This is a genomic window from Williamsia sp. 1135 (assembly GCF_002095395.1).
In the GTDB taxonomy this organism is placed as follows: Bacteria; Actinomycetota; Actinomycetes; order Mycobacteriales; family Mycobacteriaceae; genus Williamsia.
The window spans coordinates 1-57,468 of record NZ_MJEI01000101.1 but is presented as its reverse complement, the minus strand read 5'-3'; the positions used below and the strand labels follow the sequence as shown (position 1 = coordinate 57,468).

Here is a 57,468-nt window from a genome sequence, read left to right as displayed (position 1 = left end):
CTCGGTCTGGTGGCGGTGAGGTCAGAGTTGCTGCTGCCCTCGGATGTGGTTGTCATGGATCTATCATGCTGTCGGGCGATGCCGTCTGCCACCGATGCGACGATTCTCGTCACAGTCATTTTCTGGCGATGGGGCGGCCAGGTCAGGGCGGTGCAGGATTTTGAATCACCGTGAACAAAAGTCGAGGCGGTAGGGTGACGGAGTGGATGAAGTGACCCGATGGTGGGACGGCGTCGAGGAATGGTTGACGTCGTTGTCCTTCGTTCCACAGATCCTGGTGTCCGCAGCGATCGTCGTACCACTTGCCATCGGACTTTCGTATCTGATGAACCTCCTGGTAGACGGCTCGTTCCGGCTCCTGGACCGCCGCGAATCCGCCGACGTCGACCCCGGAGAACAGTGATGCCCCGATCTAAGGTGACCGTGGCGTTGATCGCACTGATCGTGCTCGTCGTCGTGGCCTGGTTGTTGCTGCGCTGAATGCGACGTGAGCAAGACCTCACTCGCTACGTTCTGACCCGAATTTCAGCTGCTAATGTTCCGCCTATGTCAGCACCCGGCGGTTACCGCGTGCGCCACACCCTGGCGCTGTTCGCGGTCGACTATCGCTGCGTTTTTGACGTTCTGTGTCGCTGATCGACATTCTCGCGGGCTTCGTTCTGCCGCCGATCAGCATCTGAAGACTCTGACCTGAACACAACTGATTCTGACCTGAACAAAACTAGGGGACACAACCGTGTTTTTTCGATCCACTCGATCCGCACCGCGAAAGCGAGGGCGGAGCCGGCGAGGTAGATCCGCCGCCGCTTCGATCATCGTTCTCGCCGTCTCCGCGCTGGTCCTGTCCGGCTGCGGCGGCGGCTCCACAGATGAGCCCGGCGGCCAGGACATCTCCAGTGGCTCCAAGCACCTGAACCTGTACGCGTACGCGGTGCCGAAGATCGGTTACGACGAGATCATCCCGGCGTTCCGCGACACCGAGGAAGGCAAGGACATCGGCTTCGCCGCGTCCTACGGTGCGTCCGGTGATCAGTCGCGCAAGGTCGCGCGCCGTGTTCCTGCCGACGTCGTCAACTTCTCGGTGGCTCCTGACATCACCCGCCTGGTGAAAGCAGGTGTGGTGGACAAGGACTGGGCCGAGCAGTATCCGAACGGCAGCACTCCGTTCGGATCTGTCGTGGCGTTGGTCGTTCGGGAGGGCAATCCTTTGAACATCCGGACCTGGGACGACCTGCTCAAGCCGGGCATCCAGGTGGTGACCCCGAACCCGGGTAGCTCCGGCTCTGCCAAGTGGAATCTGCTCGCACCGTTCTCCGCTAAGAGCAATGGTGGCGTCGACGAGCAGGCGGGCCTGGATTACGTGGCCGAGCTGGTCCGTGACCACACCCGCATCCAGCCGAAGTCGGGTCGCGAGGCGACCACGGCGTTCGAGCAGGGGCAAGGCGATGTGTTGATCAGTTACGAGAACGAAGCGATCTTCCTCAAGAACCAGAACGCGACTGCGAAGCCGGGTCAGCGCGTCGACTACGTCATCCCTCCGGAGACGTTCAAGATCGAGAACCCGGTCGCGGTGGTGAATTTCAGCAAAGAGAAGGAAGCCGCCAACGAGTTCGTCAGCTACCTCTTCACACCTGCCGCGCAGCGGATCTGGGCGGAGCAGGGCTTCCGGCCGGTCGACGAGACCGTCATCGAGGAAACCAAGGACCTGTTCCCGGGTGAGATCGCAAAGCTGTGGACGATCAAGGAACTCGGTGCGGTGCTCGGGGAGGGCACAGCCGAGGAGAACAAGGGCAAAGACCTCAAGGGGTGGCCCGCGGTGGACAAGGCGCTGTTCGGAACATCGGGCGCAATCACGGGGATCTATGACGCCGGAGGCAAGGTATGACAACCACGGTTACACCGCTCAAACCGCTGCCTTCGGGGCCGGCGAAACGCACGTGGGGCAGCGTCGGGCCGCTCGGCGTGGGTGTCGCGGGCCTGTGGCTGAGCATCATCGTGCTCCTGCCGCTCGCCGCGATCACCAGTGAGGCGTTCGACGACGGATGGAGCGGGTTCTGGACCGCGGTCACCGATGAGAACGCGATCGACACGCTCAAGGTGACCGTTCTCGTGTCGCTGGTGGTGGCTCTGATCAATGTCGTGATGGGCACCCTCATCGCCTGGGTTCTCGTCCGCGACGAGTTTCCCGGCAAGCGGTTCGTCAACTCGCTCATCGACCTGCCGTTCGCGTTGCCCACGATCGTCGCCAGCCTGGTGCTGCTGTCGCTCTACGGACCGAACAGCCCGATCGACATCGAATTGAACGCGACCCGGCCTGCGCTGGTCATCGCGCTCGCCTTCGTCACCCTGCCGTTCGTGGTGCGTCAGGTGCAGCCCGTGCTGATCGAGATCGACAAAGAGGTCGAGGAGGCCGCGGCCTCTCTCGGCGCCACCAACTGGGTCATCTGGTGGAAGATCATCTTCCCCGCGCTGGCGCCTGCGGTGCTGTCGGGTGCCGGCCTGGCATTCACCCGCGCCATCGGTGAATTCGGCTCGGTCGTCCTGATCGGCGGCAACATCCCCGGTGAGACGCAGGTGGCGTCGCAGTACATCCAGCAGCAGATCGAGATCGACTCACCCGTCGACGCCTCTGCCATCTCGGTGGTGCTGTTGCTCATCGCCTTCGTGGTGCTACTGGTGTTGCGCGTCGTCGGTCGCCGCACGTCCAAGCGCGAGGAGCAGAGCCGATGAAACTGTCCACATTCCCGCGACTCACCCTGCGCACGATTGCGCTTCTCTATCTGTTCGTCCTCCTGGTCGTGCCGGTGGCGCTGATCTTCTACCGCTCTTTTGAACACGGCATCGTTCAGTTCTGGGAGTGGATCACCACCCCCGCCGCGATCTCGGCGCTGCAGCTGAGTCTGTTGATCGTCGCGATCGTGGTCCCGCTGAACGTGGTCTTCGGTGTGTTCACCGCGCTCGCTATCGTCCGCGGACGATTCCGCGGACGCGGGGTCGTCGAGGCCATCGTCGACCTGCCGTTCGCGGTCTCGCCGATCGTCGTCGGAGTTGCCCTGATCCTGCTGTGGGGATACGGGGGCTGGTTCGGCGGTCTGGAGAGCGCCGGGTTCACCGTCATCTTCGGGCTCCCGGGCATGGTGCTGGCGACTCTGTTCGTGACCTTGCCCTTTGTGGTCCGCGAGGTCGAGCCGGTGCTCCGTGAGATCGGGACCGAGCAGGAAGAGGCCGCTGCGACCCTCGGTGCCAGTGGCTGGCAGACGTTTTGGCGGATCACCTTGCCGGCCATCCGGTGGGGCCTGTCCTACGGTGTCGTCCTCACCGTGGCCCGGGCACTCGGTGAATACGGGGCCGTGATCATGGTGTCGTCCAATCTGCCGGGCGTCTCGCAGACCCTCACGCTGCTGGTGTCGTCGCGGTACACCGACGATTACAACGAGTACGGCGCCTATGCGGCCGCGACTCTACTGATGATGATCGCAATCCTGGTGCTGCTGCTCATGACCCTGGTCGAAAAGCGCACCGGTACCAACAAAATCGAACGTCGCAAGGCGAGCAACGAGACCGACGCGGTCACCGCCCCGAGCGAGACAGCCCCGAAAACGCAGGAGAGTGAACTGGTATGACGATCTCGGTGATTGATGCGAACAAGCGATACGGCGACTTTGCCGCACTCGACAATGTCTCGATCGACATCCCGGTTGGGTCACTGACAGCGCTTCTCGGGCCGTCGGGTTCGGGAAAGTCGACCCTGTTGCGAGCCATTGCCGGTCTGGATCAACTCGACTCGGGCACGGTGCTGATCAACGGGGACGACGTGACCACGGTTTCGCCGCAGCGCCGCGACATCGGATTCGTGTTCCAGCACTACGCCGCGTTCAAGCACATGACGGTGCGCGACAACGTCGCCTTCGGCCTGAAGATCCGCAAGCGTCCGAAAGACGAGGTCAAGGCCAAGGTCGACGAACTCCTGGAGGTCGTCGGACTCGCAGGCTTCCAAACTCGTTACCCCGCACAGCTCTCCGGTGGTCAGCGGCAGCGCATGGCGTTGGCCAGGGCACTCGCGGTCGATCCCAAGGTGCTCCTGCTCGACGAGCCGTTCGGTGCCCTCGACGCCAAGGTTCGTGAGGACCTGCGGGCGTGGCTGCGGCGGCTACACGACGAGGTGCAGGTGACGACCGTGCTGGTCACCCACGATCAACAGGAGGCGCTCGACGTCGCCGACCGGATCGCGGTGCTGAACAAGGGCCGCATCGAGCAGATCGGTTCTCCGGCCGACCTCTACGACCGTCCCGACAACAAGTTCGTCATGTCGTTCCTCGGTTCCGTCGCCAAGCTCAACGGAGTCCTGGTGCGGCCGCACGACATTCGCGTCGGACGTACGCCTGATCTGGCGCTGGAATCGGCGGAGCCGAACGCGGCCGAGACGGGCGTTCTCAAAGCCCGCGTCAAGCGCGTGGTGTACCTGGGCTTCGAGGTGCGCGTGGAGTTGGAGAACGGTGCCACCGGCGAGGACTTCCACGCGCAGATCACCCGCGGCGATGCGTCCGCGCTAGGGCTGAACGACGGTGACGAAGTCTACGTTCGCGCGACCCGGGTTCCCGACGCCGCGCTCGCCTGACCCGCACACGCGCCACCTTTACGAAGGCGATCCACCTACAGGTGGATCGTCTTCGTGGTTCCGGCGCGTGTGCGGCGGTCAGGTCGACTGCAGGAACTCGCTGATGAGATCGGCGGTGCGCTGCGGCTGGTCGAGCATGATCAGCACGTAGGCGTCGTCGACTTCGGCGAGGTCGCCTTTGGGGAGCAGGGTCGCGAGTTGCTCGCCGTGCTCGCGGCGCATCACGTTGGTTCTCGGTGCCCAGATGACCAGGGCAGGGCCGGTGAAGTCGCGCAGCTTCTCGGTGGCGGCGACGAGCTCTGCGTTGTCGAATTTCGTTCTGCAGTAGGCGAGTACGTCGCGGCGGACTCCTGCCGAAGCGATGCCGGGGTCGGTCCATTGCCGGATGATGTCGTCGGAGATCGGTTTCTTGGCCATGAGGCCCAGCACCATGGGCGTGCGGCGGAGAACACGATTGCGAAATTGATGGAGCGCGAACAGGATCCCGCCGGGTACCGAGGTTGCCACCTTGACGACCTTGCCGGGGAACCCCGGAGGGAAATTGTCGTAGGCCTCGGCGGGACAGATGACCAACCGGCTGATCCGCTCACCGTTCGACAGTTCAGGGAGGAACAGTGGTCCGCCCCAATCGCTGAGGACCAGGGTCACGTCCTGCAATTTCAGTGAACTCAGGAACTCGGACAGGATGGCGACCATCCCCGGCATCGTCAGATCGGCGCCGGCCTTCATCGGTATCCGGTGCCCACCGAGTGGCAGTACCGGCAGCAGGTAACGAAAACCGTTGGGGAGCAGCGGCAATACGAGATCCCACTGATGGTCGTTCATCAGCAATCCGTGCGTGAACACCACCGGCGGCCCGTTCGGATCGCCTTCTTCGCGGTACTCGATGGTTCCCGCCTCGAGCTCAACCGTGCGCATCGGACCTCCCAGAAACTAGAGCGACTGTTCTAGAGTGACTGTTCTAGTATGGGAGGAAGGAGGTAGAGATGGCAAGAGGTACGCGAGAAACGATTCTGACGACCGCGATCGAACTCATGCGCGTCCACGGCTACTCGGCCCTGAGTATGAAGCAGATCGTGGCGGGCTCCGGCGCTCCGATCGGCTCGATCTACCACCATTTTCCTGAAGGGAAGTCTCAGATCGCGCGGGAGGCCCTGGTCAATGCGGGCATCGCATATGCAGCCGTCATCCCGGCGGTGCTCGCCGATCAGGTCGATCTCGGAGCGGGAATCAGGGCTGCGTTCGCCCAGGCCGCCGAGGTCACCGAGCAGACCGGTTTCGCCAACAGGTGTCCGGTGTCGACGGTCGCGGGGGAGGTCGCGAACTCTGACGAGTCGCTTCGGCGTGCGGCTGCAGGGGTGTTCACCGACTGGATCACGTTGGGGCAAGCCTACTTCGAGAGCCGGGGATTGAAGTCTGAGATGGCCGAGGAGGCGATCACCGCAATCGTCTGCTCGCTGGAGGGGGCATTCGTGATGGCACGGACGTTGCGCGACACACGGCCGCTGATCGCCGCCGGAACCGCACTGTCGGCGCGGTATGAGGGCGTTGGGCTAGATCCAGTCGGTAGCCGCCAGGCGATCCAGTAGCCGGCCGGAATTGGTGGGTTCTGGTGAGGCCGACCTGGGCAAACGCCCACCAAAACCCACCGAAATCGGCTCAGACGGTGGCGTGAACCGCGGTCAGGTAGCGATCGCACACGACGTCCACCAATTGCGGGTGCGCGCCAAGAGGTCCGGCGATCTGTGCCCCCGGGGCGAGTGCATCGACGGCAGCGTCCACGCGCTCCGTCAGCAACCCGGCCGACAGGAAGTAGGGGCTCACGACGATGCGCCGTGCACCGCCGAGACGCAAGCGGTGCACGGCGGCGCGCACATTGCTGTTGTCGGTACCCAGACGAGTGGCGAATACCGTCTGGACGAGGGGATTGCCGAGCTCGGCCGCAAGCTCGGATGCGCGTCGGTGAACAGACCCGTCGGCGGCGTCATCGCTCGAGCCCACCGCCGTGAACAGCACACCGTCTGTGGGCCGCAACCCGACCTCGTCGAGGCGGTCGGCGAGCGCAGTGATCAGACGGGGGTCGCTGCCCAACGTCGGCAACTGCCGAACATTGATCGCCGGATTCGTCGCGCAGGCTTCGTCGATGATCGCAGGCAGGTCGACCTTGCTGTGAAACGCGGCCGACAGCAATAGGGGAGCTACCACGACGTCGCCTTCGCAATCGGCGAGCACCTGCTGGACCATCGGGCCGTTGAGGTCCAGATAGGCGAGGCGCACGTCGACGCAGGCGAGTCGCTCGCTGACCGCGTGCGCGATGCGCTCGACGGTCACCGCGAACCGCGGATCACGGCTCCCGTGAGCGGCGAGAACAAGTGTTGTCACACAAGTTCTTTCAGGTGCAATGACGACAGTGCATCACCCACGAGCCCGGCCCCGAGGGTGTTTCCGCCCTGCGGATCGATCAGCAGGAAGCTACCGGTCTCACGATTGGTGTTGTAGTCGTCAGCGCTGACCGGCTGAGCGGTCTGGACCGAGATGCGGCCGATCTGATTGAGCTCCAACGCGTCCGGGGCGTCACGCAGGACCAGTTCCTGCTCGTCGAACAAGACCTCGAGTCCTCCGACGATGGCTTGCGTGGTGCGGGCGCCGTGCTTCAGCAGCAGCCGCGCACCGGGGCGCAACGGCTTGTCGCCCAGCCAGCAGACGGTCGCGCTGAACTGTGAGATCGGTTCGGGCGCATCGGCGACCGCTGCGATCACGTCGCCGCGGGAGACGTCGACGTCATCGGCGAGGACCACGGTGATGCTGCGGCCGGTGTGTGCCGACTGCAGAGATCCGTCAGCGGTGTCGATGCGCTCGACCGTGGTGTGCGTACCCGAGGGCAACACCACGACCTCGTCGCCGACGGTGACCCGGCCGGCAGCGACCTGACCGGCGTAACCGCGGTAGTCCGGGTACTCGGCGGTACGGGGACGGATCACGTACTGGACGGGGAAGCGGAAGCCGACCGGCTTGCGATCTTCGCTGGCCGGAACGGATTCGAGGTGTTCGATGAGGGTGGGACCGTCGTAGAACGGGGTGTTCTCGGAGCGGATCGCCACGTTGTCGCCGTGCAGAGCGGACACCGGGATGGACACGACCCGGTCGGCACTCCACCCGAGCGAGGTGGTCATGTCGGTGAACTCGGTGCGGATCTCGCCGAACACCTTCTCGGGGTCATCGACGAGGTCGATCTTGTTGACCGCGAGCACGAGACGCGGGACCCCGAGCAACGCCATCACCGCGGCGTGGCGACGGGTCTGCGAGATGACACCCTTACGCGCGTCGACGAGCAGGATCACCAACCCGGCAGTTGATGCCCCGGAGACGGTGTTTCGGGTGTACTGGACGTGCCCGGGAGTGTCGGCGAGTACGAAAGACCTTGTCGGCGTAGCGAAGTACCGGTAGGCGACGTCGATGGTGATGCCTTGTTCACGCTCGGCACGCAGGCCGTCGACCAACAGAGACAGGTCCGGCTGATCCAGCCCGCGGTCGACAGAGGCGCGGGTGACCGCGTCGATCTGGTCGGCGAGCACAGACTTCGTGTCGTAGAGCAGCCGGCCCACCAGGGTGGACTTGCCGTCGTCGACGCTGCCCGCAGTGGCGAGGCGCAGTAGATCCGGAGCGTGCAATTCAGAGGCGTTTGTCATCAGAAATAGCCTTCGCGTTTACGGTCTTCCATGGCAGCCTCGGACACCCGGTCGTCGCCGCGGGTGGCACCGCGCTCGGTCAGGCGGGATGCGGCGACCTCGGCGAGAACCATCTCGTTGTCGGTGGCGTCGGACAGCACGGCACCGGTGGTGGATCCGTCGCCCACTGTGCGGTAGCGCACCGAGAGGGTCTTCAGCTCTTCGCCTTCGGCAGGACCGCCCCAGGGGCCGGGGGTCATCCACATGCCGTCGCGTGAGTAGACGGGCCGCTCGTGCGCGTAGTAGATCGAGGGCAGGAGTACCTGTTCGCGAGCGATGTACCGCCACACGTCGAGCTCGGTCCAGTTCGACAGCGGGAAAACGCGGACATGCTCGCCCGGTGCGTGCTTGCCGTTGTACAAGTTCCACAGCTCGGGTCGCTGACGTTTGGGGTCCCATTGGCCGAACGCGTTGCGCAGCGAAAAGATCCGCTCCTTGGCGCGAGAGCGTTCCTCGTCGCGGCGGGCGCCACCGAAGACCGCATCGAAACGGTTCTCGGTGATCCCGTCGAGCAACGGCACGGTCTGCAACGGATTCCGGATCCCGTCGGGCCGCTCCGACAGCCGCCCGTCGGCGAGGTAGTCCTCGACCTTGGCTACATGCAGCCGGAGGTTGTGGCGTTCGACGACGTCATCGCGGAACTCCAGCACCTCGGGCAGGTTGTGTCCGGTGTCGACGTGCAGCAGCGAAAACGGCAGCGGCGCAGGCCAGAACGCCTTCAATGCCACGTGCAGCAGCACCGTGGAGTCCTTGCCACCCGAGAAGAGGATCACGGGGCGCTCGAACTCGCCCGCGACCTCGCGGAAGATGTGGATGGCCTCGGACTCGAGGGCATCGAGGGTGGTGAACTCGTCGTCTGTGTCCACCGGCAGCAGGTCGGTGCTCTGTTCAACGGTCATGAGGCGTGCAACCCGCATTCTGTTTTGGCAAGACCGGCCCAACGGCCGCTTCGAGGATCAGCGCCTTCCACCGGCTTACTGGTGCACGGCGCGCAGCCGATCGAGGGGTAGCCCTCATCGACAAGGGGATTGACCAGGACACCGTTGGTGTCGATGTACTCCTGGAACTGCTCGTCCGACCACGCCGCGAGGGGGTTGATCTTCACCAGTCCGAAGGCGTCGTCGAAGGAGATCAGCGGTGCGTTGGCGCGGGTGGGCGACTCGACCCGGCGGATACCGCTGACCCAGGCCTGGTAGCCGGACAGCTCACGCTTGAGCGGCACCACCTTACGCAGGCGGCAGCACTCTCCGGGGTTGGTGGCGAACAGATTGCGACCGACGGTGGCATCCTGTTGCGCGACAGACTGTTCGGCTTTCGCGTTCACGATCTCGACGCCGTAGACGTGTTCGACGGCATCGCGCGTGCCGAGGGTTTCGGCGAAGTGATATCCCGTGTCGAGGAACAGCACCTTGAGCTTGTCCCCTCCGAGTTGCTCGGAGTCGATCGCCGCGGCCGCGACATCGATCAGCACGGCATCCTGCATGTTCGACGCGACGATGAAATCGCTGCCGAACGTGTCGGCGGTCCACCGCAACAGGTCCTGTGCCGACGCGTCCGGCCCGAGTTGAGCGGCACCCTGCTCGGCAAGGTCACGCAACTTCGCCTCATCGCGAATAGCGGTACTCATCGCAATTCCTCCTCATCGGCGCGAACCGCCCACTCCGCAAACCGTTCGCCCTCGTTCCGTTCCTTGATGAAGTTCCGGACCACCCGGTCCATGTAGTCGCCGATCTCACCCGAGAGCACCTTGTGCTGGCGCAACTTTCGGCCGAAAGCCGAATCTTGTCCGAGGCTGCCGCCGAGATGGACCTGGAACCCGTCAACGGTGTTGCCGTCGCCATCCTCGACCAACATGCCCTTGAAGCCGATGTCGGCGATCTGAGCGCGGGCGCACGAGTTGGGGCAACCGTTGATGTTGACGGTGATCGGCACATCGAGCTGCTCGTTGACATCCGCGAGTCGCTTCTCGAGCTCGGGCACCAGCACCTGCGACCGCTTACGGGTCTCGGTGAACGAGAGCTTGCAGAACTCGATACCCGAGCAGGCCATCAGGTTCCGTCGCCACGGCGAGGGCCGGGCCTCGAGTCCGTGCGGGGCGATCTCCTCGATGAGCTGCTCGACCTTGTCGTCGGGAACGTCGAGAACGACCAGCTTCTGGTACGGCGTGAAGCGGATCCGATTCGACCCTGCGCGCTCGGCGGCGTCGGCCACAGCGGTCAGCTTCGTCCCGGACACACGGCCTGCGATGGCGGCGAATCCGACGGAGTTCAGCCCGCTCTTGAGTTTCTGGACACCGATGTGGTCACGCGGCGCGGTCAGCGGGATCGGGGCGGGACCGTCGACCAGTTTGCGGCCGAGGTACTCGTCCTCGAGCACCTGGCGGAACTTCTCGATGCCCCAGTCCTTGATCAGGAACTTCAGGCGAGCCTTGGTGCGCAGCCGGCGGTAACCGTAGTCGCGGAAGACCGAGACGACGGCCTCCCACACGTCGGGGACCTCGTCGAGTGGGATCCAGGCGCCGACGCGTTGGGCGAGCATCGGGTTGGTGGAAAGGCCGCCACCGACCCAGAGATCCAGTCCCGGACCGTGTTCGGGGTGGTTGACGCCGATGAAGGCGACGTCGTTGATCTCGTGGGCGACGTCCTGCAGACCGGAGATGGCCGTTTTGAACTTGCGGGGGAGGTTGGAGTACTTCGGGTCGCCGATGTACCGGCGGACGATCTCGTCGATCGCCGGGGTGGGGTCGAGGACCTCGTCGGTGGCTTCCCCGGCCAGCGGTGAACCGAGGATGATGCGCGGGCAGTCGCCGCAGGCCTCGGTGGTCTTGAGACCGACCGATTCGAGCCGCTCGAAGATCTCGGGGACGTTCTCGATGTTGATCCAGTGGTACTGGACGTTCTCGCGATCGGAGAGATCGGCGGTGTCACGGGCGAACTCGGTGGACAACTGCCCGACCGTGCGGAGCTGATCGGTGGTCAGGGCCCCGCCGTCGCAGCGGACCCGCATCATGAAATGCCGGGCCTCGAGGAGGTCGAGGTTGTCATCGCCGGTCCACGTGCCGTCGTAACCCTCGGCGCGCTGGGTATAGAGCCCCCACCAGCGCATCCGGCCGCGCAGATCGCCCTTGTCGATAGAGTCGAAGCCCTGCTTGGAGTAGATGTTCTCGATCCGGGCCCGGACGTTGAGCGGATTGTCGTCCTTCTTGGCCTGCTCGTTGGCGTTGAGCGGCTCGCGATATCCGAGAGCCCACTGCCCTTCTGCGCGCCGTTTCGCGGGTCGTGCGCGCTTGGCCGGTTTCCCGGGGGCGTCGGCTGTCGACGTCATGAATGCTCCTGTCTGGCGGACCCGGGGCAGCCGCGAACAAGTGCCGATGGCACCCGGAGTCCTGCAAATGGATGAAGGGGAGGGCGGAAGTCGCACGTGTTCAGACCTGCGCGAACCCGGGCTGCGGGTCGCTACGGAACGTACGGACTAGTTATGACACAGCGCGCTGCATGCGCGCTTGAGATCAATGTGCCGCCGCATCGCGAGCCACACCCCTTGAGAAGTCACGTCGCCCATAGTGCCACGGCCTCCCTTGGTGCGTCTACTTGGGCTTAGTTCGACTCATGGCGAGTCGAAGTGCATTGCCAGCCGGTCTTTGCATTTCCAACAACGACGCTGTGAGGCTCATTCCCCGGGCGGCGGAGTTTGTGACTTCTTGAGGTCGCGCCCCCACTTCACCGCGGCCAGGATGATCTTGATCCCCACGCCCACCACGATCAGGTTGAGCACCATCTGCACGGTCACCACCGCGCGCGACACGTCGACCGAGGCGGTGATGTCGCCGAAACCGACGGTCGCGAACACCGAGATCGTGAAGTACAGCGAGCTCATCCGCGACAGTGGCTCGTTGAACTGAGCCGGGTCGTTGACCGAGAGCATGTAGTACCCGAGGGAGAACGCGAGCAGGTAGATCGGCGCGATGATCGCCAATGCCTCGATGGCCTTGACCGCGGGCGTGGCCGACCGCATGATCTGACCGATCTGCCATACCGCGGTCAGCAGGGCGACCCCGAGAAACGCCACCACAATGGCCAATCCCGCCCAGTCGTCGAAGGACTTCCACGGCAGTGCGAAGTACGCCACGAGATACACGACGACCGTGGCGAGCGATCGCAGCGACGTCAGTACGAGAAGACGCTTCGGCCATTCGATCTTCGTGTTTGCCCTGCTGGACGCTGTCATCGCGGACCCCCGGTCGATCGCGGCCGGCGCGTTTGGCGTTGCGACCGGCCCTGCTGGGATGATCGAACCACGATGTCGAACATTCTGATCCCGCGATCGCACACCGAGACGCCTCTCGGGCTCTACATTCACGTCCCGTTCTGCGCGACGCGCTGTGGATACTGCGACTTCAACACCTATACGGCCGGCGAGCTCGGAACGGCTGCGTCGACCGATCAGTGGCTGAGCGCCCTCGACGGCGAGCTGGCGATGGCGGCGCGACAACTGGCACCCGTGCGTCCGGTGTCCACGATCTTCGTCGGCGGTGGCACCCCGTCGCTGCTGGGGGCCGAGGGGCTCGGCGACGTCCTGGCCTCGGTGCGGCGGTACTTCGACATCGCGCCGGGCGCCGAGATCACCACCGAGTCGAATCCGGAGTCGACCTCGCCGGCGTTTTTCGAGGGGATCGCCGCGAGCGGTTTCACCCGTGTCTCGCTGGGCATGCAGTCGGCCGCAAGTCACGTGCTCAAGGTTCTCGACCGCACGCACACCCCGGGCCGCGCGGTGGCTGCAGCCCTCGAGGCGCGCGCCGCAGGCCTCGAGCACGTGAACCTCGATCTCATCTACGGAACGCCGGGGGAGCGAGACGAAGACCTGCGCGCATCACTCGATGCCGTCCTCGCAGCCGGAGTGGACCACGTCTCCGCCTACGCGCTGATCGTCGAAGACGGCACGGCGCTGGCGCGCAAGGTCCGCCGCGGCGAGCTACCGGCTCCGGACGACGACGTGCTGGCCTCGCGCTACGAGATGATCGATTCAGCCCTCACCGCGGCCGGAATGCAGTGGTACGAGGTGTCGAACTGGGCGAGTATCGGCGTTCCCGACGCTCTGTGCCGCCACAATCTCGGCTACTGGGACAGCGCGGACTGGTGGGGCGCGGGCCCGGGAGCGCACTCACATGTGGCCGGTGTCCGCTGGTGGAATCACAAGCACCCGGCGAAATATGCCGCGGCGGTCGGAGCAGGCGAACTCCCGGTCGCCGGCACGGAGGAGTTGACGACAGATGATCAGCACACCGAACGCGTGATGCTCACCCTGCGCCGTTCGACGGGGCTGCCGTGGGACGAACTCGACGCCACCGAGCAGCGGCGGGCGCGCCAGAGCATCGCCGATGGGCTCACCGAACTCGTCGGACAGTCCCTGGTTCTGTCCAGCCGTGGTCGTCTGCTTGCCGATGGGGTGGTTCGAAACCTGTTGGCGGGGTAGCGAAGTCGTCCGCCGGGGGCGCCGGTGACGCGCTCTGTTGCGTGAGCGCGGACATGTTGTCGAGGTCGAGCAACCGGGCGTGGATGACGTGACGGTTACGCAGTGCAGAACGGACGGCCCGGTGGAGACCGTCCTCGAGGTACATGTCGCCGTTCCAGCGCACCGCGTGCGCGAAGAGGTCGCCGTAGAACGTCGAGTCCTCCGAGAGGAGCTTGTCCAGAGCCAACACCGTGGTGACGGTGATCAGTTGGTCGAGCCGCAGTTGCCGCGGCGGGATCTTGGCCCAATCGCGGATCGACAGCTGATGGTCCGGGTACGGCTTGCCATCGCGGACACCTTTGAAGATCACCGGTTCACCGTATCCGTTCCGGGTCGCCGTAGACTGGATCAACACTGAGGGTTGGAGGTGAACTGCTCATGTCGAGCACCGATGAACGTCGCTTCGAGGTCTTGCGCGCGATTGTCACCGATTACGTGGCGACCCAGGAGCCGATCGGATCGAAAGCGCTCGTCGAGCGTCACCATCTCGGTGTGTCCAGTGCCACAGTCCGCAACGACATGGCGGTGCTCGAGGCCGAGGGATACATCACACAGCCACACACGAGCTCGGGTCGGGTTCCCACCGACAAGGGGTATCGGCTGTTCGTCGACCGGATCAGTGAGGTCAAGCCGATCTCTCAGGTCGAACGTCGGGCGATCCTGAGCTTCCTCGATTCCGGCGTCGATCTCGACGACGTCCTGCGCCGCTCGGTACAACTCCTTGCGCAGCTGACCCGGCAGGTCGCTGTCATCCAGTATCCGGTGCTCTCGTCGTCGGCGGTGCGGCACCTCGAAGTCGTCGCGCTGACCCCGTCCCGACTGCTCCTGGTGGTCATCACCGACACCGGGCGCGTCGAGCAACGCATGGTCGAATTGGGCGCTGACCTCGGAGACAACGACATCGCGCGGTTGCGCGACATGTTCTCGGCGGCGCTGAACGGGCAGCGGCTCGAGGTCGCCTCACACGCGGTGGCAGAGCTGGCGAACCAGGCTCCCGAAGACCTCCGGCAGCCGTTCATCCGGGTCGCGACGGTCCTGGTCGAGACGCTCGTCGAGCGGTCCGCGGACCGGCTCGTGCTCGGTGGTACCTCGAATCTGACCAGGGCCGCCGCGGACTTCGCGCCGATGGCCGGTGCGATGGGCTCGGTCCTCGAAGCGCTCGAAGAGCAGGTGGTGGTGCTCAAACTGTTGGCGGCCACCCAGAACTCCGGGACCGTCACGGTTCAGATCGGCGAAGAGACCCGCGAAGAGAACCTGCGGGGAACCGCGGTGGTTTCCACCGGGTACGGTGCCTCGGGAACAGTATTCGGTGGTCTCGGGGTACTCGGCCCGACCCGAATGGACTATCCGGGAACGATTGCCTCGGTCGCCGCCGTTGCCAGATATGTCGGCGAGGTCCTGGCCGACCGGTGACGTGCAGAGCCGCACGCACGCCGCAAACACACAAGACGCTTACGAAGAGAGAACGGACAACACACCGCCGTGGCACGTGATTACTACGGGATTCTTGGGGTGGACAGGGGCGCGAGCGATCAGGAGATCAAACGCGCCTACCGCAAGCTCGCCCGCGAACTGCATCCCGACGTCAACCCTGACGAGTCTGCCCAGACCAGATTCCAGGATGTGTCGGCCGCATATGAGGTCCTGACAGACCCGGACAAACGCCGCATCGTCGATGCCGGTGGGGATCCGCTGGAATCGGCCGGCGCCGGCGGGTTCGGTGGGTTCGGCAACGGCGGCCGCACCGGTGGCCTCGGAGACGTCTTCGAGGCATTCTTCGGTGGGGCCGGCGGAGGCAGCAGAGGGCCCCGGGGTCGTGTACAACCCGGTTCGGACGCGCTGCTGCGCATGAAGCTCGACCTCGACGAATGCGCCGCGGGCGTCAGCAAAGAGGTCCGCGTGGACACCGCGGTCCTGTGTGACGTGTGCACCGGCAAGGGAACCAACGGCAACAGCAAGCCGGTGACCTGCAGCACCTGTAAGGGCGCAGGCGAGATCCAGTCGGTCCAGCGGTCGTTCCTCGGCCAGGTCATGACGTCACGCCCCTGCCCGACCTGTAACGGTGCCGGCGAGACCATTCCGGATCCTTGCCACAAATGCGGCGGCGACGGGCGGGTGCGGTCCGAGCGGACACTGACGGTGAAGATCCCCGCCGGTGTCGGCGAAGGCATGCGGGTGCGCCTGGTCGGTCAGGGTGAGGTCGGCCCCGGTGGCGGTGCAGCCGGCGACCTCTACGTCGAGGTGGCGGAAAAGCAGCACCCGGTGTTCGTCCGAGATGGCGACGACCTGCATTGCACGGTCCGGGTTCCCCTGGTCGACGCCGCGCTCGGCGGATCGATCGACATCGACACCATCCTCGGAGGGTCCACCAACGTCACGATCGACCCGGGCACGCAGCCGGGTCAGATCGCCAAGGTGCGTGGGCAGGGCATGCCGCATCTGCACACGGGTGTCCGAGGGGCGCTGCACGTGCATCTCGACGTTGTCGTGCCGACGCGCCTCGATGCCCAGCAGGTGGCGAAACTCAAGGAATATCAGAAGCTGGCGGTCGGCGAGCAGATCGAGCTGGTAACCGCAGGATCCTCCAACACCGGTGGACTGTTCTCGCGGCTGCGTAACGCCTTTGCCGGGCGCTGACCACTGTCGATGAGCCCACCGGTGTTCTGGGTCGAGGCGGTTCCCGGTGCGGAGTCCACGGTGCGACTGGACGGCGATGAAGGTCGTCACGCGGTGACCGTGACCAGACTCGTTGCGGGAGAACGGATCATCATCTCCGACGGTGCCGGTACCGCTGGGCTCTGCGAAGTGATCCACACCGCCGGGAAGAGTTCGCTCGAGGCCCGGGTTCTCGAGGTCGCGGTGACGCCGATGCCGAAACCGGCCGTGACGATCGTGCAGGCACTGCCGAAGTCGGAGCGTTCAGAGTTGGCGGTCGACCTCGCCACCGAGGCAGGCGTCGACGCGGTCGTGCCGTGGCAGAGTGCGCGCTGTGTGTCGAAATGGGTTGGGCCCAAGGCGGATAAAGGGGTTGCCAAGTGGCAGTTCGCCGCCAGGGCGGCAGCCAAGCAGAGCCGACGCGCCTACATCCCCGAGATCTCACCGCTCGCCACCACCAAAGATGTTGTCGCGCGAGCGCAGGCCGTGATCGACAGCGGAGGAGTGGTCGCTGTTCTCCATGAGGGAGCGGCGACGAGTCTGTCCGCACTAGCACTGGCGACGGCGACCCAGATCATGCTGGTGATCGGACCCGAAGGTGGACTGGACGACTCCGAGATCGCAGCCCTGGTGGCGGTCGGCGCGACCTCGGTCCTGCTCGGTCCCGAGGTGCTGCGCACCTCCAGTGCGGGGGCCGTCGCCTTGGGGGCGATCGGTGCGCTGACGTCCAGGTGGGATGTCGGACCGGGCTGGCGGGCACCGTGAAACGCGTCAAACTCGCTTATGGCGAACGTAACTCGCAGTTCGGGCACCTCTACCTTCCGCCCGCCCCAGCTGACGGACCGGTGCCGCTCATCGTGTTGGTGCACGGCGGGTATTGGAGTACCGAGTTCGCCCTCACGATCGAGTCCGCCATCGCCAGAGACCTCGCCGACCGCGGGGCGATCGTGTGGAACATCGAGTACCGCAGGGTAGGGGAGGACGGCGGTGGGTGGCCGCGGACCGGCAACGACGTGATCGCCGCACTCTCGGCCCTCGACGCCCCGGTCCGATATGCCCTGCCGGAGGACATCGCAGGCCGGGTTGCCTGGTCGGATGTCAGCGTGATCGGTCATTCCGCAGGAGGACAGCTCGCCGTCTGGGCGGTGTCCCGGTTGGGAGCAAGGACAAAGCGGGCCTCGGTCACCACCGTCATCGCTCAAGCCGCGGCGCTGGACCTGTGCTTCGGCGATCGTCCGGCCCGACCGTCGCTGCGGGCACTCATGGGTGCATCGATCGCGCAGGCGCCCCAGCTCTACGCCGACGCCTCACCTGTGGATCAACCACCGTTTCCCGCCCATGTGGTGGCCATCCACGGCGACCTCGACACCTCCCTGCCCGCTGAGATCAGCCGGGACTATGTTCGCCGGGCATCGGCCGCCGGTCAGTCCGCGGAATTGATCATCGTCGCTGGTGAGGGCCACGACGTGTTCGTCGATCCACGCAGTCGTGGCCACCTCGAGACCGTCCGCGTCCTCGGATTGCCGCGGCGGACGAAATATTGAGGCGAAACTGGACGTTCGGTGGACGTAGAATCGTGACACAAGCATCACTGGCAGAGCAGGAGAAGCAACTTTCGTGAGAGATGACAACAGCGCAACCCGGGCTGATCACAGCGCGGCCGGGACTCAGGTGCGCGGCGCGGTGACCACAACGCTCGAAGTGTCGCCCGATGTCATTTTCGGACTGCTCGGTGCCGGCGACAAGAACCTCCGAGAACTCGAGTCGCATCTCGTGGCCGACATACACGTGCGCGGTAACGCGGTGAAGTTCACCGGCGAACCGGCGGATGTGGCGATCGCCGAGCGAGTTGTGTCCGAACTGGTGTCCGTGGTCCGTCGCGGTACAGAGCTGAACCCCGATCTCGTGCGGCACAGCGTCCGTATGCTCACCGACGGCTCCGGAGAATCCCCGGCCGAGGTGCTGAGCCTGGACATCCTCTCCCGGCGCGGCAAGACCATTCGGCCCAAGACGCTCAACCAGAAGCACTACGTGGACGCCATCGACAAGAACACGATCGTGTTCGGGATGGGACCGGCGGGCACGGGTAAGACCTATCTCGCGATGGCCAAGGCAGTCCAGTCGTTGCAGAAGAAAGAGGTCAGCCGCATCATCCTGACCAGGCCCGCCGTGGAGGCGGGCGAGCGACTCGGATTCCTGCCCGGCACCCTGCACGACAAGATCGACCCGTATCTGCGCCCGCTCCACGATGCGCTGCACGACATGATGGACCCGGAGGCGATCCCGAAGCTGATGGAGGCCGGTGTCATCGAGGTCGCCCCGTTGGCCTACATGCGTGGCCGCACCCTGAACGACGCGTTCATCATTCTCGACGAGGCGCAGAACACGACCGCCGAGCAGATGAAGATGTTCCTCACCAGGCTCGGATTCGGCTCGAAGATCGTCGTCACCGGCGACGTCACCCAAGTCGACCTCCCCTCGGGTGGCTCGGAAAGTGGTTTGCGGGCCGCGGCGCGCATCCTCGAGGGCATCGAGGACATCCAGTTCTCGCAACTGACCAGTGCCGACGTGGTGCGGCACCGCCTGGTGGCCGACATCGTCGACGCGTACGGCAGGGAAGAGGCCACCAACGAGCTGCACGGCAATCGCGCCCAGCGGCGCGCCGGCGGTGGACGCAGCCGATGAGTATCCCTGCCGACGCCAGGAGGCTGCCTTGAGTATCGAGGTGTCCAACGAATCCGGCGTGGACGTGCCGGAGGAGATGTTGATCGACGTCGCGACCTTCGCTCTCGGTCGTATGGACGTGCATCCGGCCGCGGAACTGTCGATGGTGCTCGTGGACAACGAGACGATGGCCGAACTCCACATGCGGTGGATGGACCTGCCCGGGCCGACCGACGTCATGAGTTTCCCGATGGACGAGCTCAGTCCCGGAGGCCGCCCCGACACCGCCGGTCCCGGACCGTCGATGCTCGGCGACATCGTGTTGTGCCCAGAGTTCGCGGCGGAGCAGGCCGCGACGGCGCGGCACTCGACCGATCACGAGCTGTCGGTGCTGACCGTGCACGGCGTGCTGCACCTCCTGGGTTTCGATCACGCCGAACCCGAAGAGGAAAAGGCGATGTTCGGTTTGCAGGGGCAGATCATCGAGGACTGGTACGACGACCGCCGCGCCCGCGCGCGCGCCGCCCGGATGGCCGAAAAAGACGCAAAACTGCTGCACAGTACTGGCTTCGGAGAAAACACCCCGGACGCCGGGGAGAGCTGATCAACCGTGTTGTCTGACGTGTTACCACTGCTTGCCGCAGTGGCGCTCGTGCCTATCGGCGGGTTGTTCGCCGCCATCGACAACGCCCTGATGACCGTGTCGCCCGCTCGCGTCGACGATCTCATCAAGGACGGCAGACCGGGTGCGCGCAGACTGCGCGAAGTGCTCTCCGACCGGCCGAAATACGTGGCGCTGACGGTCCTGCTGCGCATCGGATGTGAAACGGCAGCAACGGTATTCGCAGCGGTGTACGCGATGGGGGTGCTCGGATCACCCTGGGGGATCGTGCTGGCGATAGCCGTGATGGCGGTGGTCAGCTACGTGATCATCGGCGTGGGTCCGCGCACCCTCGGCAGTCAGCACGCGTATTCAATCGCGGTGAACTCCGCTGCCGTGCTGCAGGGGATCGGCGTGCTGTTGACGCCGTTGACCCGGTTGCTCATCATGATCGGTAACGCGGTGACGCCGGGTAAGGGATTTCGCAACGGACCGTTCGCCACCGAAGTCGAGCTTCGGGAAGTGGTCGACATGGCCGAACTCACCGGTGTGGTCGCCGCCGGTGAGCGACGGATGATCCAGTCCGTATTCGACCTCGGCGACACCAGCGCTCGCGAAGTGATGGTTCCCCGCGGGGAAATGGTCTGGATCGAGGCGGACAAGACGGCCGCTCAAGCGACCTCCCTTGCGGTGCGCTCCGGCCATTCACGATTGCCGGTGATCGGTGAGAACCCGGACGACGTCCTCGGCGTCGTCTATCTCAAAGACCTCGTCCAGCGTGGTTTGCCGCCGGCGCAACCGACCGCTGTCGAGGTACGCGAATTGATGCGCGAGCCCGAGTTCATCCCGGACTCCAAGCCTCTCGACAAGGTGCTCGCCGACATGCAGCGCAGCCGAAACCACATGGCGTTGCTGGTGGACGAATACGGCGGCATCGCCGGCCTGGTCACCATCGAGGATGTGCTGGAAGAGATCGTCGGTGAGATCAACGACGAATACGACACCGACGAGGTGCCACCCATCGAGGCCCTCGACGACGAGTCCGGCGGTTATCGGGTCTCGTCGCGCCTGCCGATCGATGACCTGGCCGAGTTGTTCGACGTCGAGATCGACGAAGACGAGGTGGAGACGGTCGGGGGCCTGTTCGGTCTGGTGCTGGGCCGGGTGCCCCTGCCCGGTGCGACCGTGACCCTGCATGGTCTGCAACTGTTGGCCGAGGGCGGCCCCAATCGTCAAGGGCGGGTGCGTATCACGTCGGTCGTCGTGCACAAGGTGGTCGAGAAGGAACAAGAGAAGAAGAAGAAGCGCAAGAAGAAGCGTGAGGAGCGCGCCGACGAAGCCGCGGCCGCGCAGGCCGACGCCGACGCGGCGGACAATGCGGAATCGGGCAGTCCGGAGAGCGATGACGATGCTGCGGCGCTTGCGAGTTCCGATCAGCCGGACACCACCGGGACCGCCGAACGAACCACGCACCTACACGAGGAAGCGTCATGAGCACACAGACAGCCGCACCAGAGCTCGATGACGAGGACCAGAAGTTGTTGACGCTTGCCCGGGGCGCGATGGGTCGCGCCGAGGCGAAGACCGGCGCCGCAGTACGCGACACCGATGGCCGGACGTACGCGGCAGGCCCGGTGTCGCTGGCGGCACTCCATCTGTCCGCCTTGCAGGTGGCCGTGGCGATGGCCGTTTCGAGCGGAGCCCCCGGATTCGAGGCCGCGGTGTTGGTGGGAACAGCGGATGACGCCGACGATCCGGGTCTGGCCGCGCTCACCGAGGTCAGCGCCGACGCCTACGCGGTCATGGTCGCCACCGTATGAGCGACAACGAGTTCCGTTCAGGTTTCGTGTGTTTCGTCGGCAGGCCCAACACGGGCAAGTCGACGCTGACCAATGCGCTGGTGGGCGAGAAGATCGCAATCACCTCGAGTCGCCCGCAGACGACGAGGCACACGATCCGCGGCATCGTCAATCGGGATGACACCCAATTGATCCTCGTCGACACCCCGGGTCTGCACCGGCCCCGAACCCTGCTCGGCAAGCGGCTCAACGACCTGGTGCGGGACACGTATTCGGAGGTCGACGCGATCGGACTCTGCATCCCTGCCGACGAGAAGATCGGTCCAGGGGACCGCTGGATCGCCGAGCAGCTCAAGGAGATGGCGCCCAAGACCCCGATTGTCGGGCTGGTCACGAAGATCGACAAGGTGAAGCCGGAGCGCATCGCGCAGCAGCTGATGGCGATCTCTGCTCTGCTCGGGCCGGACGCGGAGGTGGTGCCGGTCTCGGCAGTCAAAGGCAAACAACTCGACGTCGTCGTGGACGTACTCCGCGGCCTGATGGAACCGGGCCCGGCGTTCTACCCGGACGGCGAACTCACCGACGAGCCCGAAGAGACGTTGATGGCGGAGTTCATCCGGGAAGCGGCACTCGAGGGCATCCACGACGAGCTGCCGCACTCCCTGGCCGTGGTCATCGAGGAGGTCATCGAGCGCGAGCGCGGCGACAACCAGACCCCGATGATCGATGTCCACGCGATTCTCTACGTCGAGCGCAGCAGCCAGAAGGGCATCATCATCGGCAAGCACGGTGCCAGGCTCAAAGAGGTCGGGACTGTTGCCCGCAAGCAGATCGAGAAGGTGCTCGGCGCCAAGGTTTACCTCGATCTCCACGTGAAGATCGCCAAGGACTGGCAACGCGATCCGAAGCAGATGGGAAAGCTCGGTTTCTAGATCTGTCGGGCCGTAGGACAGGACCGAGAACGGCAGGGTTCAATATCCCGTATGGGAGATGCTGAGCGGGGCGAGTCCGAGCACAAGCACGAACGTCCGCCGGGCGCCCTGGATCTCGGTGTCCAGGCTGCGCTGCGGTCGTGGAAGCTGTGGATTCTGCCGTTGGCGGTCGTCATCGGTGTGATGGGACTGCTCGGCGGGATGTACATGGCGCCCGTCGTCAATCCACAAGAGCACCTGACCGACTATCCGATCGTGATCGTCAACGACGACGTCGGGGCGCCGGAACCCGGTGGCGGTGCGGAGCAGAACCTCGGCACCCAGCTGGTCGACGGTTTCAGGAGCAGCGTCGAGAAGCAGTATCCCGGGAAGTTCGACCCCGAGGTGGTCGACCGGAACACCGCACTGACCCGCCTGGACAACGCGCAGGCATACGGCGCCATGATGATTCCGAGCGACTTCAGCGCGTCGAGCTTCGCCTTCCTCGGCTCGGCCATCGGCAACGACAAAGTCGCTCAACCGGTGATCGAGGTGCTGACCAATCCGGGGGTCGGTGCCATCGCGAACGAGATCACCGCGACCTTCTTCACCCAGGCGATGCCGCAGTTGAACGAACAGTTCGGGCAGCAGCTGACCGCGGCACTCACCGCGCAGACCGACGCGGCGGGCGTGACGATCACCGGGGCTGGTCTGACGGCCATCGCGAACCCCATCGACGTGCAGGTCAGCGCGGCGAATCCACTGCCCGACAACGCCGGTAGCGGTCTGACGGCCTTCTACTACGCCCTGCTGCTGATCCTGGCGGGTTTCACCGGCACCATGATCATCCAGACCATCATCGACGGGCGGCTCGGATTCGGCCCCATCGAGTTGGGCCCCGTCTACGAACTCCGAAAGCGCATACCCATCTCCAGGCTGGGGACGCTGGTGGTCAAGTGGTGGACCGTCTTCCTGGTCGCGTTGATCGTGTCGGCGCTCTTCGTGGGGATCTGCACCTGGGTGGGCATGTACACCCCGAACAAAATGGCGCTCTGGATGTTCGGGGTGCTGGTCATCACCGCGGTCGGTGTGATGGCGACATCGATCATCGCGATCTTCGGCAGTGCCGGACTGATCATCAATCTCGTGTTCTTCGTGATCCTGGGACTGCCGACCTCCGGCGGCACCGTGCCGCTGGAAGCCGAAGCCGGATTCTTCCGCGGACTGGCCGTGATCGAACCGCTGCATCAGGCGTTCATGGGTGCCCGGTCGATTCTCTTCTTCGACGCCAACGCCGCTGCCGGTCTGGGCAACGCCCTGATCATGTTCTCGATCTTCGTTGTGGTCGGGCTGGTGATCGGTCCGATCGCCTGCATCTTCTATGACCGTAAGGGTCTGATCCGGCGGCCACCGGAGCCGGTGGCAGCGCCCGCTCATGCCGCGGACGCCTGAGGACGCATGTCGCGGACCACTTCGTCGGTGGTCGGTGGAAGAATGACCCGGTGAGGTTGTATCGGGATGAGGCAGTCGTGCTTCGCCAGCACAAGCTGGGGGAGGCCGACCGCATCATCACGCTGTTGACCAAGGAGCACGGTCTAGTCCGCGCGGTCGCCAAGGGTGTGCGGCGTACCCGCTCGAAGTTCGGGGCGCGCCTCGAACCGTTCGCCCACGTCGACGTCCTGCTGCATCCGGGCCGCAACCTCGACATCGTCACGCAGGTCTACAGCCTCGACACCTTCGCCTCTGCCATCGTGTCCGACTACGGCCGATACACCACGGCGTGCGCGATCCTGGAAACCGCGGAGCGGCTCGCCGGAGAAGAGCGGGCGCCGGCCGCCCGGCTCCAGCGACTGACGGTTGGCGCGCTACGGGCGGTCGCAGGCGGCGAGCGCCCCAAAGAACTCGTCCTCGACGCCTTCTTGCTGCGGGCAATGGATTTCGCCGGCTGGATGCCTGCCCTGGAGAACTGCGCACGCTGCGGCGATCCCGGGCCTCACCGCGCTTTTCACGTCGCCGTCGGTGGAGCGGTCTGTGTGCATTGTCGACCTCCCGGTGCGGCCACTCCGTCACCCGGGGTCCTGGATCTGATGGATGCGCTCTACCGTGGCCAGTGGGAACACACCACCGAGGTGACCGAGTCGGCTCGTCGGCAGGCCAGTGGCCTGACCGCGGCGCATCTGCAGTGGCATCTGGAGCGCCAACTGCGCACGCTGCCGCTGATCGAGCGCGAGGCGCCGCACCGCGGTCTCACCTTCTCCGGTGTGAACGCCGACACCGGAAGGAAGGACACACGTGATCCAGCGACGGCGCAACACGGCGCGGCAAGCTGAACCGGTAGTACGTCAGGTTCGGCCGCCCGATCCACACCCATCCGGCGCGCGTCCGCCTGCCATCCCGGCCGAGTTCGTGCCCAAGCACGTGGCATTGGTGATGGACGGGAACGGTCGCTGGGCAACCGACCGGGGTCTACCCCGCACCGAAGGGCACAAACGTGGCGAGGCGGTCCTGATGGACGCCGTCTGCGGTTGTATCGAACTCGGGGTCGGATGGCTGTCGGCCTATGCGTTCTCCACCGAGAACTGGAGCCGAAGCCCGGATGAGGTGAAGTTCCTGATGGGCTTCAACCGCGATGTCATCCGCCGTAGGCGAGACGAGATGAACGAGATGGGTGTCCGGGTCCGCTGGGCGGGCCGTCGGCCGAGGCTGTGGCGCAGTGTCATTCGCGAGCTCGAGGTTGCGGAGGAACTCACCAAGGACAACACCGTGATGACTCTGACGATGTGTGTCAACTACGGCGGCAGAGCGGAGATCGCCGACGCCGCCAAGGAGATCGCCCGCAGGGCTGCTGCGGGCACCCTCGACCCCGAGCGGATCACCGAGGCGTCCTTCGCGCGCTACCTCGACGAACCCGACATGCCCGACGTCGACCTGTTCCTGCGACCGTCGGGGGAGCAGCGGATCTCCAACTTCCTGCTGTGGCAGTCCGCGTACGCCGAAATGGTGTATCAGCACAAGCTGTTTCCCGACTTCGATCGTCGCGACCTGTGGGAGGCCTGCATCGAGTACGCCAGTCGCGACCGACGCTTCGGCGGGGTACCGGGGTCGTCCGGTGGCTGATGTCGACGACGGACCAGGCCTGATCGCTCGCACGGCGGCGATGCTGTCCACGCAGATGTCGGTACAGTCCGGCGAGGACGACTCGCTGACGGTGTATCACCAGGGCACCGTCGTCTCGATACGTGCGCTGGCGCTCGCTCCCGGCCTCGAGGTGCTGTCGCTGACCCAGGTACTGGCCTGGGATCTACCCGTCACCGAACAGTTGCGAACCGACGTCGAGGCGGCCTCGAGTGCGTCGAACTTCGGGACGATCAAACTCGCTGTCAACGAGGTGACAGCGGATGTGCTGCTGCACTACACATTTCCTGCCAGCACACTCAGCGACGAAGCCCTGGCCACGATGCTGCTGATGGTGCTAGGTGCAGGTGCCGATGTGGGTGTGAGCATCCGCGGCTAGCTGTCATCGGAAGAGCACGATCAACGCCTAGGCGCAGGAGTTGCAGCGCCCGAAGACCTCGACGGTATGACTGATCTCGGTGAACCCGTGTTCGGCGGCGACGTCGATCGCCCATTTCTCCACGACATCGGCCTGGACTTCGACGGTGTTCCCACAGAGGCGGCAGACCAGATGGTGGTGATGATGTCCGGTGGAGCAGTGCCGGTACAGGGACTCGCCGGAGTCGGTGCGCAGTACGTCGACCTGGCCGGCATCGGCGAGAGCCTGCAGGTTGCGGTAGACGGTGGTGAGCCCGATGGACTGTCCAGCGGCCTTGAGATTGTCGTGCAGATCTTGCGCCGAGCGGAACTCTTCGCTGCCAGAGAGTAATTCGGCGATCGCACTGCGCTGCCGGGTGGAACGCACCCCGGTCACCGGCCGCTGTTGCGTCTCCGAACTCATGACTTCGGCTCTTCATTGGCGTGAGCGATGGCGTCGGTGACGATGTGGGCGAGGTGGTCGTCGACGAGCGTGTAGAGCACCTCACGACCTGAGCGCTGCCCCTCGACGACGCCGGCGGACTTCAGGACCCGCAGGTGCTGGCTGATCAGAGGTTGCGGCACCGACAGGGCCCCCACCAACTCGTGGACGCACCGGCCGCCGGTCAGCAGCTCCAGCACGATCGCGATCCGGACCGGGGCGGACAACGCCCGGAGGAGATCGCCTGCAGCATCGAGGGCTTTCTTGTCGACGGCAGCCGATCCCGAGACATTGGTCGGCGGTTCGCTGTGGACTGGCTGTGGGGTCACGAGCACTCCAGAATGGGAACTGTTTGATCGAGCGGGCTGTTGGCAACCATTTTCATATGCGTTCGGCGCTATGTCAAACGCGCCCCCGCGTGCCCTGCTCGCGGCAAGTGTCCGGCGGGCGGAAGGCGCGCCCACGGGGACCGATAGGCTGGGCCCGTGGCAGGCAAAACCAATCTCGTGGATTCCGTTGTCAACCTCTCGAAGCGCCGGGGGTTGGTGTACCAGTGCGGCGAGATCTATGGCGGTACGAAATCGGCGTGGGACTACGGCCCCCTGGGCGTCGAACTCAAGGACAACATCAAGAAGCAGTGGTGGCGCAACATGGTCACCTCGCGCGACGATGTCGTGGGACTCGACTCGTCGGTGATCCTGCCCCGCCAGGTGTGGGAGGCCTCCGGGCACGTCGAGACCTTCAGTGACCCCTTGGTGGAATCGCTGCACACTCACAAGCGCTACCGTGCCGATCACCTGATCGAGGCGTACGAGAACAAGCACGGTCACCTGCCGCCCAACGGCCTGGCCGACATCAACGACCCCGACACCGGCCAGCCCGGCTCGTGGACCGAACCGCGTGCGTTCTCCGGTCTGCTGAAGACCTTTCTGGGCCCCGTCGACGATGAAGCGGGACTGCACTACCTGCGTCCCGAGACCGCGCAGGGCATCTTCATCAACTTCAAGAACGTGATGACGACGGCGCGTAAGAAGCCGCCGTTCGGCATCGGCCAGATCGGCAAGAGCTTCCGGAACGAGATCACCCCGGGCAACTTCATCTTCCGGACCCGTGAGTTCGAGCAGATGGAGATGGAGTTCTTCGTCAAGCCAGGTGACGACGAGGACTGGCACCAGTACTGGATCGACTACCGCCACCAGTGGTACGTCGACCTGGGAATCGACCCCGACAACCTGCGTCTGTTCGATCACCCCAAAGAGAAGCTCTCGCACTACTCCAAGCGCACGGTCGACGTGGAGTACCGGTTCGGATTCGCCGGTGGCGAGTGGGGCGAGCTCGAGGGTGTGGCCAATCGCACCGACTTCGACCTCAGCACCCATATGAAGCACTCCGGTGAGGATCTGTCGTTCTTCGATCAGGCGTCCGGCGAGAAGTACGTGCCGTACGTCATCGAACCGGCTGCGGGCCTGACCCGATCGCTGATGGCATTCCTGTGCGACGCATACACCGAGGAACAGGTTCCGAATGCCAAGGGCGGCACGGACTCCCGCACGGTGCTGAAACTGGATCGACGGCTGTCGCCGGTCAAGGTCGCGGTCCTTCCGCTCTCTCGCAACGAGCAGCTCTCGCCGAAGGCGAAAGACCTGGCAGCGGAATTGCGGAAGTACTGGAACGTCGACTTCGACGACGCACAGGGCATCGGTAAGCGGTATCGCCGCCAGGACGAGGTCGGCACGCCGTTCTGCGTCACCGTCGACTTCGACACCCTCGACGATCAGGCCGTCACGGTCCGCGAACGCGACACCATGACGCAGGAACGGGTGGCGCTCGACAAGGTCGTCGAGTACCTGGCACCGCGACTGATCGGCTGCTGACATAGGGCACCGCTGCCTATGATCGCTGTAGGCAACGGTGCCTTGTCGAGTTGGGAGCGCTCATGAATGCAGTTCTGAAGTCCCTGTCCGAAGATGAGTACGTGCTGATTCGGGAGACCAAGAAAAAGCAGCTGGCCGATCTCGACGAAGAGCGATTGATCAAGCTCCACACCAGGGTTCGACGGGCTCGCAACAAGCACGTGACCAACTACCGCCAGGCCGGCGCCGCGAAGGTCGCCAAGAAAGGCGGCAGGGGCGCCGCTCGACCCGCCAACAAGCACAACGCCGCGAAAGCGGAGGCCTTCGAGGCGGCCCTGGGTCGGGTGAGCAAGCGGCTGAGCACTGTTGCCAAACGCAGTGCCGCTGAACTCAAGGACGCGCGGCTGAAGGCGGCGAGTGGGAAGTCGACGAAGTCGAGCTCCGGCGCCAAGGGGCAGGGCAAGGTCATCTCCGCAGGCAAGGACCGGGTCGATGCCACCCGCAAGTCGTCAGGACGCAAGAAGCACGAGGCGTCGTCGAAGGCGGCAGGCAAGCGTCGGCAGGCCAAGAAAGACAACCGGTAACCAGCCTGTCAGCGGGTCTGGTCCGGCCCGCTCGCCAGGTGAACTGTCTCAATTCAGTCAAGTCTGGGATACTCGGCATTCGTAGTAAGTCGTCGGGTCGCGCATGGGGTGTGGCCAGCAGTGGCGGCGAGAGAGTGGGTAAATCGTGTCCGTGAGTGGAAAGATCGTTCATTTCGATGCCAACAAGGGCTTCGGATTCTTGGCACCCGACGCCGGTGGCTCGGATGTCTTCCTGCACATCAATGACATCGACATCGACGAGCATTCGCTCAAGCCCGGTGCGGCAGTTGAGTTCGACATCGAAGAGACCGACCGTGGTTCCAAAGCGGTCAATCTCGTCGTGACGGGTGGAGCCCCGGCCGGTGCACCCGATCGTCCGCGGCGTACCGAAGGTGCTCGCGACGGCGGACGCCCGGATCGTCGACATGATGATCGCGGCAGCGCCCGTGACGACCGTCGCAAGCCTGCTCGCAGCGGCGACGCGGCAACACTCGACTCTGGCACGTTCTCCGAGGAGATCACCGAACTGCTCCTCGATGCCTCTGGCACTCTGACGGCGTCGCAGATCCTTGCGATCCGGCAACGCGTCACCGACTTCGCCATCGCCCGGGGTTGGGTGTTTGACTGACCGTCCGGTGACCGACGTGTCTGCGGGATCGCCGCCGCAGGTCCTTCGCGCCGAGTATGACGAGTCCGACGTCGAGCGGCTCGTTCCCGAGGGTGCGAAGGTCGCGGGGTTGGCAGGTACCCGAAACGACTACCGCAGCGCTTTTGCGCGCGACCGCGCGCGGGTGTTGCATTGTGCTGCGCTGCGTCGTCTCGCGGACAAGACCCAGGTGGTCGGCCCACACGAAGGCGATACGCCGCGTACCCGGCTGACCCATTCGCTCGAGGTCGGGCAGATCGGTCGCGGTATCGCGATCGGCGTCGGCTGCGACCCCGACCTGGTCGATCTGGCCGGGCTCGCACACGACATCGGCCATCCGCCCTACGGACACAACGGCGAACGTGCACTCGACGAGGTCAGCACCGACTTCGGCGGGTTCGAGGGCAATGCGCAGAATCTGCGCATCCTCACCCGTCTGGAGCCGAAACTCCTTGATGAGCACGGTCGCAGCGTGGGACTGAATCTGACCCGTGCGTCACTCGACGCCACGCTGAAGTACCCGTGGACCCGCCCGAAGCCGGGTGCCAAGTTCGGTGCCTACAGCGATGATTCGGAAGTGCTGGCCTGGATTCGAGGCGGCCGTACCGACACCAGGCAATCGCTCGAATGCCAGGTGATGGACTGGTCCGACGACGTCGCCTACTCGGTCCATGACGTCGAAGACGGCGTGATGGCCGGACGTATCGATCTGCGGAGTCTCGGTGCTCGTGCCGAGCAGCGCGATCTCGCTGCGGTCGGGGTGAAGGAGTTTCCCGGTCTCGAGGAGAACGTCCTCATCGAGGCTGCCGCGCGACTCTGGGAGATGGAGATCGTGCACGACGTCGGCGATTATGACGGCACCCTGACCCGACTGGTCGCGCTCAAACGTCTGACCAGTGAGTTGGTCGGCCGCTTCGCCTCGGCGGCGATCACGATGACCCGGCGCGAGGCGGGGGAGTGTGGGATCAGTCGTTACCAGGCGGACCTGGTCATCCCGCCGATGGTCGCGGCCGAGGTCGCCGTCCTGAAGACTCTGGCGCTGCGTTTCATCTTCTCCGATGCCCGGCATCGTGCCCATCAGGCGCGCCAGCGGGACCGTATCCACCGCGTCGCCAACTGGTTGCTCCATGCCGCGCCTGGCGGGCTGGATCCGCTGCTGGTACCCGACTGGCATGCGGCCGGGGACGACGCCGCCCGGATGCGGGTCATCATCGACCAGATCGCATCGATGACCGAAGGCCGCCTCGAACGGATGGATCGGCAGAGCATGGGTGCCTCCGCGCACCTGGGCTAGCCCGATTTTGGTGGCTTCTGGCGACTGTTTCCGCAGGTCGCGCTCGCCAAAAGCCACCACTTTCGGGGATGCGGGACAGTGGTCGGACGGCGGCTAGACTTGAGGTGTGGCAGGCCGAATTCCCGATCGTGACATCACGGCTATTCGTGAACGCGCGCACATCGAGGAGATCGTCGGCGAATACGTGGCGCTCCGCAAAGCGGGTGCCGATTCCCTCAAGGGCCTGTGCCCGTTCCACGACGAGAAGTCGCCGTCCTTTCACGTGCGTCCCAACCATGGGCACTTCCATTGCTTCGGATGCGGCGAAGGCGGCGACGTCTACACGTTCCTGCAGAAGGTCGAGCACGTCAGCTTTGTCGAGGCCGTCGAACAACTGGCCGACCGCGTCGGCTACTCGATCAGCTTCGAAGGTGGTGGCACCAGCGTTGCCCGCGACCGAGGGACCCGGGCCCGCCTGGTTGCCGCGAATGCCGCAGCGCAGAAGTACTACGCAGAGCAGCTCTCCACTCCCGAGGCGCAGACCGCCCGCGACTACCTGACCGAGCGTTCCTTCGACGGCGCGGTGGCGTTGAAGTTCGGCCTGGGCTACGCGCCCGCCGGCTGGGACAAGATGACCAAAGCACTGCTGGCCCAGGGGTTCGAGTTCGCCGAGCTCGATGCGGCCGGCCTCTCCAAGCAGGGGCAGCGTGGCCCGATCGACCGGTTCCACCGTCGGCTGCTGTGGCCCATCAAGAACCTGGGCGGCGACATCATCGGTTTCGGTGCCCGCAAACTCTTCGACGACGACAACATGGGCAAGTACATGAACACCCCGGAGACGATGCTGTACAAGAAGTCTCAGGTGCTGTTCGGGCTCGACCATGCGAAGAAGCACATCGCCAAAGGGCACCAGGCGGTGGTGGTCGAGGGATACACCGATGTGATGGCCATGCATCTTGCAGGGGTCACCACCGCAATAGCGTCGTGCGGTACCGCGTTCGGTGAAGATCACCTCGCGCTGCTCCGGCGTTTGATGATGGACGACAGTTACTTCCGCGGCGAGGTCATCTATACCTTCGACGGTGACGACGCCGGAAAAGCCGCCGCGCTCAGAGCCTTTGAAGGTGAACAGAGCATCGCCGGACAGACGTTCGTCGCCGTCGCGCCCGACGGGATGGACCCGTGTGAGCTACGTCAGAACCACGGCGACGCCGCGGTTCGCGATCTGATCGCGCGCCGCATCCCGATGTTCGAGTTCGCGGTGAAGGCGCTGCTCGGCAACTACGATCTCGACACCGCCGAGGGGCGTGTGCACGCGCTGCGTGAAGCGGTGCCCGTGGTGGCCCGCATCCGCGACGTCGCGCTGAGGGACGAATACGCCCGGCAACTGGCCGGCTGGGTGGGCTGGGACGAAGTGGCGCAGGTCCTCAAACGGGTGCGCGAAGAGGCAGGCAAGCAGGCAAGGAACGCTCGCTCCGGCGGACCCGACACCTCGAAGTCACGGGACCGCCGGGTGCAGTCTGTAGAGCCGGCCGCCCCCGTCGTCGATCCCGATTCCAAGACCCCGACGGTGCTGCGACCCCGCCCCTCGGATCCACGGCTGTGGCCGCAGCGTGAAGCGCTCAAAGCCGCGCTGCAGTATCCGGCCATCGCCGGCACCGTGTTCGATTCACTGCCCCCTGAGTGCTTCACCGAGCCCGCTTACCAGGTCATTCGCGAGGCGATCGCGACTGCAGGCGGCACCGGTGCTTCTCACGGGGGAGCGCAGTGGGTCGACAGCGTCGGCCAGCTGGTGGAAGGCGCTGTGCTGGAGTCGTTGATGACCGAGTTGGCGGTCGAGCCGATGTCGGTGTCGGAGTACATGATTCCGAGGTACATCGGTAGCGTCCTGGCACGGCTGCAGGAGGTCTGGGTCGGCTCGCAGATCGCGGACCTCAAATCGAAGCTGCGGCGGATGTCTCCCGGTGACGACCCCGATGCCTACAACGCGTTGTTCGGCGATCTGGTGGCACTTGAGGCCTACCGCCGTAGCCTTCTCGAACTGGCCGTGGGCCCGGACGAGAACACCGGCTAGTTCGATCAGTTGTTGCGGCTCTCCTCGGGGCCGAGCACCGTGGTGGCGTCATCGATCTCCCGCAGCTCTGTCAACTTGGGCTGGGTGCTGAGTTTCTCGGACAGCTTCTGCCTGCCGACGTCCACGGCCTTTTTGGTGGCGGGTGACTCTGCGACGGACCGGTAGGCGCGATTGATCTGCTCGTAGCGCTTGCGCCCTGCTTTTGCCCCGAGGACATAGCCGACGCCGAGGGCGGCGAGGAATCGAACCATAGGGACTCAGGCCTCCAGTGCTGTACGGAGCGGACACCGACGTGGCGCCCGCAAATGTGGTTTCCCCATCCTGCCTGATCGAAACCGGAAGTGCGGAATCTACCCTGCTAGCGCCCCCGCCACCAGCGCGATTTGGCATGGGACCGCCCCTATGCGCTAAAGTCATTCACCGGCCCCAGGGTCAGATATTCCCCCATAGCTCAATTGGCAGAGCTTCCGACTGTTAATCGGACGGTTACTGGTTCGAGTCCAGTTGGGGGAGCAAGTATTACCAGCGTAACGGCACTTTCCGGAAGATCGGAAGGTGCCGTTTCTGCATCTACCCATCGCTTACCGATCGGATGCCCGGCCGCGGGTGGGCAGTGGCGAACGTCGGGTGGCGAGCCCGGAACTCGCTTATGGTTCTCCTGAGGTCACGACTCATCCGCGGTGGGTGAGCCACCCGACCGAGAGCTCTTCCAGGTTCAACACGTAGCTTCCGGAGGGTAAACAGTTGAGGTCAGAGACAGCGTCGCCGCCACCGATTCCGCAGTGGAGCATGCCGCGCGGGGTCATCGTCCTGTTGGCCATCGCCGCGTTGGTTGTGACGGTCGCCGGGATCAAGAGCTTCTCCGGGGTAGTCGGCCCGACATTCCTTGCACTGATGCTCACCGTGGCGGTCCACCCGCTCCCGGGTTGGTTGCGCCGCAAAGGGTTTCCTGGCTGGCTTGCGCTGCTCACGACGCTGCTCGCCGTGTGGGGAATCCTCGTGGCGCTGGTGCTCTCGCTGGTGTACTCGGTCGCAAGGTTGTCGACGATCCTCCCGCAGTACAGCGACAAGTTCGATGACATCGTCAACGACCTACAACAGACCCTGAAAGACCACGGCATCGGATCCGACCAGATCCACAAACTGCTGTCGAATGTCGATTCGTCGAAGGTGATCTCCATCGTCAGCGACATCGTCGGCAGTGCGCTCGGTGTCTTCTCGAACCTGGTGTTCGTCCTGGTGCTCCTGCTATTCATGACGGTCGACGCGATCACCTACGACAAACGTATGACCATCCTCGGCAACATGCGCCCGGACGTTGTCAGCGCGTTTCAGGGCTTCGCGTCCGGCACCCGTACCTACCTGATCGTGTCGACGATCTTCGGCCTCATCGTTGCCGTCTTGGATGTCGGGGTCCTGTGGGCGATGGGGATACCGCTGCCGTTCCTCTGGGGGCTGCTGGCGTTCATCACCAACTACATCCCCAACATCGGATTCGTCATCGGCCTGGTGCCGCCGGCCCTACTCGCCTTGCTCGACGGTGGCTGGGCGCTGATGCTGTGGGTGATCATCATCTACTCCGCCATCAACGTGATAATCCAATCCATCATCCAACCCAAGTTCGTCGGCGATGCCGTCGGATTGTCGGTGACCCTGACGTTCTTGTCGCTGGTGTTCTGGGCGTGGGTGCTCGGCCCACTCGGCGCCATCTTGGCCATCCCGCTGACGCTGATGTGCAAGGCGCTGCTGATCGACATGGATCCCGCGACCCGGTGGGCGGATGTGTTGCTCAGTGATGCTCCGCCCAAGGACGACCCATCGCCGCCCGATGACAGTGCCGACAAGGCCGACGGCGAGGCGCCGCCAGGCGATGCCCTCGCCAAACCGGTGTAGGGCCGGTTTCGCGGCGGTCGGCTCCGCTCGGTAGCATCAGCGAGGTTTGTGGCGGTCACCCGCCATGACTGGGGCGGTAGCTCAGTTGGTTAGAGCCGTGGACTCATAATCCATTGGTCGCGGGTTCGAGCCCCGCCCGCCCCACTCGTGTCGGCCGGCGACACTTCCTCCGACATCGGTGAGTTCCTCCCGTTGCAGTCGGAGGATGTGGCGAATGTCGGAGGATGTGCGACGTCCTCCGACTTCAGTGGGCCGATGCGCCCCGATCCATCTGGAACCGGGGAGTGGGTTGCGCGGCACCGGTCACCAGATCGGCGATCATGCTGCCGATGAGCGGCGCGAACTTGGCGCCGTGACCCGAGCACGTCGCTGCGACGACAAGCGGACCACTGCGGTCGAGGATGAAATCACCGTCGGGGGTCATCGTGATCAGGCCGCTGGATTCGGCGAGAGGCGTCGGGTCCAGGGCGGGCATCCATTCGGACACGTAGTCGACGACAGCCTGCCGCTGTTCGTCGGTGATGCGTTGGTCGCGCACCTCGGTGGTGGTGACGTCGCCGTCGTGGAAGCACCCGACCTTCATGGCGGGCACCGGAACATCTGATCCTGATGGCATGCCATACATCTGCTTGCCGTTCTTGTGGACAAAGGTGGGGAGCGAGTCCTCGCCCGGTCGCAGTGCGAAGTGAAAAGTCTGCTGCTGTCGAATCGTCAAGGGCGGCAACACCGGCTCGGAATTTCCTGCGAACTCGGCAACGGCGGAGGAGAAGTCGGGTAGCCACGCGCCGGTGGTCAGGACCGCGAAGTCGGCGATGATCTGATCGCCGCCGGAGCTGTGGAGGGCGACTTCGCCGCTGGGTGCCACGTTGGCGTCGACGACCCTTGTCATCGGCATGATCTCGGCGCCCGCGGCGGCGGCCAGCGACGTCGTCGCGACGATGGTACTTTCCGGATCGAACACACCAGCACACGTGTGAAATATCGCGTCTGTCTCGAATCGCATTCCCGGCCAGCGTATCTCGGCCTGTCGAGCGGATAGGAGTTCATTGGGTACCCCGTGCGCGGTCATCAGGGATGACAATGTCTCGGTGTCGTAGTCCGGACCGTGATCGATGCCGCCGGTGCCGGTCAACAATTGCGTACCGGACTCGTCCTGCAGTCGTTGCCACTGCTCGAGGGCGAGTCCGGTCATCGCCGCGTACAACGGATCGGCATAGGCGCGCCGGAAGCTGCGCGACCGGCCGTGTGAGCTGCCGTGGTCGTGTCCGACCTCATAGGCCTCGAGAACGGCGACGGTCAACCCCCGCGAGGCCAATTGCCAAGCGGCGCATGACCCCATCAGTCCGGCACCGACGATCGCGACGTCAACCCGGTGAATGCTCATCGAGACAGATCCCACTCTGTCTGTGATGTGCCCATCGAAATCCCCACCCTTGTTGTCCTTCGAGGACCACTATTGGGTCACTGCCTAAACAGAATGGAACGCTGGGCGATGGTTGTCCACTCGAACGAGTTCGCCCGGATGGTGGTATGCGCGGGACGTGGTCAGACCGAGGTACCGAGTTCACCGCGGCGGTAGAGGACGACTCCCAGGACGGTGTATCCCAGCAGCAGTTGCGCTGCGGGCGCGAACTGCCCGATCGCCGGCACCGCCATCAGAGGGATCGCCCAGAACAGCCAGCTTTGTGCGAACAGAGTCTGCCACCGCAGGGCACCGGTCCAGCGGCCGGCGATGGCGATCCGGATCCCGATTCCGAACATCCCGAGCATCGACAGTGGCCAGCACACGTCGAACACGGCCCAGACAATGGACCCGTGGGCGAGCCAGAACATGTCGAGTATCGACGACACGACGGCGCCGCCCATCAGGCCGAACTGCAGTTGGTGAAAACTGCGCGCCACCTTGCCCGCCCCCATTGCCCTGGTGCGAACCTGGAGCGTGAGCAGGCCGATGAGCGCAGCCTGAAAGGCGAGTGCGGAAGCCCCGCCAACGATCGAACCGAGGCCGAACCCTTCATTATCGGCCCAGAGCGTCGTTGCGGTCAGCCAGGCGAGGGTGGCACCGGTCAGCGAGATGCCGACCGCGCGGGTGGGGTGGACGGCGGCGGTGTCTGCCGTGAAGGTGGTTCCGGAAGTGAGGCTTGTGGTCATCGAGAGCTCCTTGGTCAGTGGTCGGTACTGCGATCACTGTGAGGTGACTCACTGGGAATGCACTGGGAGACCGCAGGGAAGCCCTGTTCACCGAACGTCGGTGGGGCCCGCCCATTCGACGACGAGCTCGCGGACCTCGTCGCGAGACAACGCGCGGCCCTGGCTGCCTTCTTCGGCGAGCATCGTGGGGTCGATCTCGCGGCGCATGGTGGCTCCGAATCCCGCGAGTTCGACCACGTCCATCTTTTCGGGCGAGTATCCGGTCAGGTCGGTCATGCCGTCGACCACACCGATCAGCCTGGCTGCGGGCCTGTGCTCACCGCGGCGGAAGAGGACGTAGGACAGGGTGAACAGGGCGACCATCCAGGAGGTCAGATCGTAGGCGCGCTCGCAGTAGCCGACCATCCACGCGAGTTTGTTCTCGGCCGGTCCGTCCCACTTCTCCTGCGCTATATCGCTTTTCGCGTGGATCCACAAGATGGACGCGGCGCACCAGTCGTACCCGCAGCTGCGTGCGACCTCGACCGCAGAATCGAAATAGTCACCCGCGGAAGCGTGGTCACCGGACCGGAAATCGGCCGTACCCAACGACATCAGCGATTCGGCGGCAGTCCACGGTGAGTTGTATCGGCGGGCGATCTCGAGGGAGTCGTGGGCGTGCTGCCGGGCAGGTTCGACGAGCCCGGATCCGGCCTCGAAGAAGGCCAGCGTGACCGCGGCGTCACCGCGCGCGACCTGCACCACCGGGTCGGCTGCGTCGACGTCGAACTCACCGTACATCTCACCGAGCCGGGTGAGGGCGGCGAACAGTGCGGGTAGATCGGCGCCCAGGTAGCTGGTGATGGCGCTGCCCGCCACAGCCCGGACCCGGGTCGCGATCGGGACCTCGGGCGGCGCAGTGAGAGCAGGTGCGAGCATCCGCATACCCTCGTCGGCGAATCCTCGACGGAACCAGAACCAGTAGACGTTCCCGACGATTTCGAGGTACGTCTCGGAGTGGGGATCGACGCGATCGAGCGCGGCCCGGACATTGGCCATGTCGGCGTCGAGCTTGCGGGTCCATGCCAGACACTGCGGACCCCGGAGCCCTAGATAGGCCTCGGTCGCCATACCGACGACCCACTCGGTATGCGCTGCGCGCAATTCTTCCAGCCGCTGTGAGTCCTGTTGCACCGCCGCATAACTGCGCAGGGTTTCAAGCATGAGATAGCGCCGGGGGTCGCCTCCGACTGCTTTGAGCATCGACTTGGCGATCAGCGCACTCAGGTCGCCGAGCAGACCGCGATGTCCGGTGACCAGGCGCGCCGCCTCCAGGTCGAAGCCGCCCTGGAACACCGCGAGGTCGCAGAACAGACGCCGCTCGCTCTCGGTGAGCGACTGGTACGAACCGTCGATGGCCGCTTGCATGGTGGCGTGGCGAGCGTTGGTGCGGGGGCCGCCTCGGAGGACTTCGAAACGATCGTCGAGCATGTCGATGATCTGACGAACGGACAACGCCGACGACTGACCGGCCGCGAGTTCGATCGCCAGTGGCATGTGGTCGAGCGCCGTACACAGCCTCTCGACGTCCTCCGGGTCGGCATCCGCGGCTGCCGCGCCGGCGCGTTCGTGAAACAACTGTGCCGAGTCCGCCAGCGGCGGCATCTCGAAGAGTGTCTCGCCGGCGACTCCGAGTGCTTCGCGACTGGTTGCCAGGATCCGGATCTTCGGGCAGGTCCGCAGGATCGCAGTGGCCATCGTGGCCACCTCGTCGAGGAGGTGCTCGCAGTTGTCGAGTACGAGGACGAAGCTGCGGTCGTGGAGTAGGGAGGTCAGTACCGGGATACCGCCGCTGATGGTCAAGCCGAGCGACGAGACCACCGTGTCGAGCGCGGCAGCGGCGTTGTGCGCACCTGCGAGCTCGATCAACCAGGGGCCGTCGGCATCCTTGCGGTAACGAGCGACTTCCATTGCGGCACGGGTCTTTCCCATGCCGCCGGGGCCGGTCAGCGTGACCATTCGACGGGTGGCGAGCAATTCGCCGATCTGGTTGATCTGCTCTTCGCGGCCCACCAACGACGTCAACGCCAACGGGATGTTCCCGGTCGGGCGTTCCGGGTTGACTGTCGGCGCCGGCGCGCCGGCGAGGGTGGCGATGTCGGTGTCGGGCATCAGGGTCGGGTCCTGGCGCAGAATCGCATCTTGCAGATCAAGCAGACTCTGCCGAGGATCGGCGCCGAGCTCGGTGGCGATCCGACCACGCGCCGATCGTAGGGTCGCCAGCGCGTCGCCCTGGTTTCCCGCGCGATACTGTGCCAGGGCCAGCAGCTCCCAGGCCCGCTCGCGCAGGGGGTCGGCGGTGGTGACGGCTTCGAGCTGAGCGATCGCGGCGGTGAACTCGCCGCAGTCCGAGCGTGCGGCGAGCTGGTCTTCGACGACGTCGGCGCGCAAGCGCTCGAGCCTGGTGGCCTCGATGGATGCAAAGTCCCAGTTGGCCGCATCCGCGTAGGCGGGACCCCACCACAGCTCGAGTGCTTCGGTCAGCGTTCGGCGAGCTCCGTCCGCGTCTCCTGTGATCAGCTGGTCGTGACCGAAGGCGGCAAGCGTCTCGAACCTGCCGGAGTCGACGTGCTGGCGGTCCACGACCAGGGCGTAGCCGGTGCCCTGGCGTGTCAGGATCTGCGGCGCGGCGCGGCCCCGCTCGGGCTCGAGAGCCTTACGTAGAGACGCCACGTATCCCTGCAAGGTCAACTGCGCCGACCGTGGGGGCCTGTCCCGCCACAGATCATCGATGAGTGTTGCGTCGGGCACCATCTGGCCTCGAGCCATGATCAGTCTGGCCAGCAGGGCTCGGGGGAGCGGTCCGCCCAGCGCGACTGGTTCACCGTCCCGGATCACTGTGAGCGCGCCGAGGACTCGCACCGAGATGTCAGGCATAGAAAGACGATAGAGAAATCGGACGCTCCGCGGTATCCGAGTTCACGATCTTGAACCGGGCTATCCGATCAACGCGCAACCATCAATTCGGTCCATCGTCCGGGTCGGCCCACAACCCGATGCTCTCCAGGTGTGCCATCAGGCGCTGCGCACCGTCGGTGAACTGCCGCCGTGTCTGTTCGACGACCTCGTCGCGGTCCCCGCGCCGGTACGCGTCGATGAGCTTGACGTGACTGTCATAGGCGACCTGACCCCATTCCTGGTCGTTCGCGTACAGGTCGTGGGGGGTGTATCGCGTGGCATTGAGCAGAAACCAAGCCAGTTTGCCGTCGGTGGCGATGCGGTTGTGGACCCGGTGGAACTCGAACTCGGCGGTGGCGATGTCCGACGCCCGCCCGGTGGCCAGGACGTCGTGCAACTCCTCGTTGAGCCGCGTCAGTTGCTCGAGCTGAGCGGGGGTGATGATGGCGGCGATACGGATCGCGAGTTCGACGGCCATGACGCCCTGCAGCCAGAAGATGTCGCGGACATCCTGGCGGCTCAGCTCGGCAACCACATATCCACGATGGGGAGCAAGCTGGACCATGCCCTCACCACGCAACGTCAGCAGCGCCTCGCGGACCGGCGTGACGCTGACCTCCAACTCGACGGCGGTCTCGTCCATCCTGATGAACTCTCCCGGCCGGATGGCGCCGGACATGATGCGGTTGCGCAGCAGACCGGCGACCTCCTCGGACAGCTGAGGTCGCCGGCGCATCGCCGCTCGCGGAAGGGACGTCAAGGTCTACAAACCGTAGGTCTTGCCGATGATGTCGCGCTGGATCTCGTTGGTTCCGCCATACACGGTGGAAATGATCGCACCCCGCATCAGACGCTCCGCATCGAACTCGGTGGCATAGCCGTATCCACCCATCATCTGCATGCCGTCTATGGTCATCGCCTTCGACACCTCAGTGGCCTTGAGCTTGGCCATCGAGGCCTCACGCGGCAGCATTTTCGTCGGGTTGTCGTCGGATTTCTGGGCGACGCTGTAGACGAGGAGTTTGGTGCACTCGATCTCGGTGGCGTGGTCCGCCAGCCGATGCCGCAGCGACTGGAAGGTACCGATCGGCTTGCCGAATTGCTTGCGCTCAGTGACGAACTCGAGGGTGTTCGAGAAGGATCGTTCGGCGACCCCGAGTTGCATTGCCGCCAGGATGAGGCGTTCGGTGTTCAGTCCGCTCATCAGTTGGGTCCATCCGTTGCCCACCTCGCCGACCACGGCGCTGTCGGGAACCTTGACGTTCTCGAAGAACAGGTCGTTGACCTCGCGACCACCCAGGGTGTCGATCCCGTTGATCGAGAGTCCCTCGGTGCCGGCCGGGATGTGGAAGAACGTCAGCCCCTCGTGCTTCTTGCCGGATCGGTCGGTCCGGGCCACGAGCAGGATGCTCTTGGCGAAATGAGCGTTGGAGCACCAAGTCTTCTGGCCGTTGATGACCCAGCCACCGTCGACCTTTTCGGCCCGGCAGGTCAGCGCAGCAACATCGGATCCGGCTTCGGGTTCCGACATGGAGATGGAGAGGGATTCGCCGGCCACCACATCGCCGAGGACCTCTTTCTTGAGCTGGTCGTCGGCGAACTTCTGGTAGGCCCCCGCGGCGATGAGGGTGGGGCCGATGCCCCCGATGGGTGCATTGCCGCGCATGGCTTCTTCGAGCAGGATGCACATCTCTACGTTTCCGGCGCCGGCGCCACCGAACTCCTCGGGGACCAGGATCCCGGCCCAGCCGAGTTCGGCCATCTTCTTGTACAGCTCGACGGAGTGGAGTTCAGCGCCTCCTGCGGTGAGTGCGTCGCGCTGCTCGCGGGTTCCGGCCTCACGCTGACAGAAGTCGGCGACCGACTTTGCGAAATCGGTTTGTTCGGGGGTGAAAGTGGTCATGACGGTGCTCCTAGATGAGAAAGTGCGGCTCGCCCGAAGGTATCAGATCACATATATGTGATGGGATTCTTGATGTGACTAGCCGCCCTCTCGGTACCTGCGGAGCTTGTGGTCCAGGGCACAGCGCCTACATTGGCTGTCATGAGTCCGAAAGCGAAGTTGGTGCGAGCCGGGGACAGCGACGACGCGACTGCGGCCTACGCCGCGTCCACCAGCCCCGATGCCCACGTGGCCGAGCCTGAACCCGTCGTCGAGACCAGAAAGAAGTCGACCGGAGAACCGTCGCCGTTCGATGCCGAGGAGTTCCTCGAGGCGAACCGCCGAAACCGGGACAAGATGCGAACCGCAGCTGCGGTCAAGCGCGCGAAGGAAGCGGCGCGGGCGAGTCGGCGTGAGGCACCCTGGTGGAAGCGGACACCCGCGGTGGTCGCCGAACCCGTCGAATCAGAAGCGCCGCGAGAGGATCCGGACGCCGCCACGACGCCACCCGTCGATGAAGCTGCGACCGCAACACGCTCTCGATGGGTTGTGCCCGCGTTGTCCGTGTTGCTCATCGCGGCGCTGGCGGCGGCGGGTGTGTTCGCGTACCTCTACCGGGAGGCGGACGACCGGGCGAACGCTGCGGATCAGGTCAATCAACTCCGCCCCGCAGCGGTCGAGAGCGCGAAGCAGTATGCAGGCGACCTCCTGACCTACGACTCGGCCGACTTCGGCGCCCTCGACTCCCGCATCACGGACATCTCGACCCCCGAGTTCGCCAAGGACTTCATCGAGGGTTCGCGCCAGGCGCGTGAAGGTTCGGCCAATGCCCAGGCAGTGGCTACCGCGCTGGTGAAAGATGCGGGCGTCGTGTCGATCTCGTCGACCGAAGCGGTCCTCATCGTGGCTCTCGACCAGACCATCACCTCGCCGCAGACCGCCCGCGATCTCCCGGGCGGGATCCCGTATCAGTCGAGGGTGAAGATAACCCTGACACGCGACGGCAACCGTTGGCTCATCTCGGATTTCGAGGTCATCTGACCAGGGCGTCCTCGCCGAGCAGGATGACCGACATGACGGCCTGAATGCGGTCGCGGGTCGACGGCCTCGGGTCGTAGCGCTCCCAGTTGCCGAGGTCGAGCACAGCGTTCGACGCGGCGTGCACCAGGTACCGGGCTTCGACGGAGTTCATCCCCGGACGTACCTGCACGACCAGCTGAGCCCACTCCTCGACGTTTCGCCGCTGTTGGTCGCGGAGGTCGACCCGCAAGGATTCCGGAAGACTGCCGAGTTCCGACAGGTACAGATTGAGAAGGTCGCTGTTGGCGAATGACAACTCCACGTATCTGGCGACCAGGTTGTCCAGGGCCTCGCGTGGGGTCGCCGATTCTGCCAGCGAGTCATGGATGCTCGTCGTGATTCGTTCGCTGGCGCGCGCGAAGGCTGCGGTCAGCATCGCGACCTTGGTGTCGAAGTGTCGGTAGACACCGGATTGATTCATCCCGACGGCCGCGCCGATCTCCTCCATCGTCACGTCGTGGAAGCCGCGACCGCGCATCAACCGGATGGCCTCGGTGAGCAGCGCTTCGCGTTTCGAGGCCATCTGCAGGCCAACGGATCCGGTTGCGACCTCGTTGACCTGCGCATCGTCGGCCTGTGGCAGCCGGGTGTAGGCGACCGTCATGCTCGTCGCGAGGATGACGGCCTCGATCCGTTTGCGTGGGAGGGACGCCCGGTGGGTGGTGATCGACCCGATGACACTGAGAATGGAGCCGGCGAGGTATTTGGCGTCGTTGTCAAGGCGCCGGCCGGGGGTGTGTCGCGGCGCGGTCAGTTCGGGTCGCAGACGGCCGAGCGGCGCAGCGAACCGGTTGTGCAACCGGGTCACGAGGTCGCCCAGAGCGTGCCGATCCTCGGGGTTGAGATAACGCGCTTCCCACCGGTAGAGCGCTCCTCGGGAGCGGTTCTCGATGGTGTTCCGGGTCAACTCGGTGATCAGGGTCCGCAGCTCTCGCTCCGGATCGTCGGTGAGTTCCGGGACTTCTGCGACCGCACGCTCGAGTCCGCCACCGAGGGTGCGCACCGTCTCCGAGAACAGCGCATATTTGTTCGGGAAGTGGCGATAGAGGGCCGGTCCGCTGATGCCGACCTGGCCGGCGATCTGGTCGACCCCGGTAGCGAAATATCCTTGCTCGCTGAACGACTCGGCCGCAGCTTTGATGATCTGCTCGCGACGGTCCTTGGGACGTTGGCGAACTTTCGGCGGCGCGCCGGTGGTCGTGTGGCCGCCATTCGCGCGACCGTCGGCAGATGCCATTTGTCCATGTTAGCGGCAGTGCGGTGCGGCTCGCAGCCTGGTCCGAAATGCCGGCGCGGTCCGCCGAGTGAGCGTTCGGTGAGCACTTGACGCCATACGTCCGAATCTGACAAGTTAATGTGCATTCACGTGATCTGTGTCGCAATAGCCAGATCTGAGCCGAGGGTGGCATACATGCAAGCGCTGAACGGTCTCATCGCGTCGGTTGACGACAGGGGCGTCGCCCGAGTGCTGATCGACCGCCCGCACCGTAAGAACGCGATGGACACGGCGACCAGTAACGCATTCATCGAGTTGCTCGGTGAATGGGCGGGCAACGACGCCATCCGCGTGGTGGTGATCGGCGGCGGAGGCCGGGATTTCTGCACCGGCGCCGACATCGTCGACATGGCGACCGCACCCGCACCGCAATCGACGGCCGAGGCCGAGGATCGAGCGAGCAGGACCATCGACACCGGGTCCCGGGTCGTCCGAGCGATCCGGGCGATCGAAGTGCCCGTTATCGCGGCCGTCGGCGGCCCCGCGGTGGGGATCGGGGCATCGATCGCATTTGCATCCGATCTGATCTACGCCGCTGCGGATGCGTACTTCCTACTTGCCTTCGTCAACATCGGGCTGATGCCGGATGGAGCAGCCACGGCAACTGTCGCGGCTGCGGTCGGCCGTGCCCGCGCGAACGAATTGGCGTTGCTCGGCGAACGGCTGCCCGCGACGCAGGCGTACGCCGACGGTCTGGTGACCGCCGTCGTCGACGCAGATGCGCTGGACGCCAGGGTCGATGACGTTGTCGGCAAGTTGCTCGGGTCCTCGCCCCGGGCTCTCAAAATCACCAAGAAGGCCGTCGACGCGCAGACGTTGGCAGGCTTCGACCTCGCGCTGGAACTCGAGAGAGAAGGCCAGATCGAGTTGTTGCAGTCGCCTGAATTCGCTGCTCTGATCGCGGCATTCGCTCGCGGTAAAACGGCAAAACCGACACCCGCCACTCAGTAGCATTCGACTCATCACCGGCGTTGATACGCGGGTGGTCAACAACAAGGAAGCGCAACATGACGAGTACCACGCTGACCCAGTCCGATCCTCTCCTCGAAGAGCCGTTCCGGTCACGACGGAACAACTGGAACACCCACATCCGCCGGCACGCGACGATGAAGCCGGACGCCACCGCGTTGCGATTCATGGGGAACGAGACCTCGTGGTCGCAGCTCAACGATCGATCCACCGCGTTCGCCGCCGCGTTGTACCGCCGGGGAGTGCGTTTCGGAGATCGGGTGCTGGTCCTGATGCTCAATCGCAGCGAATACGTCGAGGTGATCTTCGGCGCCAACCTGATCGGTGCCATCGCGGTCCCGGTCAACATCAGGATGATGCCGCCCGAGGTCGGCTTTCTCGTCAAGGACAGCGGCGCGAAGGTCATCGTGACCGAATCTCTGCTGGCGCCGTTGGCGGATGCGGTCCGGAAGAGCACCGAGGGAGTTGAGAACCTCGTCATCGTCGGCGCGTCCGATGTCGAAGATGCGTTGGACTACGACACCCTCCTCGCCGAGGACGCCACCGACCTTCCGCCAATCGACGTGCCCGAGAACTCGATCGCGATGATCATGTACACGTCGGGAACCACTGGAAATCCCAAGGGTTCCATGCTTTCTCACACCAATATGCAGGCTCAGGCCGTCACCTGTATCACTGCGTTGCAAATTCGAAACGACGACGTCGGCTCGTGCGTGGCACCGATGTTCCACATCGCGGCCATGGGCGCCATGGCGCCGCTTTTCTATCTCGGGGTCCCGACCGTCATCCATCCGCTCGGCGCATTCGACCCCGAAGCGTTGCTGGATGTGCTGGAGGCCGAAGGGATCACGTCGATCTTCCTCGTGCCCGCGCAGTGGCAGGTGGTGTGCGCGGTGCAAAAGGCCAAGCCGCGCAACGTGAAACTCCGGGTCATCTCCTGGGGCGCCGCGCCGGCCTCCGACACCGTGCTGCACGCCATGGCCGAGACGTTCCCCGACGCGATCAACGTCGCCGTCTTCGGACAAACCGAGATGTCACCGATCACCTGCGTCCTCGAAGGCAAAGACGCACTGCGGAAGCTGGGCTCGGTCGGTCAGGTGATCCCGTCGGTACAGGCCCGAGTGGTCGACGTCGAGATGAACGACGTGAAACCGGGTGAGATCGGCGAGATCGTCTATCGCGGACCGAACATGATGGAGGGCTACTGGCAGAACCCGCAGGGCACTGCTGATGCCTTCGCCGGTGGCTGGTTCCACTCCGGCGATCTGGTGCGGATGGACGACGAAGGTTTCGTCTACGTCGTCGACCGCAAGAAGGACATGATCATCTCCGGCGGTGAGAACATCTACTGCGCCGAAGTCGAGAACGCACTCTTTGCGCATCCGAAGATCCTGGAAGCCGCGGTGGTCGGCAAGGCAGACGACCGCTGGGGTGAGGTGCCGGTGGCCATCGTCGTTCTGAACCCGGGTGAGGAGCTGGCGTTCGAGGAGCTGATCGAGTTCTTGAACGACCATCTCGCGCGGTTCAAACAACCCAAGGAATTGATCGTCATCGACGAGTTGCCTCGTAACGCGTCCGGCAAGGTCGTCAAGCCGTCACTGCGCAAGGAGTACGGCGGCAAGGACGCCGGCCTGCGGCACTAGGTCTTCCAGGGATTGACTTGAACCGACACGATTCGGGCCCGCTCTCTGCCAGGAGAGCGGGCCCGACTTGTTTCTGGCGTTCGGTTTGGAACCAAACCGCGAATCTGTTCCAAGGTGGTCGGTAGGTCGATAGGATCAGGTCCTGTCACTATCGGTCGATCGAGAGGTGAACATGGTCACGCAGGCCGCATCGCGGGCCGGACACCCGCGCGGGAGTAGCCGGCAGACGACCGATGTCCGTCCCGAGGTCATCGCCGAGTTCCGGAAACACACGGGAAGTGTGCTCGCCGGAATCTTCGGCGGCGCCGCGTTCGATCAAGTGGCGCTGCCGCCCGTCGCCGCTGCCGTCGACCGCACCGGGCGCTTTGCGGAGAACTTCGCGGACCGGGCCGTGCGCAGCGGATTCTCGGCGTTGTTGGCGGTCTGGGGTGATGCAGCCGATCGAGCAGAAGAAGCGCGATGGCTCAAGATGCGGCATCGCGACGTCCGAGGCCGCGGTACTGGTGACTACAGCGACGTCCGCTACAGCGCGCTCGATCCGGACAACTGGAAGTGGATCGCGGTCAGCGGAATGATGCTTGCGCTGAACACATTCACCTTCTGCACGGGCACCGAGTGGCGGCGCAGCGAACAGGAAGCGGCGTACCAGATGGTGCGGGAGAGCTTCGCGGACCTCGAGCTGGAGAGCCGGGCCGGGAAGCTCCCCGACACCCTCGCTGACGCCGAGGAGTACTACGACAACATGGTCGAGACCCGGTTGGCGTCGACACCGTTCCTCGTCGAACAGTTCGCGGGCCTGAACCGGCTGCCATTGCCCACACTGCTACTTCCTCCTGGTGCGCGTACGGCGCTGACCCCGCTGTGGTGGATGGTGCGACCGGTGGCCGGACATGTCGTCCAGGTCTGTTCGTCGAAAGCCATGAACCCTCGGGTTCAAGCGATGACGGGATACCGGCTCAAACGACGGCACGACGCCGAGTTCGCCCTGTACGTGGCGACCCTGCAGGCGATCTGGCGGATACTCCCGGACTGGATGTTGTTGGCGCCGTTGGCCTATAACCGGCTCCAGTACGAGAAATTGGTGCGCATGCATCGGAGCGTCTCCCTCGGCACCTTCGCCGCGCCGCCGCACGAGCGGGGCGGTTGCCCGGTCTGACTGACGGTGGGTGGGCCCCGCTCGCGTATTGACCGGGTCCGACCGTTGGAGTTAAAACTGAAACACGTTACAATTCTGGAGAGCGGTGACCGATGTCACTGCGAACTCAAAATCCCGGTGAGCTTTCGCCGGCGACGCAGGTTGTCGGTGCGTGACTCACGTGCCGCGAGTGGAGGGTTTCGATGAAGACAAAAGGCGCTTTGCTCCGGAATTTCAACGAGAAGTGGGCGGTCGAGGAGATCGAGATCGGCGACCCGCGCAAGGGCGAGGTCAAGATCCGGATGGAAGCCGCCGGTATGTGCCACTCGGACCACCACCTGATGACCGGTGGTATTCCGATGGCCGGCTTCCCGGTGCTCGGCGGCCATGAAGGCGCCGGCATCGTCGAGGAACTCGGTGAGGGTGTCACCGACTTCGAGGTCGGCGACCACGTCGTGCTCTCGTTCATCCCGTCGTGTGGCAAATGCCCATCGTGTCGATCCGGTCTGAGCAACCTGTGCGATATGGGTGCGATGCTCTTGCAGGGTGAAGCGGTGTCGGACCACACTTTCCGTGTCCATACCGCCGCCGGCGAGAACGTCTATCCGATGACGCTGCTCGGCACCTTCGCCCCGTACATGGTGGTGCACGAGACGTCGGTCGTGAAGATCGATCCGTCAATTCCCTTCGAGGTCGCGTGCCTGGTCGGCTGCGGTGTGCCGACCGGCTTCGGTTCGGCGACCCACAGCGCGAAGGTGCAGCCGGGCGAAGACGTGGCGATCGTCGGAATCGGCGGCGTCGGGATCTCCGCGCTCCAGGGCACCGTCATCTCGGGTGCCCGTTACATCTTCGCCATCGACCCGATCGAGTGGAAACGCGAGCAGGCGCTGAAGTTCGGTGCGACGCATGCGTTTGCCAGTGTCGAAGAGGCGGCTATGACCATCGCGGAGGTCACCGCGGGGCAGATGGCCAAGAAGGTGATCGTCACCGTCGGCGAGGTTCACGGCAAAGACGTCGATCTGTGGATGGGGATCACGGCCAAGGCTGGAACCTGCGTGCTCACCGGTATGGGCAGCATGATGGAATCCGACGTCACGCTCAATCTGGCGATGCTGACGCTGCTGCAGAAGAACCTGCAGGGAACGATCTTCGGCGGCGCGAGCCCCAAGCTCGACATCCCGCAGCTGCTGTCGCTGTACAAGATGGGCAAGCTCAACCTCGATGACATGGTCACCCGGCAGTACCGCCTCGATCAGATCAACGAGGGGTACCAGGACATGTTGGACGGCAAGAACATCCGGGGTGTCATTCGTTTCACCGACGAAGATCACTGAGCCGTTCGTCTGACCTATCGGCGTCCAGGCGGAGCCGGCGAGCAATTGGGTGCTCGCCGGCTTTGCTGTCTGTGCTTGGTCGTGGAAGCTGTGTTTGCTCCCTCGGTGCCGCCCGTGATGCGATGAACCGGTGCTGACAGAACTAGGGAATTGGCCGGTCGACAACGTGTCCGCGGCGATTGTCTCCGACACAGATGTGGCGGAGGAATTCGGCGATGGGCAACGGGTCTTTCCGCTTGCCTCGGTCACCAAGCTGCTCACGGCCCACGCCGCGCTCGTCGCTGTCGAGGAGGGCGCGATCGAACTCGATCAGCCGGCCGGTCCTCCGGGTGCAACTGTGCGACACCTCCTGGCCCATGCATCGGGCCTGCCCTTCGAGGGACTCGACGTGGCAGCCGGTGTGGGGGAGCAGCGGATCTATTCGAGTGCCGGATTCGAGGTGCTGGCCGACCTCATCGCCATGGAGACCGATATCGGCTTCGATGAGTATCTGACGCAGGCCATCTGCGAGCCGCTCGGAATGACCGCGACGTCGCTCCAGGGCGCGGCCGGGCACGGTGCGGAGTCCTCGGTGGCCGATCTGAGCGTATTCGCACGGGAGCTGTTGTCTCCGGAACTCGTGTCCCGGGAGTTGCTGTCCGAGGCGACGTCGTTGCAATTCCCCGGACTCGACGGCTTCGTACCCGGGTACGGAAAGCATCGCCCCTGCGACTGGGGACTCGGCTACGAATTGCGGGCCCACAAGAGCCCGCACTGGACGGGGTCGCAGAACAGCCCACAGACGTTCGGGCACTTCGGTCAGTCCGGCACGTTCCTGTGGGTGGATCCCGCACTGAACGTGGCGTGTGTGGTGCTCACAGATCGGGCCTTCGGCTCGTGGGCGAATCCACTGTGGAGCGACTTCAACAACTCGGTGGTCGAGGCGTTGTCACATTGAAATCATCGCCCACTAGCGCAACACGGGTCACTTAAGGCACAATAAACAACAAGAGTGTGATATCTGCCGTTGGTTTCGCCAGGCCGTTGGGGAAGACGTTCCTCGTCGAAACCGGAGGTGGAAAGTGCGCAACCTTAATCAGTTTGCGGACGTGACAGCAGGTGTGGTGTTCATACACTCCGCACCTGTCGCGTTGTGCCCACATGTGGAGTGGGCTCTTTCGTCGACCCTAGATGCTCGCGCGAACCTGAAATGGTCTGCGCAGGATGCAGGGCCGGGGTTGCAGCGTGCCACGGTCGACTGGGTCGGCCCTGTGGGTACAGGTGCCCGCCTGGCGAATGCATTGCGCGAGTGGGCGACTCTGCGTTTCGAGGTGACCGAGAACGCCAGCGAAGGCGTCGACGGTGAGCGGTTTTGCTTCGTACCCGGACTAGGGCTGTGGCGCGGATCCATGAGCGCCAACGGAGACGTGATCATCGCCGAAATGCAGTTGCGCGCCTTGATGGAAGCGCACTCCAACGGCGCAGAACTGGCGGGAGCGCTCGACGCCGCGCTGGGTACCGCGTGGGATGAAGCGCTGGAGGACTTCCGCATGGGCGGCGATGGCGCCGAGGTCACCTGGTTGCATCAGCGCGTCGGCTGATTTCATAAGACAAACAAACCGGCCCGGACTCAATGAGTCCGGGCCGGTTTCGTATTGCTACGCCAGTGCGTGAGGCGGCGCGCAGCGCCCCGTGAGCGCAGGGGTGGGCCGCGCGTGCAGTGAGGAACGCGAGCGCGCAGCGCTCACGTGACGAGCGAAGAACGCGCAATAAGGCCCACGACGAAGCGAACAGTTATAGCGGTATGTTCTTGTGCCGGCCACGCCTTGCGGGTGCCGATGCGAGGGCTTCGGCGACGATGCTGCGGGTCTTCGCGGGATCGATGATCTCGTCGACGACTCCGATGGACTGTGCACGGCCCACGCCGCCGGCGATGGCTTCGTGCTCGACGGCGAGGCGTTCGTGCAGTGCCTCGCGCTCATCGTCGGGTGCAGCGGCGAGTGCCTTCTTGTGCAGGATGCCGACAGCAGCCTTGGCGCCCATGACGGCGACTTCAGAACCCGGCCATGCGAACACTGCGGTGGCGCCGAGTGCACGCGAGTTCATCGCGATGTACGCACCGCCGTAGATCTTGCGGGTGACCAGGGTGACGCGGGGGACCGAGCACTCGGCGAAGGCGTGCAGGAGTTTCGCGCCGCGGCGGACCACGCCATCCCATTCCTGTCCGACACCGGGCAGGTAGCCCGGTACGTCGGTCATGACGATGAGCGGGATGCCGAACGCGTCGCACAGCCGCACGAAACGAGCGGCCTTCTCGGCGCTCTCGGAGTTCAGGCAGCCGCCCATGCGCAGCGGGTTGTTGGCGATGACGCCGACGCTGCGACCGGACAACCGGCCGAAACCGATCGTGATGTTCGGAGCCCATTTTGCTTGCAGCTCTTCAAAACTCGAGATCTCGGTTTCACCGTCGGCGGCGATGTCGGTGTCGAGCAGGGCCCGCACGATGGGGTGCACGTCGTAGGCGCGGCGGTTCGATTCCGGCATCAGGGCGCGCAGGTCGGTGTCGCCGGCCTCGGCCTTCTGCCTGCTGAAATGTCCCTGCTGACCGAATGTTCCGATCAGACGCCGGGCCCGCCAGTAGGCGTCGGGCTCGGAGTCGGCGGTGATGTGCGAGACGCCGGACTTCTTGCCGTGGGTGAGCGGCCCGCCGAGCGACTCCATGTCGACGACCTCGCCGGTGACGCTCTTGACCACGTCGGGACCGGTGACGAAAACGCGACCGGCCGGAGCCATGATCACGATGTCGGTCAGGGCCGGTCCGTAGGCGGCGCCGCCGGCTGCGAAGCCGACGACGACGGAGATCTGGGGGATGTAACCGGAGGCACGCACCATGGCCTCGAACACCTCACCGACCGCGTGGAGCGCCTCGACGCCCTCCGCGAGTCGGGCACCGCCGGAGTGCCAGATACCGACAACCGGTGCCTGCTCGGCGATTGCGGTGTCGATGGCGTTGACGATGTGCTTACAGCCCACGATCCCCATGGCCCCGCCCATCACGGTGCCATCGGTGCAGTAGGCGACGGTGCGAACACCGTTGACGCGACCGACAGCGGCCTGGACCCCGGACTTGTCTCGGGGGTGGAGCAACGACATCGACGCTTCGTCGAAGAAGTTGGTCAACCTCAGCAAGGGGTCCCGGGGATCGATGGACTCTTCGTGTTTGGTGATCGGGGCCATGGTGGTCATGGAATCTCCTAAAGGTAGATCTGCAAGCGCCCTGCTGAACGAGTTCAGGGGCGACGGGATCAGTAGCGCCCAAAGGCGAGCGCAACGTTGTGCCCACCGAATCCGAACGAGTTGTTGATGGCGTAGTCGATCTGGCCGTAACGCGGTTCACCGTGAACCACGTCGAGGTCACATTCCGGATCCTGATTTTCGAGGTTCAGCGTCGGAGGGATGACCCCTTCTTCGATGGACTTGATCGTCAGGACCGATTCCAGTGCGCCCACCGCGCCGATCGAATGCCCGAGGGCAGACTTCGGTGCGTACACCGCGGCGCGATTGCCCACCGCGATGTTGATGGCCAAGGCCTCGGCGGTGTCGCCGACCGAGGTCGCGGTGGCGTGCGCGTTCACGTGCGTGATGTCGGATTTGCCCAGACCTGCGGTCTGAATGGCCCGAGTCATCGCGCGCGCCGCGCCGGTGCCCTCGGGATCCGGTGCGACCAGGTGGTAACCGTCGGAGGTGATCCCTCCGCCGAGCAGACGCGCGTGGATGTGCGCCCCGCGAGCTCGGGCGTGATCCTCGCGCTCGATGACCATGAGCGCGGCGGCCTCACCCATGACGAATCCATCGCGGTCCTTGTCGAACGGACGTGAGGCCGCGGTTGGATCTTCGTTCCGGGTGCTCATCGCACGCATCATCGCGAAGCTCGCGATGGGCACCGAGTCGATGTGACCCTCGACGCCACCGGTGACGACCATGTCGGCGTCACCCATGACGATCTGCCGCCAGGCGTGTGCGATCGCTTCCGACCCCGACGAACACGCCGAGACAGGGGTGATCACACCGGCCTTGGCACCGATCTCGAGACCCACAACGGCAGCGGGACCATTCGGCATCGCCATCGGTACTGCCAGCGGCGACACCTTGCGGTAGTTGCCGGTGTTGTGCATCGAGTTGTAGGCCTCGATGAGGGCGTCGCCGCCCCCTAACCCGGTGCCGATGACGACACCGAGGCGCTCCTTGTCGACCTCGGGTTCACCGGCCTGGGACCACAAGCGCTTGCCCATGACGTACGCGACCCGCTCCACGTAGGCCATCCGCCGGGCTTGCACCCGGGTGACCTCGTTGGTCGGATCGTTGACCAGCCGCCCACCGAACCGGACCGGGAGATCGAACTCCTCGACCCAGTCATCGGTGAGCGTCTTGATGCCACTCTCTCCGGCGAGCAGACCTTTCCACGTGGAATCGAGGTCTTCGCCGACTGAAGTCGTCGCAACCATGGAGGTCACGACCACGTTCGGGAAATTCCCGCCGAGGGTGGAGTACTCGCGAAGAGAGTCAGTCACTATTGGTCACTCACCGGTCTTGTCGGCGTCCAGCTTGGCGCGAATGGCGTCAGCGGCCTCGGAGTTCTCGGCTTCGAGCTTCTGGATGTAGGACACGGCGTCACCGACGGTGCGCAGTCCGGCAAGATCCTCGTCGGGGATCTTCACGCCGTACTTGTCCTCGGTCTGCACGGCGATCTCGACCATCGACAGGGAGTCGATGTCCAGGTCGTCGACGAACGACTTCTCCACAGTCACCTCAGAGGGTTCAATGCCGGTGACCTCCTCGATGATCTCAGCGAGTCCGGCAACGATTTCTTCCTGGGCGGCGGCCACTATGTGGCTCCCTTCTTGTTCATGTTTCGGGTGTTTCCGGAATCGCGACGCTTGCGCGTCGCTTTGGACGGGTGCGGACCAGATCGTGACGCGGCCTTCGCACCTTTCCGGGGACATCGACGCGGGCGCGTCGTTGTCGCTATCCAAGTTCGGTGATGCCCTCGAGATCGTCGGGGGTCTTCAGCGCGCGGGTGGGGGTTCCCTTGAGTTCGCGCTTGGCAATACCGGTGAGGGTACCGGCCGGCGGCAGTTCGATCAGTCCTGCGGTGGAGCTCTCTCGCATCGTCTGCGAGCAGAGGTCCCAGCGCACCGGGCTGGTGACCTGGGCGACGAGCTTGTCGAGCGCGTCGCGGCCCGAGGTGACCGGCCGACCATCGGAGTTCGACAGCAGTGTCTTGCCGGGCTGCTGAGGGGTGATGCCGGATGCGGCCTCGGCCACGGCGTCTTGCGCCGGCGCCATGTAATCGGTGTGGAAGGCGCCCGCGACCGCGAGCTTGCGGATCCGGGCCTTCTCGGGTGGGTTGGCGATCAACTCGTCGATGGCCTCGACGGAGCCGGCGGCCACGATCTGCCCCGCGGCATTCCGGTTGGCCGGCACGAGGTCGAGTTCGGCCAGTCGGGCCAGCACCGCTGCCTCGTCTCCACCGAGGACGGCGGCCATCGTGGTGGGCTCGAGTGCGCACGCCTTCGCCATCTCCGCCCCGCGGACTGCGGCCAGCGATACCGCTTCATCGGCGGTCAACACACCGGCGATCGCGGCTGCTGCGAGTTCACCCACCGAATGACCCGCGACGAGCGTGTCTGCGGGTAGCGGCGAACGCTTGGCCAGCTCGTCGTAGGCCAGCAACGCGGAGACGACAACCAGCGGCTGGGTGACGGCAGTGTCGGTGATCTCTTCCGCCGTCGCCGTCGTACCGAGTCGTTCGATATCGAGCTTGGTCAGTTTCGACCAGGTCGCAACCTGGTCGCGTGCGCCGGGTAGCTCAAGCCAAGGGATGAGCATGCCGACGGTCTGGGAGCCCTGTCCGGGCGCAAGCAAGGAGAGCACCTGACAAGAGAACACCCTATTGGGCGTCGGTGAGGGTGTTGGACGCGTTAAACCTCAGGCGACGCCTTTGTAGGGTTCCCACAAAATTGCACGACAGTGTGGCTGCATCGTCACCGCACCGATATCCGTTACCCCAATGTGAATTGATGCACAACCGTCACCTATCGCCGTCGGAGCCTGTTGCGCGAGTGACTGTTGTGAAAACTGTGCGCATGTCGTGTCTAACTCGTGTCAGTCTTCCTACCGTCGTCGCGATTCTCAGTACGTAGGCATCTCGCGGGTTCATGGGGTCGCGGCCCGTGATGTCCGAAATCCGCTTTAGTCGATATCTAACAGTATTGGGGTGAACGAAGAGCTCGCGAGCGCACGACTCCACCGACCCTCCGGAATCGAGGTAGGCGTCGAGTGTCGTGGTCAGCGTGTCGCCGCCCTTTTCGAGCGGCTTGATCAAAACGTCGTTGAGTGTCGCCATGGCTGCCTGATCGCCGAGAAGCGCGCGTTCGGGGAGCAGTTCCCAGGAATGCACCGGGCGCGGCGCACTGGGCCAGCCGGCGACAGCTTCGACACCGGCCATCGCATCGATCGCACTCGTATGCGCCATGCCGAGGTTCGGTGTCGTCGGTCCGATGACGACGGGTCCGTCGGCGAAGAGGTTGAGCAGATCGATGATGAACGGCTCGTCCAGGGAGACCGGCCCGCTGACGATCGCCACGAGCAGACTGCCCTGCACCACCGAGAGCGCCGCGCGATCGTGCTGGCGGGCGGTGTTGTGTACCGCCAACGGGACCGACACGTTGCGCTCGGGCGGCGGCATACCGACGAGCACGGTCGCTGTCACCTCGGCGTCCCAGTTCAGGGCCGCGGCACGGGACAACAGAGTAGGGCCGGTGTCGCCGCGGACCACCGCGTCGACAACCAGGGCTTCGAGTCGCGAGTCCCACGCGCCGCGGGACTCCGCGGCCGAGGCGTAGATCGAGGCGGCCGCGAAGCCGATCTCGCGGCCGTAGCGCAACACCGCCTCGGTCAGTGCGCGCAGCTGGGCGTCGTTGCGGGCGAGCAGTGGGAGCCACTTCTCGAAGAACTCCATGGCCACGCGGACCATCTCCACCGTCTGCAACAGACTGATCCGGCGAGCCAGATCCTGGGGGACGACCTGGAACGCCTGAACCGTGAACTTGACGTTGCCCTCGGGGTCCTGCAACCACTCGACGAAGTTGACGACGGCCGTCTGCACCACCAACTGGACACTCGCGCGCTGACCGGCTTCGAGGTCGGAGAAATAGGGGAGTTGCTCCTCCATCGAATGCACGGCCTCCGTTGCGAGGCGCCCGCTGTACTGCTTGACGCGGCGCAGCAACGTATCCGGTAGCGCGTCATGAACGTTGGCCGGTGCCGGTACGTGCGCACCACGTGGCCCGAAGAGGTCGCCCGCGGACGACTCTGCCCCGCGTGACTCAGTCATCGTTTCAATCTATGCCAGAGCTGACCTGGTGGGGGGGACATCGTCGGTGCTCGGTGACGCAGACACCCACCCGTTTTCTCCAGGTCCGGCCGAAATACGGTAGTTGTCAACCTGTCTAAGACAGGGCTGGTTCTTTTCGTGGTTTGGCCGGTTTGATGTTGATGCCGGCGATTGTGGGTGGTGCTTGTCGTTGTGGTGGCTTCCTGAACCTTTCGGGGTGCTTGTTGTAGTTGTCGAGGCGGTGTTGGTGTCGTTGGTCGGCGACATCGTCTGCGGTGCCGGTGTGCACTTGCTCGGGGGTGTAGTGGTTGAGCCCGCTGTGGCGGTGCTCGGTGGCGTAGTTGTGCAGGAACTGTGCGGTCCAGGCGCGGGCGTGCTCGATGCTGTCGAACTTCTCAGGGCAGGACAGGTCGTATTTGATGGTCTTGAACAACGATTCGGAGAACGGGTTGTCGTTGCTGACCCGGGGCGGCGAACGTGAGTTGATCACCCCTCGTTTTTTGAGGGCCGTGATCAGCTTGTGCGAACGCATGACCGCCCCGTTGTCGGAGTGCAGCACCGTCGGCGGACCGTGCTCGGTGATAGCGGTGGTGAACATGTCAATCGCGTCGGGTTTGTTCTCGGTGTATTCGATGCGCCAGCACACCGGGTAGCGAGAGAACACATCGATCGCGAGGTAGAGCTTGTAGCGGTCGTCGTTGGTCGGGCCGTGCAGGTCGGTGATGTCCCACGACCACAGCTGACCTGGTCCGGTGGCATGAATGACCGGTCTGGAGCGCGTGTTGGTACCTGGGCTGCTGTGATGGCCGCGGCGGCGGTCGCCGACAAGTCCGTGGCGTTCGGCGATTCGGTAGACCGTGCGCGGTGAACAACCGATCTCCTGATTGTCGAGTCCACGCCAAT

The 57,468-nt window shown here is 64.7% G+C and carries 57 protein-coding genes and 2 tRNA genes (1 of these 59 only partly in view); 35 read left to right on the top strand and 24 right to left on the bottom strand.

The genetic code is table 11. From position 1 onward, the window contains the following. On the bottom strand, positions 1-56 hold the 5' end (the start) of the coding sequence (locus tag BFL43_RS19900; RefSeq protein ID WP_084894309.1) for a glycoside hydrolase family 15 protein. Its footprint begins 1,957 nt before the window's first position; 56 of the gene's 2,013 nt are visible here — the first part of the coding sequence; the start codon lies at positions 54-56; the stop codon falls past the left edge of the window. A 146-nt stretch (positions 57-202) separates the two neighbouring features. Here BFL43_RS19900 and BFL43_RS19895 point away from each other — a divergent pair, with 146 nt between their 5' ends. The 5 genes from BFL43_RS19895 (at position 203) to BFL43_RS19875 (ending at position 4,618) form a co-directional block, all read left to right on the top strand. After that, the gene (locus BFL43_RS19895; protein ID WP_084836704.1) at positions 203-403 is read left to right on the top strand and encodes a hypothetical protein; all 201 of its coding nucleotides are present in this window, start codon (positions 203-205) and stop codon (positions 401-403) included. 408 nt (positions 404-811) lie between these two features. Then, a complete protein-coding gene (locus BFL43_RS19890; protein ID WP_084894308.1) occupies positions 812-1,885 on the top strand; it encodes a sulfate ABC transporter substrate-binding protein in 1,074 nt (357 codons plus the stop codon). Beyond that, complete coding sequence (gene cysT, locus BFL43_RS19885) at positions 1,882-2,730, top strand: sulfate ABC transporter permease subunit CysT (protein WP_084894205.1); 849 nt, start codon at positions 1,882-1,884, stop codon at positions 2,728-2,730. The genes BFL43_RS19890 and cysT overlap by 4 nt, the downstream gene beginning before the upstream one ends. Further along, on the top strand, positions 2,727-3,623 hold the full coding sequence (gene cysW / locus BFL43_RS19880) for a sulfate ABC transporter permease subunit CysW (protein ID WP_084836707.1): 897 nt from the start codon (positions 2,727-2,729) through the stop codon (positions 3,621-3,623). Before cysT ends, cysW begins: the two co-directional genes overlap by 4 nt. Further along, positions 3,620-4,618, top strand: a complete 999-nt coding sequence (locus BFL43_RS19875; protein WP_084836708.1) for a sulfate ABC transporter ATP-binding protein — start codon at positions 3,620-3,622, stop codon at positions 4,616-4,618. Before cysW ends, BFL43_RS19875 begins: the two co-directional genes overlap by 4 nt. A 78-nt stretch (positions 4,619-4,696) precedes the next feature. Here the strand turns inward: BFL43_RS19875 and BFL43_RS19870 are convergent, their stop codons facing one another. Then, positions 4,697-5,536, bottom strand: coding sequence for an alpha/beta hydrolase (locus tag BFL43_RS19870; protein WP_084894204.1), 840 nt, complete (start codon positions 5,534-5,536; stop codon positions 4,697-4,699). A gap of 68 nt (positions 5,537-5,604) precedes the next feature. Between BFL43_RS19870 and BFL43_RS19865 the strand changes: the two genes are divergently transcribed. Next, on the top strand, positions 5,605-6,207 hold the full coding sequence (locus tag BFL43_RS19865) for a TetR/AcrR family transcriptional regulator (protein WP_084894203.1): 603 nt from the start codon (positions 5,605-5,607) through the stop codon (positions 6,205-6,207). 70 nt (positions 6,208-6,277) lie between these two features. Here the strand turns inward: BFL43_RS19865 and BFL43_RS19860 are convergent, their stop codons facing one another. The 6 genes from BFL43_RS19860 to BFL43_RS19835 form a co-directional block, all read right to left on the bottom strand. Next, the gene (locus tag BFL43_RS19860; RefSeq protein WP_084894202.1) at positions 6,278-7,000 is read right to left on the bottom strand and encodes a sirohydrochlorin chelatase; all 723 of its coding nucleotides are present in this window, start codon (positions 6,998-7,000) and stop codon (positions 6,278-6,280) included. Beyond that, positions 6,997-8,307, bottom strand: coding sequence for a GTP-binding protein (locus tag BFL43_RS19855; protein ID WP_084894201.1), 1,311 nt, complete (start codon positions 8,305-8,307; stop codon positions 6,997-6,999). Before BFL43_RS19855 ends, BFL43_RS19860 begins: the two co-directional genes overlap by 4 nt. Beyond that, positions 8,307-9,245 carry a sulfate adenylyltransferase subunit CysD gene (gene cysD / locus BFL43_RS19850; RefSeq protein WP_084894307.1) on the bottom strand — a complete coding sequence of 313 codons (939 nt, stop codon included), beginning with the start codon at positions 9,243-9,245 and terminating at the stop codon, positions 8,307-8,309. The genes BFL43_RS19855 and cysD overlap by 1 nt, the downstream gene beginning before the upstream one ends. Further along, positions 9,242-9,973: a phosphoadenylyl-sulfate reductase gene (locus BFL43_RS19845; RefSeq protein WP_084894200.1), complete on the bottom strand. Its 732-nt coding sequence runs from the start codon at positions 9,971-9,973 to the stop codon at positions 9,242-9,244. Before BFL43_RS19845 ends, cysD begins: the two co-directional genes overlap by 4 nt. Further along, positions 9,970-11,670, bottom strand: a complete 1,701-nt coding sequence (locus BFL43_RS19840; RefSeq protein ID WP_143695434.1) for a nitrite/sulfite reductase — start codon at positions 11,668-11,670, stop codon at positions 9,970-9,972. The genes BFL43_RS19845 and BFL43_RS19840 overlap by 4 nt, the downstream gene beginning before the upstream one ends. Before the next feature lie 345 nt (positions 11,671-12,015). Beyond that, positions 12,016-12,573: a potassium channel family protein gene (locus BFL43_RS19835; protein ID WP_084894199.1), complete on the bottom strand. Its 558-nt coding sequence runs from the start codon at positions 12,571-12,573 to the stop codon at positions 12,016-12,018. Positions 12,574-12,645: 72 nt separating this feature from the next. Between BFL43_RS19835 and hemW the strand changes: the two genes are divergently transcribed. After that, entirely contained in the window at positions 12,646-13,818 is a 1,173-nt protein-coding gene (gene hemW, locus BFL43_RS19830) for a radical SAM family heme chaperone HemW (protein ID WP_084894198.1), read from the top strand. Here hemW and BFL43_RS19825 read toward each other — a convergent pair. After that, a complete protein-coding gene (locus BFL43_RS19825) occupies positions 13,730-14,167 on the bottom strand; it encodes a type II toxin-antitoxin system VapB family antitoxin (RefSeq protein WP_240498370.1) in 438 nt (145 codons plus the stop codon). The two genes, hemW and BFL43_RS19825, sit on opposite strands and share 89 nt — an antisense overlap. Positions 14,168-14,235: 68 nt before the next feature. Here BFL43_RS19825 and hrcA point away from each other — a divergent pair, with 68 nt between their 5' ends. The 13 genes from hrcA (at position 14,236) to BFL43_RS19760 (ending at position 26,001) form a co-directional block, all read left to right on the top strand. Next, positions 14,236-15,270, top strand: coding sequence for a heat-inducible transcriptional repressor HrcA (gene hrcA / locus BFL43_RS19820; protein WP_084835348.1), 1,035 nt, complete (start codon positions 14,236-14,238; stop codon positions 15,268-15,270). A 69-nt stretch (positions 15,271-15,339) separates the two neighbouring features. After that, positions 15,340-16,494, top strand: coding sequence for a molecular chaperone DnaJ (gene dnaJ / locus BFL43_RS19815; protein ID WP_084835347.1), 1,155 nt, complete (start codon positions 15,340-15,342; stop codon positions 16,492-16,494). Between the two features lie 9 nt (positions 16,495-16,503). Then, a complete protein-coding gene (locus BFL43_RS19810; protein WP_084894197.1) occupies positions 16,504-17,277 on the top strand; it encodes a 16S rRNA (uracil(1498)-N(3))-methyltransferase in 774 nt (257 codons plus the stop codon). Then, complete coding sequence (locus BFL43_RS19805) at positions 17,274-18,056, top strand: alpha/beta hydrolase (protein WP_084894305.1); 783 nt, start codon at positions 17,274-17,276, stop codon at positions 18,054-18,056. The genes BFL43_RS19810 and BFL43_RS19805 overlap by 4 nt, the downstream gene beginning before the upstream one ends. A gap of 127 nt (positions 18,057-18,183) precedes the next feature. Next, a complete protein-coding gene (locus BFL43_RS19800) occupies positions 18,184-19,197 on the top strand; it encodes a PhoH family protein (protein ID WP_240498384.1) in 1,014 nt (337 codons plus the stop codon). 28 nt (positions 19,198-19,225) lie between these two features. Further along, the gene (gene ybeY, locus BFL43_RS19795; protein ID WP_084894304.1) at positions 19,226-19,780 is read left to right on the top strand and encodes an rRNA maturation RNase YbeY; all 555 of its coding nucleotides are present in this window, start codon (positions 19,226-19,228) and stop codon (positions 19,778-19,780) included. A 6-nt stretch (positions 19,781-19,786) separates the two neighbouring features. Next, positions 19,787-21,271: a hemolysin family protein gene (locus BFL43_RS19790; RefSeq protein ID WP_084894195.1), complete on the top strand. Its 1,485-nt coding sequence runs from the start codon at positions 19,787-19,789 to the stop codon at positions 21,269-21,271. Further along, positions 21,268-21,597, top strand: a complete 330-nt coding sequence (locus BFL43_RS19785) for a cytidine deaminase (RefSeq protein ID WP_084894194.1) — start codon at positions 21,268-21,270, stop codon at positions 21,595-21,597. Before BFL43_RS19790 ends, BFL43_RS19785 begins: the two co-directional genes overlap by 4 nt. Continuing rightward, the gene (gene era, locus BFL43_RS19780) at positions 21,594-22,508 is read left to right on the top strand and encodes a GTPase Era (RefSeq protein ID WP_084894193.1); all 915 of its coding nucleotides are present in this window, start codon (positions 21,594-21,596) and stop codon (positions 22,506-22,508) included. Before BFL43_RS19785 ends, era begins: the two co-directional genes overlap by 4 nt. A 51-nt stretch (positions 22,509-22,559) precedes the next feature. Next, the gene (locus BFL43_RS19775; protein ID WP_084894192.1) at positions 22,560-23,939 is read left to right on the top strand and encodes a DUF3533 domain-containing protein; all 1,380 of its coding nucleotides are present in this window, start codon (positions 22,560-22,562) and stop codon (positions 23,937-23,939) included. A gap of 50 nt (positions 23,940-23,989) precedes the next feature. Further along, positions 23,990-24,817 (top strand): DNA repair protein RecO, encoded by an 828-nt coding sequence (recO, locus tag BFL43_RS19770; RefSeq protein WP_084894191.1) that lies wholly within the window; start codon positions 23,990-23,992, stop codon positions 24,815-24,817. Beyond that, complete coding sequence (locus BFL43_RS19765; protein ID WP_206186718.1) at positions 24,783-25,604, top strand: isoprenyl transferase; 822 nt, start codon at positions 24,783-24,785, stop codon at positions 25,602-25,604. The genes recO and BFL43_RS19765 overlap by 35 nt, the downstream gene beginning before the upstream one ends. Further along, the gene (locus BFL43_RS19760) at positions 25,597-26,001 is read left to right on the top strand and encodes a hypothetical protein (protein WP_240498369.1); all 405 of its coding nucleotides are present in this window, start codon (positions 25,597-25,599) and stop codon (positions 25,999-26,001) included. Before BFL43_RS19765 ends, BFL43_RS19760 begins: the two co-directional genes overlap by 8 nt. 27 nt (positions 26,002-26,028) lie before the next feature. Here the strand turns inward: BFL43_RS19760 and BFL43_RS19755 are convergent, their stop codons facing one another. Both BFL43_RS19755 and BFL43_RS19750 read right to left on the bottom strand, forming a co-directional pair. Next, positions 26,029-26,442: a Fur family transcriptional regulator gene (locus BFL43_RS19755; RefSeq protein WP_084894189.1), complete on the bottom strand. Its 414-nt coding sequence runs from the start codon at positions 26,440-26,442 to the stop codon at positions 26,029-26,031. After that, positions 26,439-26,789, bottom strand: coding sequence for a metalloregulator ArsR/SmtB family transcription factor (locus BFL43_RS19750; RefSeq protein ID WP_084894302.1), 351 nt, complete (start codon positions 26,787-26,789; stop codon positions 26,439-26,441). Before BFL43_RS19750 ends, BFL43_RS19755 begins: the two co-directional genes overlap by 4 nt. Before the next feature lie 156 nt (positions 26,790-26,945). Here BFL43_RS19750 and BFL43_RS19745 point away from each other — a divergent pair, with 156 nt between their 5' ends. The 5 genes from BFL43_RS19745 to dnaG all read left to right on the top strand — a co-directional run bounded on the left by BFL43_RS19745 (position 26,946) and on the right by dnaG (position 32,890). Beyond that, entirely contained in the window at positions 26,946-28,334 is a 1,389-nt protein-coding gene (locus tag BFL43_RS19745; protein ID WP_084835336.1) for a glycine--tRNA ligase, read from the top strand. Positions 28,335-28,396: 62 nt separating this feature from the next. Further along, the gene (locus tag BFL43_RS19740; protein WP_084894188.1) at positions 28,397-28,897 is read left to right on the top strand and encodes a hypothetical protein; all 501 of its coding nucleotides are present in this window, start codon (positions 28,397-28,399) and stop codon (positions 28,895-28,897) included. Between the two features lie 145 nt (positions 28,898-29,042). Then, entirely contained in the window at positions 29,043-29,525 is a 483-nt protein-coding gene (locus BFL43_RS19735; RefSeq protein WP_084894187.1) for a cold shock domain-containing protein, read from the top strand. A gap of 16 nt (positions 29,526-29,541) precedes the next feature. Then, positions 29,542-30,837, top strand: a complete 1,296-nt coding sequence (locus BFL43_RS19730; protein ID WP_240498383.1) for a deoxyguanosinetriphosphate triphosphohydrolase — start codon at positions 29,542-29,544, stop codon at positions 30,835-30,837. Positions 30,838-30,943: 106 nt separating this feature from the next. Further along, positions 30,944-32,890 (top strand): DNA primase, encoded by a 1,947-nt coding sequence (dnaG, locus tag BFL43_RS19725; RefSeq protein ID WP_084894185.1) that lies wholly within the window; start codon positions 30,944-30,946, stop codon positions 32,888-32,890. A 5-nt stretch (positions 32,891-32,895) separates the two neighbouring features. Here dnaG and BFL43_RS19720 read toward each other — a convergent pair whose 3' ends face one another. Next, positions 32,896-33,141, bottom strand: a complete 246-nt coding sequence (locus BFL43_RS19720) for a hypothetical protein (RefSeq protein WP_084835331.1) — start codon at positions 33,139-33,141, stop codon at positions 32,896-32,898. Positions 33,142-33,330: 189 nt separating this feature from the next. Here BFL43_RS19720 and BFL43_RS19715 point away from each other — a divergent pair. The 3 genes from BFL43_RS19715 to BFL43_RS19705 all read left to right on the top strand — a co-directional run bounded on the left by BFL43_RS19715 (position 33,331) and on the right by BFL43_RS19705 (position 34,927). Further along, positions 33,331-33,403, top strand: a tRNA-Asn gene (locus BFL43_RS19715). Between the two features lie 276 nt (positions 33,404-33,679). Continuing rightward, entirely contained in the window at positions 33,680-34,783 is a 1,104-nt protein-coding gene (locus BFL43_RS19710) for an AI-2E family transporter (protein ID WP_084894184.1), read from the top strand. 70 nt (positions 34,784-34,853) lie between these two features. Further along, positions 34,854-34,927: transfer RNA gene (locus BFL43_RS19705), tRNA-Ile, on the top strand. 100 nt (positions 34,928-35,027) lie between these two features. Here BFL43_RS19705 and BFL43_RS19700 read toward each other — a convergent pair. From BFL43_RS19700 to BFL43_RS19680, 5 genes are all read right to left on the bottom strand, one after another. Further along, positions 35,028-36,167, bottom strand: a complete 1,140-nt coding sequence (locus BFL43_RS19700) for an FAD-dependent oxidoreductase (RefSeq protein ID WP_084894183.1) — start codon at positions 36,165-36,167, stop codon at positions 35,028-35,030. 161 nt (positions 36,168-36,328) lie between these two features. Continuing rightward, positions 36,329-36,934, bottom strand: coding sequence for a hypothetical protein (locus BFL43_RS19695; RefSeq protein WP_084894182.1), 606 nt, complete (start codon positions 36,932-36,934; stop codon positions 36,329-36,331). An 87-nt stretch (positions 36,935-37,021) separates the two neighbouring features. Then, a complete protein-coding gene (locus BFL43_RS19690) occupies positions 37,022-39,850 on the bottom strand; it encodes a BTAD domain-containing putative transcriptional regulator (RefSeq protein ID WP_084894181.1) in 2,829 nt (942 codons plus the stop codon). An 82-nt stretch (positions 39,851-39,932) separates the two neighbouring features. Then, entirely contained in the window at positions 39,933-40,607 is a 675-nt protein-coding gene (locus BFL43_RS19685) for a GntR family transcriptional regulator (protein ID WP_084894180.1), read from the bottom strand. Positions 40,608-40,634: 27 nt separating this feature from the next. Next, positions 40,635-41,774, bottom strand: a complete 1,140-nt coding sequence (locus BFL43_RS19680) for an acyl-CoA dehydrogenase family protein (RefSeq protein ID WP_084894179.1) — start codon at positions 41,772-41,774, stop codon at positions 40,635-40,637. Positions 41,775-41,915: 141 nt separating this feature from the next. Here BFL43_RS19680 and BFL43_RS19675 point away from each other — a divergent pair, with 141 nt between their 5' ends. Further along, positions 41,916-42,794, top strand: a complete 879-nt coding sequence (locus BFL43_RS19675) for a hypothetical protein (protein WP_084894178.1) — start codon at positions 41,916-41,918, stop codon at positions 42,792-42,794. Here BFL43_RS19675 and BFL43_RS19670 read toward each other — a convergent pair. Continuing rightward, positions 42,787-44,070: a TetR/AcrR family transcriptional regulator gene (locus tag BFL43_RS19670; RefSeq protein WP_084894177.1), complete on the bottom strand. Its 1,284-nt coding sequence runs from the start codon at positions 44,068-44,070 to the stop codon at positions 42,787-42,789. The two genes, BFL43_RS19675 and BFL43_RS19670, sit on opposite strands and share 8 nt — an antisense overlap. A 174-nt stretch (positions 44,071-44,244) precedes the next feature. Here BFL43_RS19670 and BFL43_RS19665 point away from each other — a divergent pair, with 174 nt between their 5' ends. From BFL43_RS19665 to BFL43_RS19640, 6 genes are all read left to right on the top strand, one after another. Then, positions 44,245-45,060 (top strand): enoyl-CoA hydratase-related protein, encoded by an 816-nt coding sequence (locus tag BFL43_RS19665; RefSeq protein WP_084894176.1) that lies wholly within the window; start codon positions 44,245-44,247, stop codon positions 45,058-45,060. Positions 45,061-45,116: 56 nt separating this feature from the next. Continuing rightward, positions 45,117-46,721, top strand: coding sequence for a fatty-acid--CoA ligase FadD5 (gene fadD5, locus BFL43_RS19660; RefSeq protein WP_084894175.1), 1,605 nt, complete (start codon positions 45,117-45,119; stop codon positions 46,719-46,721). Positions 46,722-46,893: 172 nt separating this feature from the next. Continuing rightward, a complete protein-coding gene (locus tag BFL43_RS19655) occupies positions 46,894-47,877 on the top strand; it encodes an oxygenase MpaB family protein (RefSeq protein ID WP_084894174.1) in 984 nt (327 codons plus the stop codon). A gap of 182 nt (positions 47,878-48,059) precedes the next feature. Further along, complete coding sequence (locus BFL43_RS19650; RefSeq protein WP_084894173.1) at positions 48,060-49,190, top strand: NDMA-dependent alcohol dehydrogenase; 1,131 nt, start codon at positions 48,060-48,062, stop codon at positions 49,188-49,190. A 130-nt stretch (positions 49,191-49,320) separates the two neighbouring features. Next, positions 49,321-50,127, top strand: coding sequence for a serine hydrolase domain-containing protein (locus BFL43_RS19645; RefSeq protein ID WP_084894172.1), 807 nt, complete (start codon positions 49,321-49,323; stop codon positions 50,125-50,127). 124 nt (positions 50,128-50,251) lie between these two features. After that, the gene (locus tag BFL43_RS19640; RefSeq protein WP_084894171.1) at positions 50,252-50,770 is read left to right on the top strand and encodes a DUF3145 domain-containing protein; all 519 of its coding nucleotides are present in this window, start codon (positions 50,252-50,254) and stop codon (positions 50,768-50,770) included. 193 nt (positions 50,771-50,963) lie between these two features. Here the strand turns inward: BFL43_RS19640 and BFL43_RS19635 are convergent, their stop codons facing one another. The 6 genes from BFL43_RS19635 to BFL43_RS19610 form a co-directional block, all read right to left on the bottom strand. After that, a complete protein-coding gene (locus tag BFL43_RS19635) occupies positions 50,964-52,415 on the bottom strand; it encodes a carboxyl transferase domain-containing protein (RefSeq protein WP_084894170.1) in 1,452 nt (483 codons plus the stop codon). 59 nt (positions 52,416-52,474) lie between these two features. Further along, positions 52,475-53,743, bottom strand: a complete 1,269-nt coding sequence (locus BFL43_RS19630) for a KasA/KasB family beta-ketoacyl-ACP synthase (RefSeq protein ID WP_084894169.1) — start codon at positions 53,741-53,743, stop codon at positions 52,475-52,477. Between the two features lie 3 nt (positions 53,744-53,746). Next, the gene (acpM, locus tag BFL43_RS19625; protein WP_084894168.1) at positions 53,747-54,055 is read right to left on the bottom strand and encodes a meromycolate extension acyl carrier protein AcpM; all 309 of its coding nucleotides are present in this window, start codon (positions 54,053-54,055) and stop codon (positions 53,747-53,749) included. Positions 54,056-54,194: 139 nt separating this feature from the next. Continuing rightward, the gene (locus tag BFL43_RS19620; RefSeq protein ID WP_084894167.1) at positions 54,195-55,103 is read right to left on the bottom strand and encodes an ACP S-malonyltransferase; all 909 of its coding nucleotides are present in this window, start codon (positions 55,101-55,103) and stop codon (positions 54,195-54,197) included. A 157-nt stretch (positions 55,104-55,260) separates the two neighbouring features. After that, positions 55,261-56,565 (bottom strand): helix-turn-helix domain-containing protein, encoded by a 1,305-nt coding sequence (locus BFL43_RS19615; protein ID WP_084894166.1) that lies wholly within the window; start codon positions 56,563-56,565, stop codon positions 55,261-55,263. A 115-nt stretch (positions 56,566-56,680) separates the two neighbouring features. Continuing rightward, a partial coding sequence (locus BFL43_RS19610; RefSeq protein ID WP_084890195.1) for a DDE-type integrase/transposase/recombinase occupies positions 56,681-57,468 on the bottom strand: 788 nt, incomplete at its 5' end.

Bases quoted from the DNA above. Each gene is read 5' to 3' on its own strand.
- cysW (WP_084836707.1), top strand. From the start codon at position 2,727: ATGAAACTGTCCACATTCCCGCGACTCACCCTGCGCACGATTGCGCTT.
- BFL43_RS19615 (WP_084894166.1), bottom strand. From the start codon at position 56,565: ATGACTGAGTCACGCGGGGCAGAGTCGTCCGCGGGCGACCTCTTCGGG.
- fadD5 (WP_084894175.1), top strand. From the start codon at position 45,117: ATGACGAGTACCACGCTGACCCAGTCCGATCCTCTCCTCGAAGAGCCG.
- BFL43_RS19855 (WP_084894201.1), bottom strand. From the start codon at position 8,307: ATGACAAACGCCTCTGAATTGCACGCTCCGGATCTACTGCGCCTCGCC.
- BFL43_RS19655 (WP_084894174.1), top strand. From the start codon at position 46,894: ATGGTCACGCAGGCCGCATCGCGGGCCGGACACCCGCGCGGGAGTAGC.
- era (WP_084894193.1), top strand. From the start codon at position 21,594: ATGAGCGACAACGAGTTCCGTTCAGGTTTCGTGTGTTTCGTCGGCAGG.
- BFL43_RS19875 (WP_084836708.1), top strand. From the start codon at position 3,620: ATGACGATCTCGGTGATTGATGCGAACAAGCGATACGGCGACTTTGCC.
- cysD (WP_084894307.1), bottom strand. From the start codon at position 9,245: ATGACCGTTGAACAGAGCACCGACCTGCTGCCGGTGGACACAGACGAC.
- hemW (WP_084894198.1), top strand. From the start codon at position 12,646: ATGTCGAACATTCTGATCCCGCGATCGCACACCGAGACGCCTCTCGGG.
- BFL43_RS19635 (WP_084894170.1), bottom strand. From the start codon at position 52,415: ATGACCACCATGGCCCCGATCACCAAACACGAAGAGTCCATCGATCCC.
- BFL43_RS19870 (WP_084894204.1), bottom strand. From the start codon at position 5,536: ATGCGCACGGTTGAGCTCGAGGCGGGAACCATCGAGTACCGCGAAGAA.
- cysT (WP_084894205.1), top strand. From the start codon at position 1,882: ATGACAACCACGGTTACACCGCTCAAACCGCTGCCTTCGGGGCCGGCG.
- hrcA (WP_084835348.1), top strand. From the start codon at position 14,236: ATGTCGAGCACCGATGAACGTCGCTTCGAGGTCTTGCGCGCGATTGTC.
- BFL43_RS19720 (WP_084835331.1), bottom strand. From the start codon at position 33,141: ATGGTTCGATTCCTCGCCGCCCTCGGCGTCGGCTATGTCCTCGGGGCA.
- BFL43_RS19665 (WP_084894176.1), top strand. From the start codon at position 44,245: ATGCAAGCGCTGAACGGTCTCATCGCGTCGGTTGACGACAGGGGCGTC.
- BFL43_RS19785 (WP_084894194.1), top strand. From the start codon at position 21,268: ATGAGCACACAGACAGCCGCACCAGAGCTCGATGACGAGGACCAGAAG.
- BFL43_RS19775 (WP_084894192.1), top strand. From the start codon at position 22,560: ATGGGAGATGCTGAGCGGGGCGAGTCCGAGCACAAGCACGAACGTCCG.
- BFL43_RS19835 (WP_084894199.1), bottom strand. From the start codon at position 12,573: ATGACAGCGTCCAGCAGGGCAAACACGAAGATCGAATGGCCGAAGCGT.
- BFL43_RS19675 (WP_084894178.1), top strand. From the start codon at position 41,916: ATGAGTCCGAAAGCGAAGTTGGTGCGAGCCGGGGACAGCGACGACGCG.
- BFL43_RS19650 (WP_084894173.1), top strand. From the start codon at position 48,060: ATGAAGACAAAAGGCGCTTTGCTCCGGAATTTCAACGAGAAGTGGGCG.
- BFL43_RS19680 (WP_084894179.1), bottom strand. From the start codon at position 41,774: ATGACCACTTTCACCCCCGAACAAACCGATTTCGCAAAGTCGGTCGCC.
- BFL43_RS19710 (WP_084894184.1), top strand. From the start codon at position 33,680: ATGCCGCGCGGGGTCATCGTCCTGTTGGCCATCGCCGCGTTGGTTGTG.
- BFL43_RS19690 (WP_084894181.1), bottom strand. From the start codon at position 39,850: ATGCCTGACATCTCGGTGCGAGTCCTCGGCGCGCTCACAGTGATCCGG.
- BFL43_RS19700 (WP_084894183.1), bottom strand. From the start codon at position 36,167: ATGAGCATTCACCGGGTTGACGTCGCGATCGTCGGTGCCGGACTGATG.
- BFL43_RS19865 (WP_084894203.1), top strand. From the start codon at position 5,605: ATGGCAAGAGGTACGCGAGAAACGATTCTGACGACCGCGATCGAACTC.
- BFL43_RS19845 (WP_084894200.1), bottom strand. From the start codon at position 9,973: ATGAGTACCGCTATTCGCGATGAGGCGAAGTTGCGTGACCTTGCCGAG.
- BFL43_RS19695 (WP_084894182.1), bottom strand. From the start codon at position 36,934: ATGACCACAAGCCTCACTTCCGGAACCACCTTCACGGCAGACACCGCC.
- BFL43_RS19810 (WP_084894197.1), top strand. From the start codon at position 16,504: ATGAGCCCACCGGTGTTCTGGGTCGAGGCGGTTCCCGGTGCGGAGTCC.
- BFL43_RS19840 (WP_143695434.1), bottom strand. From the start codon at position 11,670: ATGACGTCGACAGCCGACGCCCCCGGGAAACCGGCCAAGCGCGCACGA.
- BFL43_RS19670 (WP_084894177.1), bottom strand. From the start codon at position 44,070: ATGGCATCTGCCGACGGTCGCGCGAATGGCGGCCACACGACCACCGGC.
- BFL43_RS19740 (WP_084894188.1), top strand. From the start codon at position 28,397: ATGAATGCAGTTCTGAAGTCCCTGTCCGAAGATGAGTACGTGCTGATT.
- BFL43_RS19685 (WP_084894180.1), bottom strand. From the start codon at position 40,607: ATGCGCCGGCGACCTCAGCTGTCCGAGGAGGTCGCCGGTCTGCTGCGC.
- BFL43_RS19755 (WP_084894189.1), bottom strand. From the start codon at position 26,442: ATGAGTTCGGAGACGCAACAGCGGCCGGTGACCGGGGTGCGTTCCACC.